Raw genomic sequence first — 56,385 nt, 5'->3', positions numbered from 1 at the left:
GGAAAGGTAATGCAAGTTATCCTGCTCGACAAAATCGCCAAACTGGGCGGTCTGGGTGACCAAGTTTCCGTGAAATCTGGTTATGCCCGTAACTACCTGATCCCGCAAGGCAAAGCTGTTATGGCCACCAAGGCCAACATCGAAGCTTTCGGTGCTCGTCGCGCTGAGCTGGAAGCCAAACTGGCTGCCAACAAAGCTGCTGCTGAAGAGCGTGCTGCCAAGCTGGCCGAACTGGCTACCGTGGTTATCGCTTCCAAGTCTGGCGACGAAGGCAAGCTGTTCGGTTCCATCGGTACCCGTGACGTGGCTGAAGCCATCACTGCTGCCGGCGTAGCAGTTGCCAAGAGCGAAGTCCGCATGGGCAACGTTCTGCGTAACACCGGTGACTACGAAGTTGCTGTTCAGCTGCACGCTGACGTTAAAGCAACCGTACAGATCCAGGTTGTTGCCCTGTAATAGCGATTCGCTTTTGCAGAGAAAACCCGCGCACTTGCGCGGGTTTTTTATTTTCCGGCCCGGGGGTAGAGTGAAGCTCTGTTCCACTGGAGGAGATCCCTATGGCTTGGGTAGAAGGTCGCGTCATCGAACGCATCGAATGGACACCCACTCTGTTCTCCCTGCGGGTAGCGGCCGAGCTGGCGCCCTACAAGGCAGGCCAATTCACCAAGCTGGCCCTCGAGCAGGGCGATCGCCGCATTCAGCGCGCCTACTCCTTCGTCAATCCCCCCTCTGCGCCATATCACGAGTTCTATCTGGTCGAGATCCCGAGCGGTGAGCTGACTCCCTCGCTCGGCTCGCTGCAAGCAGGCGATACCCTGCTGGTGCAATCCCAGGCCACCGGCTTTCTGACGCTGGATGAGGTGCCCGCCGGGCGTGATCTCTGGCTGCTCTCGACCGGCACTGCCATCGGCCCCTTCCTCTCCATGCTGGCCGATGGTGAGGCGTTCAACCGTTTCGAGAATTTGGTGCTGGTGCACGGGGTACGTAAAGGCGAGGAGCTGAGCTATCAGGATTTGATCGCCAGCTTTGCCGAGCAATATGGCGAGCACTTTCGCTATGTCCCCTTTGTCAGCCGCGAGCCCTGGCCCGATGCAATGGCAGGGCGGATCCCGGCGGCGATTGCCAATGGTCAGCTGCAGCAGCGGGTGGGATTGGAGTTCTCACCCGAGCTGAGTCAGGTGCTGATCTGCGGCAATCCGGAGATGGTGAAAGAGACCCAGCAGACCTTGCTGGCGCTGGGGTTGGCCAAGAATCTGCGGCGGGCGCCGGGCAATATCAGTGCGGAGAATTATTGGTAAAAAAATCAGCACAGGGGCGCCAGGCCCCTGCTGCATCAGGAGAGGGCGTTCAGTTCTTCTTGCCGTTGCCCTTGTTTTTATCTTTGTGTTTGTCGTGACCTTGCCCGGGGTTATTGCCGCTGTGGATGCTGCGGTTGTAGTGATCCCGGTACTTGCCATCCATCTTGTCGCAGTTGAGTTTGATCCGGCTGTCGCCAATGCCAAGATCCAGACAGTTGTCCTGCCACCAGTCGTACTCTTTGTCATCCCAGTCGAGATTGATCTTGATGTCATCACCGGAGATCTTGATGCTATCGCCATTTTTGCTTGGCGGCGCCGCAACCGCGATGCCATGTGCCATCAGCAGGGAGAGCAGCAGGGCGCCACGCTGGATAACGGGGTTATGTTTGGCTTGGGTCATCGCAAGGGTACTCCTGTCGTTATTGGCCACTCTGCGAGTTGGCAGGGATCTGGTTGGTTTGCGGTGGCTGGTTACGGTTCTCTTCATCTTCCAGATTGAATTTGACCGCCTTGCAGTCGGCCGGGGCGGTTTCGCCGACCCCCAAGTCGAGGCAGTCGTTCTGGGTCCAGCCGAACTGCTTGTCATCCCAGTCCAGGTTGAATTTAAGCTCATCGACGGAGAATTCGGAGCCACTGCTCTCTTGATATTGCTGGGTCGCTGCGGCGCTGCCGGTAACCAGGAGAAGGGAGAGTAGCAAAGTGGTCTTACTGTTCATGATGGCCTCGGATAATTGCAACGGTGGATGAGTGTACAGACCGGAGCTGAACCCGGGCGGAACTGTTCCCCATCTCACTACATGATCAAGTCAGGGAGGGATTGTATCGCTTTTCTGCTGCCGATTTGTCCGTTTTGGTCGCACTCTGGGCAGCTGGTTGCCAATCTGAAGGAATTCAGTCATTTGCCCTTCTCTGGGCGAGTCTGGCGACTATAATCGGCAGCCAACTTTTCCTGCACAGCACACCCCTTCATCATGACCACACAGGACTCCTCTACATTGCGCTACCCCAAGGGGTGGTTTGCTCTGACGACGGTATACAGTTTCACCGGGTTGGCCATTCTGGCTTCCATTATCTTCTCCCTGCTGCTGTTCCTCTCCATCGATGACAACCCGCTGATGAAGTGGCTGTTCGGCGGCTTGGCCATCATCTTCGAGCTGGGCAAGTTTTACGTCTGGTACGAGTACGGCGAGCGCAAGGCGCGGCGGGATCTGAGTGGTGCTTTCTGGTCGCTGCTGTTTTACAGCGTGCTGGCGGCCATCTCCATCGGCGGCAGTATCGGTGGCATCAACAGCGCCACCAACACGGTGCTGAACCAGCAGGCGCGCCACGAGCGGGAGCTTGCCCGTTTCGACGAGCAGATCGCCAGCATCGAGCGGCAGATCCAGCTCAACGAGGAGGCGGCCCGCAAATATATCGAGCTGGAGCGCATCTCCAGTGGCGTCTCCTCGTTGCAGCACGCCAATACCAAGCTGCGCTTGCAGCAGGATGAGCTGCGTCAGCAGCGCGATGCCAAGCCGGTCAACGAACAATCCTCCATGCTGGGGCTGATGAGCAGTCTGGCGGACGGGGTAGGGATGAGCATCAGTCAGGTGCAGTTCCTGCTGGTCTGCTTCCTCTCGGTGCTGCTCGACGTGTTCGGTGCCTTCTTCGTCAGCCTGATCGGCGAGGAGAACCGCTTTCGCCGGATGTGGCGCGGGCAGCAGGATCAAGCTCGCAGAGAGGCGCAGGAGGCGTTGGCGATGGCAGCCCAGCCAGAGCCCATCATGCCCCCCGAGCCCGCCCCCGAAGTGCTGGCGCAGGTGCGCGGTGCGCTGGTGAGCGGTGAGCTCAAGTGCAGCAAGCGCTCGGTGGCACAGGCGCTGTCACTCTCACTGGAGGAGGTGGATCGGGTGTTCCACCACCTGCTGTCGCAGGGGGTGCTGGGGCAGGGGAGCAATCGCCACTACTACCTCAATCCGGCGCTGGAGCAGCAAGCCGGATAGTGAGAAGGCCACCGAAACTCGGTGGCCTTTTTCGTTATCGAGTGGCTTGGCACTCAGTGAGTCAGCACCATCATCAGGCTGAGGAAGGCGGCTAGTCCGCCACCGATGCCGATGATCCAGTAAACCCCCTTGGCCCCCTGTTTGAGCGGGATGCGGAAGTAGAGCAGAAACGCCCACCACCCCAGTGCCAGCAACAGAGGAATAAGAAACATTCGAGCCATGGTGTCCTCGCTGTTATTCTGTTGACCCTTGATCAATCAACAGGATGGATTGTGCAATGACGCAACTACAGATTACCGCATTCGGTGACCCCTCGGTACTCAAGCTCAACCCTTCCCTCGATAAGGTGCCAGCCGATGGCGAAGTGCGGGTGCGCATCTGCTTTGCAGGGGTTAACCCCATCGATGCCAAAACTCGCGCCGGTCTTGGCTGGGCGGCGGCCCAGAACAAGGACAAGCTGCCCTGGACACCGGGTTATGACGTCTCCGGCGTGGTAGAGAAGGTGGGCCCCGGCGTGACCTCGTTGGTCGAGGGGGATCGTGTGTGCGGCATGGTCGGTTTTCCCCTCACCGCCGGTGGCTACGGGGAGTCTGTGGTGGCAAGCGAGAGCGAGCTGGTCAAGCTCGACGGGGTGAGCCTGCAGCAGGGGGCGGCGCTGCCACTGGCCGGTCTCACCGCCTGGCAGGGGCTGCTTGAGCACGGTGGCCTCAAGAGCGGTCAGCGGGTCTTGATCCTTGCCGGTGCCGGTGGTGTCGGCCATCTGGCGGTGCAGTTTGCCAGCGCCTATGGCGCCGAGGTGGTGGCTACCGCCAGCCCGGACAACCATGGCTTCCTGCACGCACTGGGGGCGCGCTGGATGGTGGATTACCACGATGCGAACTGGCCGGCACGAGTGGTGGCAGAGGCCGGTCAGGTCGATCTGGTGCTGGATCTGGTGGGCGGCGAGAGCGGCAAGGCGGCGTTGGCCTGTGTCAAGCCGGGTGGCCGCTTGGTGACGGTACCCACCATCACTGCCCAGCAGATCAAGGATGCTGGGGCTGCGGTGGGGATCGAGGTGGTCGGCATGCTGGTTCACCCCGACCAGAAGCAGCTGGGTCAAATGTTGATGCTGCTGCGTCAGGGGGAGGTGAAGGTCACTCTCGCCGGTGAATTCCCCCTGGTCGAGGGGGCGCTGGCCCATCAGGCCATCGAAGGGGGCCATGTGCGCGGCAAGCTGCTGCTACGGATGCCTGCGGCCGATGGCTATCCCGGATGAGCGAGATGATGGAGATGGCACATGGTGTGGCTGTTATTGAGCGCCTCGCGTCCTTGCCTGGGGGGTGGGGACGCGCATCATGAATGAGTTAATGGAGATGGGGCTGGGGTGGCTCTTTTTAAGCGCCTTTACCTCCGCCACCCTGCTGCCCGGCAGCTCCGAAGTGCTGCTGGGGGCCATGGTGGCCAAGGGGGAGTGGAGCATGGCGAGCCTGTTGCTGTGGGCGACGCTGGGCAATACCCTCGGCTCCATGACCACCTGGTGGCTCGGCTGGCTCGCCACCTTCAAGAAAAAACCGGAAGATTTTCAAGGCCGTGGGGAACAAAAAGCCTTAGGCTGGCTCAAACAACATGGTCACTGGTGTCTGCTGCTTGCCTGGACGCCGGTGGTCGGTGATGGTCTCTGTCTGTTGGCCGGTTGGCTGCGCCTCTCCTTCTGGCGCTCTCTCATTTTGATCGGGCTCGGCAAATTGTTCCGTTATGCCCTGGTTTTTCTGCTGGCCAGTCACATTTTCTAGCCTGTTTTTGTCACTCACGAGGTCACTGTGAACAAAGTCATACCTTTAACGATTCTGCTGGGCTTCACCCTGCCGGTGCTGGCGGCACCGACCCTGATCGCCGAACAGGGCAAGGAGGAGGGCAAGCTCGCCATCCCCTATCAGATGTACAAGCTGGACAACGGCCTGACTGTGATCCTGGCCCCCGACCGCTCCGATCCGCTGGTGCACCTCGATGTGACCTATCACGTCGGTTCATCCCGCGAGACGGTCGGCAAGTCCGGTTTCGCCCACTTCTTCGAGCACATGATGTTCCAGGGCTCGAAACACGTTGGTGATCAGGAGCATATGCGGATCATCAACGAAGCCGGTGGCGACATGAATGGCACCACCAACAAGGACCGCACCAACTACTACGAAACCGTGCCGGCCAACCAGCTGGAAAAAGTGCTCTGGCTGGAGGCGGATAGGATGGGCTTCCTGCTCGATGCGGTGAGCCAGAAGAAGTTCGAGATCCAGCGCGCTACCGTCAAGAACGAGCGGGCCCAGCGGGTCGATAACCAGCCGTACGGGCTGGTGAGCGAGAAGGTGGGAGAGGCGCTCTATCCGCGTACTCACCCCTACTCCTGGCAGCCTATCGGTTACGTGGAAGATCTCGACCGGGTCGATGTAAACGACCTCAAGCAGTTCTTCCTGCGCTGGTATGGCCCCAACAACGCCACCCTGACTCTGGGCGGCGACTTTGACAGCAAGCAGGCCCTCGAGTGGATCGAGAAGTACTTCGGCTCCATCCCGCGCGGCCCGGACGTAGCCGAGCCGACGCCAAAGCCGGTGACCCTGCCCGAGACCCGCTACGTGACGCTGCAGGACAAGGTGCACCTGCCGCTGCTCTATATCAGCTACCCCACCGTCTCCCTTGGCGATCCGCAGGAACCGGCACTCGACATGTTTGCCGACGTACTGGGCGGGTCTGCCAGCTCCATGCTCTACCAGTCGCTGGTGAAAACCGGCAAGGCGATCGATGTGGGGGCGTCTCACTACTGTGAAGAGCTGGCCTGTACCCTGACCGTCTACGCCTATCCCAATCCGTCGCAGGATGGCAGCCTCAAGACCCTCAAGGGGGAGGTGGACAAGGTGATCGGCGAGTTCGCCCAGCGCGGCCTCAAGCCGGAAGATCTGGAGAAGGCGATCGCCAAGTATCGCGCCTCTGCCATTTGGGGTCTGGATAGCGTATCCGGCAAGGTGAGCCAGCTCGCCATGGGTCAGGTGTTTGCCCAGGATCCCAACTATGTGTTCAAGACGCTGGATGCCATCGGCAAGGTGACACCTGAGCAGGTGAAGGCCGCCTACGACAAGTTCATCGCCGACAAGCCGGCGGTGGTGTTGAGCGTGGTGCCCAAGGGCAAGACAGAGTGGCAGGTTGCCACCCCAAACTTTACCCCCGCCAAGCGCGAGCTGCCGGATTACAGCAAGCATGACGAGGCGCTGGCCGAACGACCGGTAAAAGACAATTTCGATCGCAGCGTGCAGCCCAAGGCGGGCGAGGCGGTGAGCGTCAAGGTGCCCGCCATCTGGCACGGCAAGCTCGACAAGAACATCGAGATCATCGGTACCAAAAGTGACGAGATCCCGGCCGTCTCCATCATGATTGCCCTGCCGGGCGGCATTCGTGCCGAAGATAAGGGGCAACTTGGGCTGGCCAATCTGACTGCCGCCATGATGGGGCAGGGCACGGTGCGCCTGACCGAGGCTCAGCTCAGCGACGAGCTGCAAAAGCTGGGCTCAAGCATTGATGTCTCCAGCGCCCAGTACAACAACCTCATCACCGTCAGCTCGCTGGCGGACAAGTTGCCCCAGACCCTGGCGCTGGTGCGCGAGGTGCTGGAGCGCCCGGGCATGCGGGAGGCGGACTTCGAGCGGGTCAAGGCGCAGCTGCTGCAAGGGATGCAACAGGCCCAGCAGCAGCCCGAGTGGCTGGCCGGGCAGGCGTTCCGTGAGCTGGTCTACGGCAAGCAAAACCGCCTCGGTCAACCTACCGACGGGGTAGCGGCCGATGTGGCCAAGCTGACCCTGGCGGACATGAAGCACTTCTATCAGGCCTACTACAACCCCACCAACGCCAAAGTGGTGGTGGTCGGTGATGTGGGCCAGAAGCAGATCGAGGAGCAACTTGGCTTCCTGACCGAGTGGAAGGGGGCCACGCCGACTCTGGGGGATCTCAAGCTCAAGGGTGAGCAGGCCAAGCCGGGCATCTATCTGGTCGACAAGCCGGGGGCGCCCCAGTCGGTGATCCGCATCGGTCGTCGCGCCATGCCGTTCGATACCACGGGGGATTACTTCACCGCCGGGCTGATGAACTTCAATCTGGGTGGCAACTTCAACAGCCGCATCAACCTCAACCTGCGGGAAGACAAGGGTTACACCTACGGCGCCAGCTCCGGTTTCTCCGCTAACCGCGAGGTAGGCACCTTCGCCACCGGCGCCAATGTGCGGGCCGATGCGACTGTGGATGCCATCCGCCAGTTCCTCAAGGAGATGGACAACTACCGCAAGAGCGGCCCGACCCCGGTCGAGCTGGCCTATATGCGCAGCGCGGTCTCCCAGCAGGATGCCCTCTCTTACGAGACCTTGGGCCAGAAGGCGGGCTTCCTGCTACAGATGGTGATGTATGACCTGAAACCGGACTATGTGCAGGCCCAGAACAACCTGATCAAAACGGTGTCGCCCGAGGCGCTGAAGGCCAGTGCGGCCCGTTGGCTCAATCCGGCCGACATGGTGATCGTGGTGGTGGGAGACAAGCAAAAGCTTGAAAAACCCCTGAAGGAGCTTCATCTTCCCATCTATCCGCTGCAGTTGCCGTAACTGACGCTTTATAAAAATCAAGAGCCGCCCCGGATGGGGCGGCCTCACATGAGCCGTGAATATGACTACAACAAGCTTGTCGCTCACCGAGTTGCTGAATGCGTTGGGATCACCGGAGCGCCTCACCGCGCTCAAGGGGATCCGGCGCGGGATCGAACGTGAATGCCTGCGCATCACGCCGGATGGCCGACTCGCCCAGAGTGACCATCCCCGGGCGCTGGGCTCGGCCCTGACCCATCCCAATATCACCACCGACTACTCGGAGAGTCTGCTGGAGTTCATCACCCCGGCCACCGACTCCATCGACAGCCTGATGGAGCAGCTCGGCGACATCCATCACCATGTGATTCAGCATCTGGGTGACGAGCGGATTTGGCCGCTCTCCATGCCCTGCTTCGTCGGCGGGGAAGAGAGCATCCGACTGGCTCAGTACGGCAGCTCCAACATCGGCAAGATGAAGACCCTCTACCGTCAGGGCTTGAAGAACCGCTACGGCAGCCTGATGCAGGTGATCGCCGGGGTGCACTTCAACTTCTCCATGCCAGACAGCTTCTGGAGCGAGTGGCAGGATCTGGTGTGCGAAGGGTGCTGCAGCCAGCGCTTTATCTCCGACAAGTACATGGGGCTTATTCGCAACGTCTACCGATTCGGCTGGCTGGTGCCCTATCTGTTTGGCGCCTCCCCGGCCATCTGCGAATCCTTCCTCAAAGGGCGCAAGAGCAACCTGCCGTTCGAGAAGACCGGCAAGGGCACCCTCTATCTGCCTTACGCCACCGCGCTGCGTCTCTCCGATCTTGGCTATACCAACAGCGCCCAGGCTGGGCTCAAGATCAGCCACGACAATCTGCCTGCCTATGTCAGCAGCCTGCGCCGCGCCATCAACACCCACAATCCCGACTTTGCCAAGATCGGGGTCAAGGTGGATGGGGAGTATCGTCAGCTTAACGACAACGTGTTGCAGCTGGAGAATGAGCTGTATGCCCCGATCCGCCCCAAGCGCACCCCGCGCAGCGGCGAGAAGCCCTCGGATGCGCTGGATCAGCGCGGCATCGAATACATCGAACTGCGCACCGTGGACGTCAACCCCTTCACCCCGCTCGGTATCGATGCCGACCAGATCCGCTTCTTCGATCTGTTCCTGGTCTGGTGCCTGCTGCGCCCCTCTCCGGTGCTGAGTGACGAAGAGATTGCCCGCAACCGCCGCAACCAGAACAAGGTGGTGCTGGAAGGACGTCGTCCCGGCCTGACGCTTGAAGATGAGCAGGGCAATGCCATTGGCCTCAAAGAGTACGGCCTCAAACTGTTTGACGAGCTGGCTCAGGTGGCCGACCTGCTGGATCGCTGCTGTGGCCGCAACCGCTATCGCGAGACGCTGGCGATGCACCGCGAGAAGCTGCTCGACCCCGAGCTCACCTACTCCGCCCGCATGCTCAAGGAGCTGCTGGAGAGCGGCAAGGACAACGGCTGCTATGGCGACAAGCTGGCGACCCGCTATCGCGAGGAGCTGCTGGCAGGGGAGCTGCAGTACTGGGATGAGGCCTACTTTGCCGGTGAGGCGAAGGATTCGCTGGCCAAGCAGCGCGAACGCGAGCGCAGCGACAGCCTGTCGTTCGATGACTTCCTGGCCGACTACTTCGGGACCAGCAAGGCAACTGTCTGATCACCGGTTTATAAAAGTAAAAAGCCGCTCGAATGAGTGGCTTTTATTATATATGGATAATTTAACATGAGAAAATATAGAGCAGCTTTAGTTAATTCAATGTGTCTTGCATTGGTCTATTGCGCTGGTTTCTTTACACCACATACGTATGCTCAGTTTAGTGAGTTAAAAGTTGGTGATTTATTTTCCATCATGTCTAACATCGCTACTATTATAGCTGCAGTGGTGGCCATTTTTGCTTTAAACTCATGGAGATATCAGCTAAAGCACTCTAAAATATATGAGATAGCGATAAGTGTTGAGGCGGAAGTTGATGAGGTGTTAATTCATACTGCTAATGAAAGCAATATGAACGATAATAGGTATATATATGAGTTGAGTAAGAACATTACATTAAATCGCTTTCGGTTAATGCGTAGAAATACATTCATTGAAGAAGTTAAAGAGTTGGAGCTTACATATAGGTCAGCTATATCAGATCTGGGGGAGTTTGGCTTTATAAGGACAGCAAATCATACCTCATTGAGCGAGGCTCTAAATAAGTTTAGTACAAGGGTCAATAGTGAATTTACGTAGATAACTGCCTCATCATATCAATGAGGCAGTTATCGAAATTATTAAATGTGGTTATACATCGCCTCGATTTCGCTCTGGTACTTGGCTTCGATGATCTTGCGGCGCAGCTTCATGGTGGGGGTCAGCTCACCCAGTTCCATGGAGAAGGCGCTCGGCAGCAGGGTAAACTTCTTCACCTGCTCGAACTTGGCCAGCTCTTTTTGCAGATCGGCGATGCGGGCTTCGAAGAACTCCATCACCCGGGAGTGGCGCAGCAGCTCGGTCTTGCACTGGTACTGCAGGTTGATGGAGCGGGCGTACTCCTCCAGCGACTCGAAGCAGGGGACGATCAGCGCCGAGACGAAGTGGCGGGCATCGGCGACGATGGCGATCTGCTCGATAAAGCGATCCTTGCCGATGGTCCCTTCCACCAGCTGCGGGGCCACGTATTTGCCGTTGGAGGTCTTCATCAGCTCCTTGAGGCGCTCGGTGAAGTAGATATTGCCCTGGCTGTCGAGCTGACCGGCATCGCCGGTACGCAGGAAGCCATCCTCGGTCATCACCTCGGCGGTCGCGTCCGGCTTGTTGTAGTAGCCGCGCATCACGGTGGGGGAGCGCACCAGCAGTTCGTTGTTCTCACCCAGCTTCACCTCGATGCCGTTCAGTGCCGTGCCAATGGAGCCGAGTTTGAACTGGCTGTCTTCGTAGCAGCAGACGGTGGCGGTGGTCTCGGTCATGCCGTAGCCGTACTTGAGGTTGAGTCCCATCGCCTGGAAGAAGAGGTTCACATCGTCGGCCAGACGGGCGCCCGCCACCGGCAGGAAGCGGGTGCGGCCGCCAAAGCGGGCGCGCAGCTTGCGAAACACCAGTCGCTCGGCGAGCCAGAGCTGGCCGTAGAGCAGCGGGGAGGCGGACTTGCCAGCCTGACGGGTGGCAACCATCTGCTTGCCTACCTTGGTCGCCCAGCCAAACAGGGCGCGACGCAGAGCCGGAGCCTGAGCAACTTTGGCCTGGATCATGGCGTAGGCCTTCTCGTAGAGGCGCGGCACGGCACACATCACGGTCGGCTGCACCTCGCCAATCACATCCATCACCTTCTGTGGATCGCGGATATAGACGTTCTCGGCGCCGCAATAGAGCACGTAGTAGCTCCATGCCCGCTCGAACACGTGGCTGAGCGGCAGCATGCAGAGCGACACATCCTGCTGATTGAGGTCGAGGCGGCTGTTGTGCATCTCGAAACAGGCGGCGATGTTGCTGAAGTCGAGCATGACCCCCTTGGGCTCGCCGGTGGTGCCGGAGGTGTAGATCAGGGTCAGCAGATCATCCATCCGGTACTGGGTTTCCCGCTCGCGCAGCTCCTGCTCGCTGGGCTGATGGTTGCCGGAGACCAGAAATGTCTGGAAGTGGCTCGCCTGCTCGCAGCCGCGCAGGTTGACGTTGCCGTCGAGGGCGATGAGCTGGCGGATCTCGCCGCTTTCAATCAGTTGCAGCGCCTGATCGAACTGAGGTTGTTCGCCAACGAACAGCACCTTGATGCCGGCATCTTTGACGATGTAGCGCAGCTGATCGAGCGTGCTGGTGGGGTAGATAGGGACGCTGACACCGCGGGCGGCAAGGATGCCGAGATCGGCCTGGGTCCACTCCGGCATGTTGCGGGCATAGATGCCGACCATTTCGGTTGGCTGGTGGCCGGCACGGATCAGCGCCTGTGCGCAGTAGTCCATGGCTTGGCCCAAAGTACGCCAGCCGATGGCGCGCCACTGGCCATCTTGCTGAACCCGCAGGACAGCCTTGTTGCCAAGCTGGGCAATACGTTCACGCATCAGTCGAACCAGATGAAGCTTCGGCATCAGTTAAACATCCTTTAATTACAGTTGTACGCCCGCGAGGGCACTAAAAATCGGGCTAGAGTTTAAACTCCAACATTACGGCTTACAAGTGTTCGCTGTTTGTCTTGGATCACAAAGAGCGCAAATAGCTCTCCCTTTGCGCAGACTGGCCGATACTGCTAGGAGGCAGAGAGAGGGTTAACGATATGAATCTGTGGGTGAAAGGGGCGTTGGCCGCGGTCGGGCTGATGGTGGTGGGGGGCGCTGCGTTTTGGTTCTTTGCCGGAACGTCATCACAGGGGCCCGCCAATCCCTGGTATCAGGGGGCCGAGGGGTATCAGCAGGCGCAGCAACAGGCGCTGGCGTTGGGCTATCCGCTGCTCTATGTGCTGGAGACCCCCAAGTGCCGCCGCTGCGGCGATCTGGAGAAGAAATTCTGGCAGAGCAAGGAGATGGCTGGCCCGCTTGCCCGGCTGGTGAAGGTGCGGCTCAACCCGGGCAAGGGGGATGGCAGCGAGCAGATCCTGCGCCGCTTTCCCAAAGTCGCCACGCCGCCCGGCATCTATATCCAGCAGCCGGGCCAGCCCCTCAGACCCATCAAGATAGTGGTGGATATCGACCAGATCTGGATGCCGGGGAAAACCTGGCAGCGGGGCTTCTATATGCCGCTCTCCGGTGCCGGATTCGAGGCGGTGGTGCATACCACCCTGGCCTTGCAGGATCCCGCGCTGGACAACGCCCCCCTCGATTGAAGGGGACAAAAGGCTTGGGCGCGACGAACAGGCTGGATCAGCCGAAATCGAACAGTCGCGACATCAACACCGCATCTTCCCTGTCATTGCCGGTGCCGTAGTAGTCGGCGCGGCGGCAATACTCGGCAAAACCGGCGCTCTCGTAGAGGTTGATGGCGGTCTGGTTACCGGCCCGCACCTCGAGAAACCAGGCCTCTGCCCCGGCTTGCTTGCTGCGCGCCAGATAGGCCTGCAACAGCGCCCGTCCCAACCCCTTGCCCTGAAACGCCGGATGCACGCAGATGTTCATCAGCGAGCTGTCACCGGCCACCAGATCCGAGATATAGAAGCCCGCCGGGCGACCATCGACCAGCATCAAACCGTTGAGATAGCGAGGACCGAAGCAGGAGAGCAGGTTGGCCTCACTCCACGGCTCCTTGTGAGCGGCTTGCTCGATGGGGTAGACAAGGTCGAAATCGCTCTCGAGCAGGGGACGAAACTCAGGCATGGGGGCTCCGGATGGCAAGATGTTGGGCACTGGGGTTAGCAGAGGTTGCAGAGGCGGCATTTGTAAAATCAGGTAAAAAGAGCGGCATCACAGTGGGTCTTGGCGGCATGATGCAGGATCACGCCGCGTTGGCCGCAAGGTGCTGGCGCAGCTGTTGCCACAGGGCGCGCTTTTGGGCGGCGCTGGGGGTGAGCGGGCAGATCAGCGCATTTGGCCGCGCGGGGTTGGCCTCCGTCAGCCAGAGCAGAGGGGAGGCGCCCGCCGTTTGCAGATCGGCAGGCGGCAGCTCGCTGAGCAGTGAGACCTCGTCGGGAGTCATGCCGAGCAACTGGCAGATATCCGCCAGCAGCGTGGTGGCAGGCAGCTGAGGCGCCAGCAGCCAGAGTTTGCCGCTGGGCAGCGGAGCGCTGGTGGCCGGTGCCGTCTGGCCCGGCTGTGTGGCGTTTTGCTCAAGCTCGGGAGCGGGTGCTGCGCCCAGCAATGCCGGACGACGCAGTTGCCAGCTTTGAATGCCCATGCGGGCCAACATGCTCTGACGAACGGGATCTTGCATCTGGGGCGACTCACTCTTGATCTGCATTGGGGAAAATTGTGTTGCGCAGGGTACACTCGAACCGCTTTTGCTGCACCCTTTGCAACGCATCATCTGGCGCATGCGGGCATGGTGCCATCACGACACCGGCTATGCATGAGCGCAGCACGCTGCCGATACGGTATCGCACTGCCCTTGCGTTTTTTCCTGCCAGAGGCGGGTATTGTGCGGCAAGAGATACCAGAATAAACATCATAACAAGACAAAACCCAAGGTCGAGCAAATGGATATCGCGCCTTGGGGCTAACATCATCCCAGCTTCGGAACACTCTCTATGTCGTCTTTAGCTCAAGCCCAGAATCCTGCGCGTCTTATTCCCATCCAGGAGCGGCTGCCCCGGCTGCTGGCCGCCCTCGGTGAGGGGCTCTACGAACGGCAGGATGCCTTGCGCCTCGGTCTGCTGGCGGCCCTCAGCGGTGAGAGTGTCTTCTTGCTGGGGCCACCCGGTATCGCCAAGAGTCTGATTGCCCGTCGCCTCAAGCTGGCCTTTCACGACGCCCGCCACTTTGAATATCTGATGACCCGTTTCAGCACACCGGAGGAGGTATTTGGCCCCCTCTCCATTCAGGCGCTGAAAGAGGATGGCAAATACCTTCGCCTCACTGCTGGCTATCTGCCGGAGGCTGAGGTGGTGTTCCTCGACGAGATCTGGAAGGCGGGTCCCGCCATTCTCAACACCCTGCTCACCGCTATCAACGAGCGACAGTTTCGCAATGGCGACAGCCAGCACCCCATCCCGATGCGCTTGCTGGTGACCGCCTCCAACGAGCTGCCGGCGCAGGACAGCGGGCTGGAAGCGCTCTACGACCGGATGTTGGTGCGGATCTGGATGGACCGGGTGCAGGAGAAAGCCAACTTTCAATCCATGCTGGCCAGCGATGGTCACGCCCACCAGAATCTGCCGGAATCCCTGCAGATCCGGGGGGATGAGTACGAGCAGTGGCAGAGCCAGATTGAACAGGTGCGCCTGCCGGATGCCTGTTTCGAACTTATCTATCAGCTGCGCCAGCAGCTAGACAGCCAGCTGGCCCATCGCTGCTATGTGTCGGATCGTCGCTGGAAGAAGGCGGTACGGCTCATCAAGGCGAGCGCCTTCTTCAATGGCCGCGATGAGGTTGCACCGGTAGATCTGCTGCTGTTCAAGGATTGTCTCTGGCATGACGAGGAGTCCCGCACCGCCCTGCTGGAGATGATGACCGAGTTTTCCCGCCTTTACGGCTATCAGCAACTGGCGATGACCCGTCAGCTTCTCGCCCTTCGGGATCAGTTCAAACAGCTCAAACAGAGCGTGGCCCAGCGCCTTTGCACAAAGGCCCGGCAACGCAAGCAGTGGTTTGGCCGGCGGGCCCGGGGTATCGAGATCCCGCTTGCCAATGCCAGACCCTTTGGCAAGCAGGTGCACTTCCATCTGCTCACCCCGGCGCCGCTGGATGGCGGCGATCCCGAGCGTCTCACCCGCACCCTGGTGTTCGATCGCACCTTGCTCTCCCATTGGCATCCCACCGGTGAGGCACTGGTAGGTTATGAGTTTGGCAACCCGAAAGAGGGCCATTACGAGCTGGTACTGGACGATGAGCTGCGGCTGCAGGTGCTCGATATCCAGCGCCAGCAGATCCCGTTGGTGTTGATGGAGCGCAATGCCATCCCCGAGGTGGTGCTGGCGCCCTGGTTGCAGTCGCTCGACGAGCAGCTGGTTCAGGTCGGCAAGGTGATGCAGATGCTCAAGCAGCAGCGCAGCCTGTTCGAACGTCACCAACAACACCTCTTTATCGACTCACGCTGGTTGCAGCAGGTGGAAGACAGCTTCTTCGTGCTGAACCGGGATCTCGAACTGCTGCGCAGCGAGATGACCCAGTGGCGCGAGCGGTTGCCAAGGCTGGACGAGTAAGGAGCGCTCATGCTTGAGATCGGCATGCTGGATCTGGGGCTCCTGATTGGCGAAGGGGAGCTTGCGGGTGAGGTGGCGCTCCTGCTGGCGGCCTCGCCCAAGATTTCCGAATTTATCAAACGCTCCCCGCTACAGGGCAAGCTGCTGAAAAAGCGCCTGCATAGCTGGGGTGAGCAGCTTGGCGAGGAGATCCGTCACAAGCCGGTGCCGGTGGCGCTGGAGCAGGAGTACCTGCTCTATCAGGCGCACCGGCAACTGCCGATGACCGAGCTGATTGGTCGCCTGCCCGGCTTGCTGGAGTCGCTGGAGCAGTACAGCCCCTTCGCCGGTGAGGCCAGATCCTTGGTGCGTCAGCTGACTGCTCACCCCACCGAGGGGCTGCGCCAGCTCTTTATCGACAAGTGGCGCGCCAGTCTTGTGGGGAGCCTGCTGCAACTGCAGCAGCAGATCGCAGAAGCGGAGCGGGAGAAGCAGCGTCAGGAGATTGAAGATCAGCTGCTGGCGAGCCGCACCCTGGCCGATGCCCTCGATCCCAACCAGATCTCCGCCGGTGGTTTGTGGGATCTGGCGCAGGGGCACTGGCACAAGCGCAGTCTGGTGCTGGTCAAGCAGTATGCCCGCATGTTGCAGCGCGAACCCTTGCTGGCGGAGATTGCCGGCCTGCTCGGGCGCAGCGAGCGGGATCGGCGGGCGCAGGAGCAACCTGTGCCGCCGGTGCAGGTGCTGGAGTTGGAGCCAGCACCCAGCGACGATGTGCCGGACGATCTGGTGGGCATCCATCAGGCGAGCGATCTGATGCGGCTGCTGCCAAGCGAGGCGGTGATGCTGGGCCTGCCCGAGCTGGAGCTGGAGTTCTATCGCCGCTATCTGGAGCGGCGCCTGCTCAGCTACCAGTCACGTGGCACCTTGCCGCGTCAGCGCATCATGCTGCGCACCCCGGAGCAGGGGGGGCAGCAGTTGCAGCAGCGAGGCCCCTTTATCGTCTGCGTCGATACCTCCGGATCCATGGGGGGTTATCCCGAGGAGTGTGCCAAGGCACTCTTTCTGGCGCTGCTCAAGGTGGCGATGGATGAGAAGCGCGGCTGCTACCTGATGCTCTTCTCCACCGAGGTGGCGACCCTCGAGATCACCGCCGATACCGGGCTGGACAAGGCGGAGCGCTTCCTCTCCATGAGTTTTCACGGCGGTACCGATCTGGTGCCCTGCCTGGAAAAAGCGCTGGCCAAGCTTGATGATCCCGCCTTTGCCAAGGCGGATGTGCTGGTCATCTCCGACTTTATCGCCCAGAGCCTGCCCCATCCCCTGCTCGATCAGATGAACCGCTATCGCCAGCGCCAGACCCGTTTTCACGCCGTCGCCATGTCCCGCCACGCCAAGCAGGCGCTGCTGCGGGTATTTGACAACAGCTGGCTGCTCGATTGCGGCCTGCGCGGCCGGCTGCTGCGGCGCTGGCAGCATCACTAGTGACCGGGAGGGGGCAACCCCTCTTGGGTTGTTATCCCGCCCCCTCTTTTTCGCTGTGCGTCCCCGCTTTTATTCCAACGCGATGATATCGCAGTAAAATGTGACTAGCCTGCCATTCGGGCTCTCTGTCCGGGTGATAGCCTTTACAACCATTGTTACAGGGGAAAGATGGTGATTTTCCGGCATCGGCTTGCCCGATGATCTTTCCCATTGATCCGGAGTGAGTATGAGCCGACTTGCCTTGCTGCTGTTGCTGGCGGCGTTCGGGCTGGCAGCCAAACCCTTGTCCCCCGAGCAGTTGGAAAATGAACTGGGAGGGATGGAGCGGGTCTATCAGCCGATCGAGTTGCTGCGGGAGCGCGTTGCCCGTTTGCAGCGGGACGGCAACGCCTATCCGCCGTCGCAGCAGATGCGGATCAGTCGTCTGGCTTGCTGGGCCCAATCGGCCGATGACATGCAGGAGTCCCGTACCGCCATCGCCAATGCGGAGCGGATGCTGGCCATTGCGCGCGAGCAGGGCGACGCCGCCGCCGTGGCGGAGCTGACGATTTGCCGCGGCTGGTTCAATCAGCTGCTCGGCGAGGTAGCGAAGGCTCGTCACGATTACGATGAGGGGCTGCGGCGGGCAAGAGAGGCCGCCTTGCCAAAGCTGGAGGCGCTGGCGCTGGCACGCCGTGGGGCCATGCTGTCGTTTCAGGGGGTCTCAGGCCAGGGGCTGATGGATCTCACCAAGGCGCACAATATCTATGAGCAGCTGGGGTTGCCCACCTGGTATCACCAGGCGCAGCTCGAGATTGCGGCAGCATTTCGCCGGATGGGCCTCTATGCCGAAGCGCTCGCCACCCTCAACCAGTTGAGTGAACACTTTGCCAGGAGCCACGATGGATTTGGCTCGGCAAGGCTAAGTGATCAGCTGGCGATGGTCTATCTGCAGACCGGGCGTTATCAGGATGCGCTGGGCGAGCTTGAACGCAGTGCGGCCTTTTATAATCAGCCTCAATATCTGATTGAGCATGCCGAACGCATGGTGATGCAGGCCGAGGCTCTGCTCGGGCTGGATCGCCCCGCTGATGCCGGACGCTTGTTGGCACAAGCGGTGAAGGTGCTCTCTCCCGACGTTGACCCCATCCTCCATGCGCATCTCGAGCTGGTGCGGGCGAGGTTGAGAGTCGAAGAGCAGGAACCGGCGCCAGCCTTGCGTGCACTTGAGAAGATTGAGCCGATTTTGAAGGTGGAAGGGCACGTACGCTTTTTGCTCGAGCTCTACTGGGTGCGCAGCCGGGCGCTCGAGTTGCAAGGCGATTATCCGGCGGCGCTGGCCGCATTGCGGGAGCATCTGGTGCAGGAGCAGCGGCTCGATCAGCTGTTACGGGAACAGAGCACGGCCTGGGTGCGCGGCGAGTTCGAGCTGGCCCGTCAGGAGGGTGAGAACGAGCGACTGCGAGTCGAACAGCGACTGCAGCAGCAGGAGCTGGAGCAGGTCAAGGAGCGTCGGTTCTGGCTGCTGGTGGTGATGGTGCTTTGCGGGGTACTGGCGCTGCTGACGATGGGGTGGCTGCTTGATCGCAACCGTCGGATGCGTCGTCTGGCCTTTACCGATGAGCTGACCGGCATCAACAACCGCCGTCGAGTGCTGCGGCAGGGCAGTGATATGCTGGCGCAGGCTCGCAGGCAGGGCACGCCATTTTGTCTGCTGGTGTTCGATATCGATCACTTCAAGCGGATCAACGATACCCTGGGACATCATCAAGGAGACAGGGTGCTGCAATGGGTCTCTCGGGCGGCAGATCGACAGCTGCGACACCAGGATCAGTTGGGGCGTACCGGCGGAGAGGAGTTCTTGATCCTGCTGCCGGATACCAGCCTTGAAGAGGCGTGCCGGGTGGCTGAGCGGATCCGTCACTCGGTCGCCAACCGGGCGCTGCCCGGCATGTCGTACCCGGTAACCATCAGTATCGGGTGTGTCTCTCTGCGAGACGATGATCAGGATCTGGCGGCCCTGATCCAGCGTGCCGACAATGCGCTGTATCGTGCGAAAGAGGCGGGGCGCAACCGGGTGGAGACAGACGAGTGACGGGCTGGGTATTGTCACTCACCAGGGTGTCATCGCTATTGGGGAGCACACTGATACGGCGATGATGCTCGTCCCCTGCGCTCGTTCTTGCCTGCGATGACAGATTGGCAAGCGCGAGCGCAGAAGACCGTCAGAAGGGCTTTATGCCCAGGCGCTGCCGCCATTGAGATGAAGCACTTCACCATTCATGTTCTTATTGCTCATCAGGAACAGCGCGGCCTGCGCATAATCCTCTCCCTCTCCCAAGCGCTTCAACGGCAGGCTTTGCGCCACGGCAGCCACTTTTTGTGGGTCATTGCCCAGTGCTTTAAGCAGCATGGGTGTGCGCATGGGGCCCGGGTTGATGACGTTGATCCGACGGGGGGTCAGCTCGGTAACCAGACTGTGAGCCAGCGTTTCAACCGCGCCAGCTGCAACGGCAGGGAGTGCTTTACCCAGTTGTGGGCGACGCGTCACCATCCCGGACGTGAGCACGATGGAGCCGCGTTCGGACAGTTTGGGTGCTGCGGCGCGGATCGCATGAACACTTCCCCAGAAGCGGCTGTCCATGTTGATTTTCAAATCCTCGATGGCAGCGGTGAGAAAGCTGCCTGGTCGCATGACGGCGGCGGTGATGACGAGATGATCCAGCGAATCCAGCTGGTTGAAAAAGTGATTGACGGAGTCGACGTCGAGAATATCCAGTTGATGGCCACTGGCACTTGGGCCCAGTTCAGCCAGTGCAGTGGCAAGCTGCTCACGGCTGGAACCGCCGATAATGACCTTGGCGCCTTGCTCGATCGCTTGCTGGGCGGTGGCCAGGCCAAGACCCGAGGTACCACCGATAATGACGATCTGTTGATTGTGCAGGGTGGAATGTTTCATGTAATGACCTCTCCATTATGTAGATACGATTTACATATTTGTAGCTGGGTAGGGAAAGTCCAAGTATGAAAATTTATCAAGAGTGGTTGTTGCTGGCATGAGGAGGGGGCCAAGTCCACGTGGTCCGGATGCTGCCATCCGATTCGGAGTGTTTGATTTTCTGTTCAGTTGGAACCTGTGGAACGGAGGAGCGGCCAAATTATCATCTCTTGTCAGGCTGGGTATTTTTCACTCGCGCGGGTATAATGTCGCGCAATTTTGCTTTGACTCAGGCGAGAAGACCCATGTAACGCAACCCTCCTCCCTCTCTCCACCAGGTTGGCAATACGCCAGCTGGCGTGGCTTTCGTTGCGTATACATGTGCCGTGAGCGGCATTCCGGATTTATTCCCACGGTGGCTGATGCCACCGCTCAATAGAAGAACGTTGAATTATGTCAGCTGAATTTCTGAGTGAAGTCTCCAAGAGACGCACTTTTGCGATCATTTCGCACCCGGATGCGGGTAAAACCACCATCACTGAAAAAGTCCTGCTGTTCGGACAGGCCATTCAGCGCGCCGGTACCGTCAAGGGCCGTGGCTCGGGTCAGCACGCAAAATCCGACTGGATGGAGATGGAGAAGCAGCGTGGTATCTCCATCACCACCTCGGTGATGCAGTTCCCCTATGCCGATTGTCTGGTCAACCTGCTCGACACCCCGGGTCACGAGGACTTCTCTGAAGATACCTACCGTACCCTGACCGCGGTCGACTGCTGCCTGATGGTCATCGATGCCGCCAAGGGTGTTGAAGACCGGACCCGCAAGCTGATGGAAGTCACCCGTCTGCGTGATACCCCCATCCTCACCTTCATGAACAAGCTGGACCGCGAAGTGCGCGATCCGATGGAAGTGATGGACGAGGTGGAGCGCGAGCTGAAGATCATGTGTGCCCCGATCACCTGGCCCATAGGCTGTGGCAAATCCTTCAAGGGTGTCTATCACCTCTACAAGGATGAGACCTATCTCTATCAGAGCGGTCAGGGCCACACCATCCAGGAGAAGCGGGTGGTCAAGGGGCTGAACAACCCGGATCTGGATGCCGCCGTCGGCGAAGATCTGGCCCGGCAACTGCGTGACGAGCTGGAGCTGGTGCAGGGCGCCTCTCCCGAGTTCGATCACGATGCCTTTATCGCTGGCGAGATGACCCCGGTCTTCTTCGGTACCGCGCTCGGCAACTTCGGTGTCGACCACATGCTGGATGGCCTGACTGACTGGGCGCCGTCTCCCATGCCGCGCAAGGCCGAGAGCCGCGAAGTGGTGGCGACCGAGGAGAAGTTCTCCGGCTTCGTGTTCAAGATTCAGGCAAACATGGATCCGAAGCACCGTGACCGTATCGCCTTTATGCGTATCGTATCAGGCACTTACAGCAAGGGCATGAAGATGCGCCATGTGCGTATCGGCAAGGATGTGAACATCTCCGACGCCGTGACCTTTATGGCCGGTGACCGTGAGCAGGCGGAGGACGCCTTCGCCGGTGACATTATCGGTCTGCACAACCACGGTACCATCCAGATCGGCGACACCTTCACCCAGGGTGAAGATCTCAAGTTCACCGGTATCCCGAACTTTGCACCGGAACTGTTCCGCCGCATCCGCCTGCGCGACCCGCTCAAGCAGAAGCAGCTGCTCAAGGGGCTGGTGCAGCTCTCCGAAGAGGGCGCGGTGCAGGTGTTCCGTCCGCTGATCAGCAACGATCTCATCGTTGGGGCGGTCGGTGTGCTGCAGTTTGACGTGGTGGTGTCCCGTCTGAAGAGCGAGTACAACGTCGAGGCCATCTACGAGGCGGTCAACGTCTCCACCGCCCGCTGGGTGGAAGGGACCGACGTCAAGAAGTTCGAAGAGTTCAAGCGCAAGAACGAGGTCAACCTGGCCCTCGATGGCGGTGACAACCTCACCTATATCGCACCGACCATGGTCAACCTGCGCCTGGCCCAGGAGCGTCACCCCGATGTGGAGTTCCGCCAGACTCGCGAGCACTGATAAGCGATTGCCTGCTCGGCAGACAAGATAAAAGAGACCCCGCTTCGGCGGGGTCTCTTGTTTTGTGCCGTTTTGCCTGTTTTAAGGAGGGATGCAGGGGGGAATTGTTCAGCATATACCAGTCGCAAGCAGCCCTCACCCTAGCCCTCTCCCGGAGGGAGAGGGAACCATCAGAGGTCTGCCTGAAAGATCGCGGAAGTGTTTTGTCCCCTTCTCCCCTTGCGGGAGAAGGGTTGGGGATGAGGGGGGCTACTCCAGTGTCAGCACCATACAGATCTCGCAATCCCCGTGGCCGGTGCAGCCAAGGGGGCTGGGCAGGTGTTCAAAGCCCAGTGATTCATAGAGGCTGGTGGCTTCGCGCAAGACCTCGGTCGTTTCCAGATAGCAGCGCTGATAACCAAGCGCGCGCGCCTCGTCCAGTGCCTGCAACACCAGCCGCTTGCCAAGGCCCAGTCCGCGCAGGGCGGGCATAAAGTACATCTTCTGCAGCTCGCAGACTCCCTCTTCTCCCGCCAATGGCGCGATACCACCACCGCCGAGGATGGAACCGTCCGGCCCTTCGATGACCCAATAGCGGCTCTTTTCCGCCTGATAGCTCTGGGAGAGGGTATCGAGATTGGGATCCGAGACCCCATACCCCTTGTCGGCGGTGAGGCCATATTCGGCCGAGACGGCGCGGATCACCAAGGCGATCTGGGGATTGTCTGCCGCCGTGATGGGGCGGATCTGGTAACCCCGCTGGCGACGGGCGCGGGAGAGGGCGCTGCGATAGAGCCGCAGCCCTTGCCACAGCTGCTCCCGCTCGGGCAGGCTCAACTGAGCCAGCATCTCTTCCATCGCCCCGTCCATCTCCCGGTGCAACTCCAGCAGCATCCCCTGACCGTTGACTGTGAGGCGGGCCTCCTTGCTGCGGCCGTCGGAGGGGTGCGGGTGCCAGCTGATAAGCTCCCGCTCGGCGAGGCGTGCCAGCGGACGGCTGGCGTTGGATTTGTCGATGTGCAGCTTTTCTGCCAGCTGCTGATTGGTGGCCGGGGCGTTTTCCAGCTCGATCAGCAGGTGAGCCTCGATGGGGGTGAGGGCCAGATTGCCGCACTGCTGGGAGAGCATGCCGAGTTCGCGAACCAGATCGCGCGACAGGGCGCGCAGGGGACGGGGATCCATATCGTGGGTTCCTTTTTTAGTTGTGCATGACAACTAAAATAGCGTAAAAGTTGTAATTCGCAACCTTTTGCTGTGATGACTTGCAGAATATGAGGTGAGCGGCAGCCCCGTTGATTGGGCTGCCGCAGGTGGGGCGGTCGTCAGGCGGCGGCTCTGATAGCCAGCTCCGGGCGGCGGGAGAAGCAGCGGGCCAACAGCAACATGGTGGCAACGCCTATGGTGCCCAGCACCAGCCAGGGGAGGGCCGGTTGTCCCTGTTGCAGCGAGAAGTCATAGAGGGAGCCGCCGCCCACATAGCCGGTCATGCCTCCCAGCGCCAGTCCGAGGCGGCTAAAGCCCATGTAGCTGCCGCGGGCTGTGGGGTTGGCCAGCCGGGTCATCAGGGTCTCCCGGGCCGGTTCACAGATGATGATCCCCAGATAGAAGCAGGCCAGCAGTACGAAGATGCCGGAGAGGGTGCTGACAAAGGCGACCAGCCCGATCCCCACCGTCATCAGCAGGATACCCGCCATCAGCCGGCTCTCCAGCCGATAGCGCCGCTCGCTGAAACGGGCGATAGGGTAGAGCAGCGCCAGTGACAGCGCCGTTTCCAGGCTGTACATCCAGCCCACTGCCGTGGTGGTGCCGGAGAGCTGCTTGACCAGAATGGGGAAAATCAGCATCACCTGTACCCACAGCATGTAGTAGCCGCTTAAGATCAGCACCAGTCGGCAGAAGGCGCGATCTGCCAGCACCTGTCCCAACCCTTCCCGCATCGGAGTCGGTTTGACCGAGAGGCGGTAGGCGGGCAGCAGGGTCCAGTTGCAGAGAGCCGCCAGGGTGAAGAGTCCGGCGCCCAGCAGGCAGACGTAGGTGAAGTCAAAGCGCAGCAGCCAGCTGCCGAGCAGGGCACCGGTGACGGCGCCTGCGCTCTCCAGCATCATCAGCAGGGAGATAAAGCGGCCCCGCTCATGGGGACGGGTGAACTTGATCACCAGTGCCGCCCGTGGCGGGTCGAACAGGCAACCGCCGAGTCCGGAGAGGAAGCAGGAGAAGATCAGCATGGCGCCGCTGTCGGCCCAGGCCAGGGTGGCAAAGCCGACGGCGCGCAGCAACATGCCGGTGACGATGAGCGGGCGGGCGCCAAAGCGGTCGGCCAGCGAGCCGCCAAAGATCCCCAGCCCCTGCTGGGTCAGCTGGCGCAGGCCGAGGGCCAGCCCCACCAGACCGGCCGCCCAGCCGATTTGATCGACGAAGCGCAGGCTGATCATCGGCATCACCACAAAGAAGCCCAGGATCACCAGTGTGGTATCCAGCGCCAGAAACCAGCGTCCCCAAAACCTCGCCCTATCGACCATAACGCCCTCTCATTCACAGATGCCTTCATTCTGGAGAGGGTTTAGATATAGTGGTAGACGACAACTACCTATATTTCATATCAGGATTATTTATGTCTATGGATCTGGACGATCTGCAACTGCTGCTGGATGTGGCCGAGCTGGGCAGCTTCAGTCAGGCAGCGGCCATTCGTGGCTGGTCACAGCCGCTGGTGAGCCAGCGGATTGCCCAGCTGGAGGAGAGCCTCGGGGCGCCACTGTTTCAGCGCCATCGGCGTGGCGTAACGCCGACCCGTGCTTGCGAGGAGTTTCTGCCATCGGCCCGCTCGGCGCTGGCGATCCTGAGCGAAGGGCGACTGGCACTGCAGGGGGCGCCAGCGCTGCCTTGTATCCGTCTCTCCAGCCTGCCATCCCTCACTTCGGTGGTGTTTGGCTCGCTATTGATGGAGCTGGTGGACGAGCCGTTCGAGATCCGCTGCACCACGGATCACTCCGGCGAGATCATGCAGTCGCTACTGACCGGGGAGGCCGATATCGGCTTTGTGCTCAAGCGTCCGCCGGTTGCGGGCCTGCAGATGGAGCTGCTCTGCTGCTCCCCCATTATCGCTATCGCCTCGCCATTGCATCCGCTGGCCGGTTGTCACGGCCTCACGCTGGAGGATATTGCCGACCAGCGGCTGGCGCCTCAGGTATGGGGGCCAGGGTGTGACGTCTTTATCCAGCAGTTGCGGCGGCTGCGGCGGGCCGCCAGCCCCCTGCATGCGGTGCAGCCCGCCAGTGCGGCGCGGGATCTGGCGCTGGAACACGGGTTCATCACCCTGATGCCGGAACTGGCCATCAAGCGGGATCTGGAGGTGGGGCGGCTGGTCAGGCTCGATGTGCGCAATCTGCCGCAGGAACATTGGGACGTGATGATGGCTTGGCGCGGTGGCAAGCGGCCCAACCCGGCTAGGGAAACCGTGTTGGCCACCGCTCGCACGCTGGCGAAACGGTGGCGCAATGAGTAGAGCGATGCGGGACAAGGCCCGCATCGGGTGGATCAGTAGCTGGCCTTGAGGGTCACGCCACTGAACGCGGAAAACCCTGACAGCTGCACATGCCAGGTGCCCGCCTTGGGATTGGTGAACGAGCAGCTTTCGTTATTGCCCCCCTTGTAGGGGCGGCAGTCGTAACTGCTGCTGGTGGGGGCGCTGCCAAAGCGGACGTAGAGGTCGGCATCTCCGGTGCCGCCGCTGCTGCTGATCTGCAGCGACCTGGTGCCCGCCGGCACGTTCAGGGTGTAGTTGAGCTTGCCACCCTTGCTGGCGGCGAGGTTGCTCACCGGCACGCCGTTTTGCAGCACGTTGTCGCTCGGTGGCGGCGTGGTGCCACAACTGGCATCGACCCCGACGGTCTGGAAGGCGCGTGCCACATCCGCCTGACTGTAACCCAGGTCGGCGGTCGCCCGGCTGACGCCGCAGGCCCCTTGCTGGTAGTTGGTGTTGGCGCCCCAGTAGAGGCGGTTGGCCAGCAAGAACACTTCAAATGCCTTGCGGGTGTTCCAGCCACTGCTGGTGGCGAGCAGGTAGAATGCGCGGTTATAGACCCCTGAGCTGTGGTGTACATCCATCCCCTCCTGATAATCCGCGGCATGGCCGATGGATCTGCCATCCCGGGTCGGATCCTCGAAGTAGCGCAGGGAGCCGTTGCCCTTGAAGATCTGGGCGCCGACCAGCCAGTCGTTGCTCCCCTTCATGTAGAACTCGGCCGCTTCCCCCGCCATATCGGAGAAGGCCTCGTTGATGCCGCCGGATTGTCCTGAATAGATCAGCCCGGAGTTCTGCTCGGTAAAGCCGTGGCTCACCTCGTGGGCCGCCACATCGAGGCTCACCAGCGGGTGGAAGGTGGTGGCGCCGTCACCGAAGGTCATCTGGCTGCCATCCCAGAAGGCATTTTCGTAATTCTTGCTGTAGTGAACCCGCATCTTCAGTTTGAAGGTGAGGGGCGCCGTGTTGTACCAGTTGCGGTACATGTCGAACACCACGTTGCCGAAGTAGTGGGCGTCGTTGAGGGGCGAATAGGCGCCGTTGATCTCCTTGACCCGGTTCTCCGGGCAGGTGAACTGGTGGATGGCACCGCCTGAGGTGGCGTGGTTGAGGTTGATGGTATCGACGTTGGGGCTGGTCATCCGGCAGTTGTCATCCACGATGAGCGGGCCAAAATCGGTGCCGTAGACGTATTTGCCGGTCTTGATGTTGCCCCCCGGGCCGGTGGCATCCTTGTGGTTGATCCCCTCCCAGCGTTTGAGCTCCTCACCGCTCTGGGCATCAAGAATGACGAAGGGGCGGCTTGGCTTGTCACCTTCGGCGATGAAGGAGACCTGATAAACCAGCCGGGCCAGCCCGTTCTCATCCTGCATCACGTAGAGTTTGACCTGCTCGTTGCTCCCCTTGCTACCCGCCTTGGCCTTGCTGGCGGCATCCTGTGGCGAGAGGGTGACGGCCGGGCTTGCCACATCCTGATCGATCTGGCGCAGCATGCGTCCACTGGCCTGTTGCAGCTGGCCGTTCAGGCTCTTGTCAGCCACTACGACCTGACCCATTACCGGGATGCCGTTCCAGACCTGCTCGTAGCGGATCCGCTGCTGGCCGTTGGGCAGCTTGACCACCCGCACCTGACGAAATTCGCCATCTTCCAGCTGCAAGGTACCACTCGCGGCACTGAGGCCTGTCATGGCCCGGATGCCGTTTGCCGTTACGTTGATCTCTACCTCTTGTGCCGCCAGTGCGGCACTTCCCCAGCAGGCCAGCGCAACGGCCAGATAAATTTTATTCATCTCTTCTTTCCTTAAATCGATGAGGTTGATAAACCGACCGAAGGTCGGGCGTTTTGAAGCTAGTGCCGGTGGGGGAAAGTGCCCCCTGTCAAAAGTGACAGCGCAGCACAAAGGGGTAGCAGGATCTGCCAAAGTGCCGTTTGGGGGCATTCTTCGGCGCCATGTGGAGAGCATTATCCGGTTTCAGACACCCACCCTCCTCTTTTGAGGGAGGAGAGAACGCACGCTGAGACCCTCTGCGATACCTGCCGGAGGGGAGGCGTAAAAGTGGCTGGCGCGGCCAGTGGCGATTGGCTACATTGGGTGCTGATTCGCTATTTGATCACTGATTTGAAAGGAGAATCCCATGTTTTCATGGCAGTTGGACGACGAGCTTGCGCTGCTCTTCTTGCAGCCAGATATGGCGAGCGAACTGTTTGCCCTCTGCAATGACAACCGGGAGTACCTCTCCCAGTGGCTGCCCTGGCCGCCACTGATCCAGCGCCCTGTCGACAGCGCCCTCTTCATTCGCAGTGCCATCGAGAAGTTCGCCCGCGGCGAGGGGCTCACCACTGCCATCGAGTATCAGGGGGAGGTGGTGGGGGTTATCGGTTACAACAGCATCGATCATGACCTTGGCAAGGTGGTCATTGGTTACTGGCTGGCGGAGCGCTGGCAGGGTAACGGCATCATCACCCGGGCCTGTCAGGCCCTGATCCACCACGCCTTCGAGGAGATGGGGATGGAGAAGGTGGAGATCAGCGCCGCCACCGATAACGAGCCCAGCAGGGCTGTTTGTGAACGGCTCGGGATGCAGCTTGAGGGGGTGACCCGGCGCGCAGAGCGGCTGGGCAACCGGATTGTGGACCATGCCCACTACAGCTTGCTGCGCGATGAGTGGCTAAGACAGAGGGAGTCCTGATGGCGCTGCCACATATCAAGACGGCCCGCACCCACCTGACCATACTGTCGCCGGATCGGGCCCCCATGATGCTCGACTTCTACCGGCGCAACCGTGACCATCTCACCCCCTGGGAGCCGCTTCGGGACGAGCACTTTTACACCCTCTCTTACTGGCATGCCCGGCTGCAGGACAGCTACAGCCAGTTCTTCAACGGCACCGGCGTCAATCTGGTGGCCCTCGATCCGGCTGGCGAGCGTGTGATCGCCACCTGCAACTTCAGCAATATCCTGATGGGGGTCTTCAAGGCGTGTCATCTGGGCTATGCCATCGACCAGCAGCATCAGGGGCAGGGGGTGATGAGAGAGGTACTGTCAGCCGCCATCGACTACCTGTTTCGGGAGCACGATCTGCATCGCATCATGGCTTGCTATATGCCTGCCAATCAGCGCAGCGGCGCCTTGCTGGAGCGGCTCGGCTTCGAGCGGGAGGGATTCGCGCGGGCGTATCTGATGATCAATGGTCGCTGGGAGGATCACATCCTCACTTCGCTGATTAATCCGGCCCCCTGAGCGACAGATAAAAAAACGGGCCCGAAGTTGCCTTCGGACCCGTCTTCGAATGAGGTGCAGGCTTAGTTGGCCTTGGCATCGCTCACTGCAGCTTCAACCTTGGTAGCGGCTTCGGTAGCAGCTTTTTCTACGGTTGCAGTCGCTTCGGAGGTGGCCTTCTCTACGGTAGAGGTGGCTTCGCTAGCGGCTTTTTCTACAGTGGCAGCAACTTCGGCGGCCGGAGCAGCAGCAGGAGCGGCAGCTTTTTCTTCTTTCTGACCGCAAGCAGTCAACATCAGACCCAGGATACCGGCTACCAGTACTTTGTTCATGTGCATTCCCTCAAATAAATATGGAGAGATGGTCTGTGCAACCATCACAGCGCCCACCGTTGCCCGGTATTGAAACAAGAAGCCGGGAGGCAGCAGGCGGGCGCAATATAGCCCCATTAGTTACCGATGAAAACGGATATCACAATGACATTTTTTCGTGCCGTGGATAAAAAGCTCCACTGCAACGACTGATATCAATACAAGATACCGTTAAATGGTGATAACTGCACAATAAAACACCGCTTTGCTGCCATCTTGTGGCGGTTTAACAAGGTCAAGGTTGGTCGAGTGCGGCCGATGACCCGTACCTTAGTCAGACAGCTTCTGACAGGGCAGCCGTTTTCCCTCAAGGTGGCTCTGACGGGCCAGATCCAGCAGCGCCATCACCGCCAGCGCTTCACTTGCTGGCACCGGGTTGCTTTCCTCGCCCTTGATGGCGGCGCAGACACCGCGATAGTAGGCGCCATAATCCCCCGCCTCACCCACCACGCTCTGCTGCTGCAACTGACCATCGACAATGCGGCTGAGCTGACCGGGTTCGCTATCCATGCCCCAATCCGCCGCCGGCGGCCGTTTGCCCAGCTTGAGCTGATCTTCCTGCACATCCATACCGAATTTCACGAACGATCCCTGGCAGCCGTGGACGATGAAACGCGGCATGGTGGCCGAGACCAGACAGCTGCCATGCAGAATAACCCGCAGAGCACCGTAACCCAGCACCACATGGAAGTAGTCGTCCGCCAGTGCGCCGGGGCGCTGCTCGGCCAGATCGGCCTGCAACCAGTCCGGCTGGCCGAACAGCTGCAATGCCTGATCCAGCACGTGGGGGCCGAGGTCGAACCAGAGGCCGGAACCCGGGCCACCCGCTTCGCGCCAGCGCTGGCGTACTTCGGGGCGATAGCGATCGAAGTGGGATTCGAACTGGGCGATCTGCCCCAGCGTCCCTTCGGCAATCAAACGGCGCACGGTAAGGAAATCCCCGTCCCAACGACGGTTGTGGAAGATGCTGAGCAGCCGCTGCTGCTTTTCGGCCAGCTCGACCAGCGCTTGCGCCTCGGCCAGATCCAGTGCGAAGGGCTTGTCGATCACCACATGTTTGCCTGCCAGCAGCGCTTGGCGGGCCAGAGGCGCGTGGGTGTCGTTGGGGGTGGCGATCACCACCAGATCAACGGTCTCATCGCTTAGCACCTCCTCCAGTGAACCGACCCGGCTGCCGGGCAGATCGGCCTGCACCTTGGCGGCATCGCGGCTCACCACCCAACTCAGGGACAAGCCCGGCGTGGTGGAGAGGAAGGGGGCGTGGAAGGTCTTGCCTGCAAAGCCATAGCCCACCAGGGCTGCGTTGAGAGTGTGGCTCATCGGGAGTTCTCCGCTGACATCGAGTGAGTGGGGTTGCCATCGCAGGCTCTCTGCCGGATGGCCATTCGTTGTAAAGGCGATACAAACGCGAAGGGGGCCGATGGCCCCCCGAATGTGCCCATCAGAGCACAGGATTTATTGCAAACACAAGCGGCGGCCGCGTCGGGTCATCAGCATCACCAGAGGCGGCAGCAGCAGCCACATATGCAGCGCCAGCTGGCTGAGCGGGTCGTGCATCAGGGCACCGGTCAAGCCAACGAGGGCGCCGGATCCGCTCATCTGGAACAGGCCGAGCAGGGCGGCGGCGGTACCGGCGCAGTGGCCGAACGGTGCCAGCGCCATCCCGGCGGCAGCGCCTAGGATCATGGCAAAGCCGATGCTGGAGAGGAATACCGGCCCCATCATCGCCAGCGGATGTTCTATGTGCATGGTCAAAGTCAGGGTGATGGCCGAGAGCATCAACACCAGCAGGCCGATGCGCAGGGTGCGTCTTGGCCCCACCTTGGCAATAAAGCGCGGCGCCATAAAGCAGGCCAAGATGTTGAGCGCGGCGTTGGCGGTAAACCAGTAGCTAAAGCCGCTCATATCGAGCCCCAGTTTCACCATCAGCTGCACCGGTGCGGCGGTGACATAAGCGAGGATCACCGCCATCGCCAGCATGCACAGCGCCGCGTTGAACAGGAAGCTGGGGGAGCGCAGCACCGGGCTGTAGCGAGACCAGCTGATGAGGGCCCCTTCGCTGCGGGTCTCTTCCGGGCGGGTCTCCGGCATCCGCCACATCAGCCAGCTGCCGACGATGAGCGCGTAACCGGCCATAAACCAGAAGTTGGCAGACCAACCCGCCTTGGCGGTGAGCCAGCCACCGAGCAGGGGGGCCAGCGCCGGAATAAAGCAGATGGCGCCATTGAGGTAGGAGATCATCTGGCCGCTCTTTTTCGGGCCGTAGCTATCACGTACCACCGAGAAGGCGGCGACCGAAGTAGCGCAGGCGCCGAAGCCCTGCAGCACTCGCGCCAGCATCAATTCGCCGAGGCTGGCGGCAAAACCGGCCCCCAGCGCGCTCAGGCCATAGAGCAGCACGCCGCCCAGCGCGATGGGCTTGCGACCGTAGCGATCGGCCAGCGGGCCAACAAGCAGTTGCCCCAGCCCCATGCTGAACAGGAACCAGGTGATGGTGCCCTGCATCAGAGTTACTTCGGCGCCCAGCTGCTCGGCCATCTGCGGAATGGCGGGCAGGTAGATGTCGATAGCCAGCGGACTGAACAGCACCAGTAGTACGAGCAAAAGTATCAATGGCATCTGTCACCTCTTTAGTCAGCCAGGTTAATGAATTGGGGCGCGAGTCTACTGACTCACAGTAATGAATAGAAATGGTATTTAATCACTTTGGTTATTCCATTATGGAAACATGTATTAAAAAGCTGGTTATTCGATGGCGGCAAATCCCCCGTAACCCCATCACAGCGGGTGTAATTGACGCTTTTACTAAACGCTTGCGCCGCATAGAATGCGCAGATTATTTTTGCGGAGGTGCTCGATGAACAAGCTTGTCCTGGCAACAGGTAACCAGAAAAAGGTGAAGGAATTGGCCGCCATGCTGGCCGATATGAAGATCCAGGTGATCCCACAGAGCGAGTTTGCGGTCTCCGATGCCGATGAGACCGGCACCACCTTCGTCGAGAATGCCATCATCAAGGCCCGCCACGCTGCCCGCATTACCGGTCTGCCCGCCGTGGCCGATGACTCCGGTCTGGAAGTCGATCTGCTGCAAGGGCGCCCCGGCGTCTACTCCGCCCGTTTTGCCGGTGTGGGGGCTGGTGACAAGGCCAACATCGAGAAGCTGCTCGGCGAGCTGCAAGGTGCCCCCGAGTACCTGAAGAGCGCCCGCTTCTGGTGCGTGCTGGTCTATATGCGCCACGCCGACGATCCCACCCCCATCATCTGTCAGGCGAGCTGGGAAGGGATGATCATCGATGAGCCGCGCGGTCAGCACGGTTTCGGCTATGACCCCGTCTTCTTCGTGCCGGATCACGACTGCACCGCCGCCCAGATGCCCGCCGAGCTGAAAAACCAGCTCAGCCATCGCGGTCAGGCACTGGCCAAGCTCAAAGCGGCGCTGGCTGCGGCGCACTGAGTCACTTCGCCACCTTGTCGGTAACACACGGTCAATCACACATAGTCATCTACAATGGGGGCCTTGAGCCCCCGTTTTATTGGAAGCCCCATGCTGCAACTGCCGCCGCTCTCTCTCTATATTCATGTGCCCTGGTGCGTCCAGAAGTGCCCTTATTGTGACTTCAACTCCCATGCCCAGAAGGGGGAGTTGCCTCACCTCGAATATGTCGCCGCCCTGCTGGAGGATCTGGATCAGGATCTGAAGTGGGCGCAGGGGCGGCCGCTCTCCTCGATCTTTATCGGCGGCGGCACCCCCAGCCTGCTGACGGTGGAGGCGATGCAAACCTTGCTGGACGGGGTGCGGGCACGCATTGTGCTCACCGCGGATTGCGAGATCACCATGGAGGCCAACCCGGGCACGGTGGAGGCGGACAAGTTCGCCGGTTTCCAGCGCGCTGGCATCAACCGTATCTCCATCGGGGTGCAGAGCTTTCAGCAGGAGAAGCTGACCCGCCTCGGCCGCATTCACGGCCCGGAAGAGGCGCGCAAGGCCGCGGCACTGGCCCATGCCATCAAGTTGCCTACCTTCAATCTGGATCTGATGCACGGTCTGCCGGATCAGAGTCTGGATGATGCCCTTTATGACCTGCAGCAGGCGATCGACTGCGCCCCGCCGCACCTCTCCTGGTATCAGCTCACCATAGAGCCGAACACGGCCTTTGCCTCCAAACCGCCCAAACTGCCGGAAGATGACACCCTGTGGGACATCTACGAGCAGGGCCACGCCATGCTCACCGCCAGCGGTTATCGCCAGTACGAGATCTCGGCTTATGCCAAAGAGGGTTACCAGTGCCATCACAATCTCAACTACTGGCGCTTTGGTGACTATCTGGGGATCGGCTGCGGCGCCCACGGCAAGGTGACTGATCTTGCGGATCAGCAGATCCTGCGCACAGCCAAGGTGAAGCATCCGAAAGGGTATCTGGACAAGAGCCGTCCCTATCTGGACGAGCAGTGGCAGGTGACGGCAGACGATCTGCCGCTCGAATACTTTATGAACCGCTTCCGCCTGTTTGAACCTGCCCCCAAGGCGGAGTTCGAGGCCTATACCGGCTTGCCACTGGAGCGGGTCGAGACAGTGCTCGCCATCGCCCAGAGCAAGGAGCTGATCGAGGATCTGGGGGATAGCTGGCAGCTCACCTCCCTCGGCCATCGCTATCTGAACGTGCTGCTCGAACTCTTTATGGATGAGTGATACCAATCACATTAAAGATTCTCTCTCAACTTGAGAGAGGATGAGGAGAGATAACCGTAGGGTGCAATGAAATTGCACCATTATTGGAGCCGCGAGGTTGCCGGTGCAATGCGCTTCGCTTATTGCACCCTACGTCTGTCGTGAGCCAGTTTTGGCGAACCGTGTTTCGAGATAACAATCAGGGCGCCATTGGCGCCCTGATTGTTTATGGTCGGTAGAAACCCGCTCAGCAGCAGACGCGGATCATCTGCTGTTGGCCGGGCTCCCACCGCTTGCCAAATTTGGCCTTGCGCTGGTAACTCCCCTTGCCCTTCTTGTTGCGCTCGACCCGGCTGCGAAACAGGGGATCGGAGAGCAGGGCGTGCAGATGGTTATCCTTTATTTCGCCGCGCTGATGGGCATAGCAGCCCCCTTGCGCATTTTCCTCACGGGGGAAGGCGGGTTGGTCGACCCGAATGTTGGCCATGATGGCTCCTCTTCTTTTCTCTTGGTGTGTTGATGCTTGTGTCTGGATGGCGGTTTTCGCTGCGGGCGCCTGTTCAGGCTAACGCCCGGCAACCGGATGCACTGGCACCGGTTAAAAACGCGGCGATTTTGTCACCAAATTGCCGCCAGAGCAATGCGTCGGCGGCGCCGAGTCAGTCACACTGAGCCAGGCACGCTCAGTCAGGCATACCATGTCAGCCATGAACCGGGTCATGCTGGTCGTGGCTGTGGTGCTCGTGATGGGCCGGGGCGCCAGATTCCAGCGTCTCGAGGATGGCGCAGTGCTCCGCCGAGCGGGGGCCGCCGCAGCAGATATTGGAGAGCTCGCGCAGGTTGTCGCGAAAGCGGGTCAGTTCGATGATCTTCTGCTCCACCTGGGCCAGCTTGGTGTCGGCCACCGCTTTCACCTCTTGACAGGTGACTTTGGCCTTGTTGGTATCGAGGTCGAGCAGCTCGCCGATATCGGCCAGCGAGAATCCCACCGACTTGGCGCGAATGATGAACTCCAGCCGCCGCTTGTCCTGTTCGCTGTAGAGGCGGTAGCCGGATTCGTTGCGGATCCCCGGTGAGATAAGCCCGTTCTTCTCGTAAAAACGCAGGGTATCTGCCTTGACCCCGCACGCCTTGGCCAGTTCACCGATCCGATACATGCTCTCTCTCCCCTTGAATATATGCCGCAACAAAAACCGGAATCCACTATCACCCCTTTGCCCATGGATTGCCAGCCAAGGGCATAAAAGGGGCAGATAAACATCTCATGGCGACCCTTTTTCCCATAAAACACTGAAAGTGAAAACGTTTCGAGAAAATCAAGTGGAAAACGTTTAACGCCGCGCCAAATAAGGCTTTGCTGTTTCAAAAAATCCACCACAGGTCACATTTTTTGTGTAGAATACGCGCCCATAACAGAGCGCCGCACCAAGCGGGCATTTCCTAAAACGCTTTTGCCGGATGTCGGGGCGAGAGTGGTTTGCGAAATCCCCCACTTCCATTTATTTGGGGACTCTCTGTGTTGAGCCTCGCCTCCCATGGAACGGTCCCCGTTATGTTGAGGACGATAGTGTGATGGAACAAGCTCGACCCATTCGCCGTGCACTGCTGAGTGTGTCTGACAAAACTGGCATTCTGGAATTTGCCAAGGCACTCAACGAGCGTGGTGTTGCCCTGCTCTCCACGGGCGGTACCGCCAAGCTGCTTGGCGAGGCGGGTCTGCCGGTGACCGAGGTCTCCGACTACACGGGTTTCCCTGAAATGATGGATGGCCGGGTCAAGACCCTGCATCCCAAGGTTCATGGCGGCATCCTCGGCCGTCGGGATCAGGATGACGCCATCATGGCCCAGCACGCTATCTCCCCCATCGACATGGTTGTCGTCAACCTCTACCCGTTTGCTGCCACCGTGGCCAAAGCGGGCTGCACCCTGGCCGATGCGGTCGAGAACATCGACATCGGCGGCCCGACCATGGTGCGTTCTGCCGCTAAAAACCATAAAGATGTCGCTATCGTCGTCAAAGCTGCCGACTATGATCGGGTTATTCGCGAAATGGATGCCAACGGCAACAGCCTGAAACTGGCGACCCGTTTCGATCTGGCCATCGCGGCATTCGAGCACACCGCCGCCTACGACGGCATGATCGCCAACTACTTCGGCACCATGGTGCCCTCTTATGGCGACAACAAGGAGGGTGACGAGGAGTCCCGTTTCCCGCGCACCTTCAACAGCCAGTTCATCAAGAAGCAGGACATGCGTTACGGCGAAAACAGCCATCAGGCTGCCGCCTTCTACGCCGAAGAGCATGCCGCACCGGGTTCCGTCTCCAGAGCTGTCCAGCTGCAGGGCAAGGCGCTCTCCTACAACAACATCGCCGATACCGACGCGGCGCTGGAGTGTGTGAAGGAGTTCGACGAGCCGGCCTGCGTCATCGTCAAGCACGCCAACCCCTGCGGTGTGGCCATCGGTAACGACCTGCTGAGTGCCTACGATCGCGCTTACCAGACCGACCCCACCTCCGCCTTCGGCGGCATCATCGCCTTTAACCGTGAGCTGGATGGCGCCACTGCCGCTGCCATCGTTGCCCGCCAGTTTGTCGAAGTGATCATCGCCCCGACCGTCAGCCAGGAGGCCCGCGATGCGGTCGCCGCCAAGCAGAACGTGCGTCTGCTCGAATGCGGTCAGTGGACGGCTCCGGCGCAAGGGTTTGACCTCAAGCGCGTCAACGGCGGCCTGCTGGTACAGGAACGGGATCTCGGCATGGTGACTTTGGGCGACCTGACAGTGGTCAGCAAGCGTCAGCCGACCGAGGCCGAGCTGCAAGATCTGCTGTTCTGCTGGAAAGTGGCCAAGTTCGTCAAATCCAACGCCATTGTCTACGCCAAAGATGGCCAGACCATCGGCGTCGGCGCAGGCCAGATGAGCCGTGTTTATTCGGCCAAAATCGCCGGTATCAAGGCGGCGGATGAAGGATTGACCGTGGCGGGCTCCGTGATGGCCTCCGATGCCTTCTTCCCGTTCCGCGACGGTATTGATGCTGCCGCGCAGGCCGGTATCTCCTGCGTGATCCAGCCGGGTGGCTCGATGCGCGATCAGGAGGTGATCGATGCCGCCGACGAACACGGCATGTGCATGGTGTTCACCAACATGCGCCATTTCCGTCATTGATGGGTCAGGGGCTGCCGATGGCGGCCCTTTTGTTGTCTCTTTTCAACTGACTATTTCCGCTGACTGACGGCCCGGGTGGCCGTCCAGTGACCACAAATAGAAGCGAGCGATACGATGAAAGTACTGATCATTGGCAACGGTGGCCGCGAACACGCCCTGGCCTGGAAGGCCAAACACTCCCCGCTGGTACGCCACGTTTTTGTGGCGCCGGGCAATGCGGGCACCCAGCTTGAGCCGGGTGTCGAGAACGTTGCCATCGAGGCGACCGATATCGAAGGGCTGCTGGCCTTTGCCAAAGAGAAGCAGGTCGGCCTCACCATCGTCGGGCCGGAAGCGCCGCTGGTGAAAGGGGTGGTGGATGCCTTCCGCGCTGCCGGTCAGCCGATCTTTGGCCCGACCGCTGCCGCTGCCCAGCTGGAAGGCTCCAAGGCTTTCACCAAGGATTTCCTGGCCCGTCACGCCATTCCGACCGCCGAGTACCAGAACTTCACCGAAGTGGAGCCAGCACTCGCTTACTTGCGTGAGAAAGGCGCCCCCATCGTCATCAAGGCCGATGGTCTGGCGGCGGGCAAGGGGGTGATTGTCGCCATGACCTTGCAGGAAGCGGAAGACGCGGTGCGCGACATGCTCTCCGGCAATGCCTTTGGCGAAGCGGGCTCCCGGGTGGTGATTGAGGAGTTTCTGGAGGGTGAAGAGGCGAGCTTCATCGTCATGGTCGATGGCGAGCACGTGCTGCCGATGGCCACCAGTCAGGATCACAAGCGGGTTGGCGACGGTGATACCGGCCTCAACACCGGCGGCATGGGGGCTTACTCCCCGGCGCCGGTGGTGACCGCCGAGGTACATCAGAAGGTGATGGAGCAGGTGATCATGCCGACCGTGCGCGGCATGGCGGCCGAGGGCAACGTCTACACCGGTTTCCTCTACGCCGGTCTGATGATCGACGGTGCAGGCAATCCCAAGGTGATCGAGTTCAACTGTCGTTTCGGCGATCCCGAGACCCAGCCCATTATGCTGCGGATGCAATCCGACCTGGTGGAGCTCTGCCTGGCCGCTTGCGCAGGCAAGCTGGATCAGAAAGAGGCCATCTATGATCCCCGCGCCGCTATCGGCGTGGTGTTGGCGGCGGGTGGCTATCCTGGCGATTACAGCACCAACCACCCCATCAGCGGCTTGCCGGTGGATGAAGTGGCGGGTGAGAAGGTGTTCCATGCCGGTACCCGCCTGGAGGGCGATACCAGCCTGACCGCTGGCGGCCGCGTGTTGTGCGCAACCGCCCTCGGCCATACTGTGGCAGAAGCCCAGCAGCGTGCCTATCAGCTCGCTGGCCGCATCAAGTGGGATGGCGTCTTCTACCGCAAGGATATCGGCTGGCGCGCCATTGCTCGCGAACAGGAGTAACTGACGCACGCAAATGGCCAGCTGATTCAGACCCCGCTACGGCGGGGTTTTTTGTCCCTGTTTACCGCTTTCAACCATCCCCATGGTGCTTGTCACCTGCGTTCAGTCAGTTACCAAGCGCAAACAAGCGCGGCATATCTGTCACTATTTGCCACAAAAAACAGCATTTTTCACAAACGTTTCACCATGAGTCATGGCATCATGCTGGTGATGAATTCTTGTTTGGATTCATAAGTACCCCTAACAATTCGAGCATGTCGTTATATAAGGAAATCCCATGTTGAAAACCGTCCGCCCCCTGCTGCCCCTGATGTTTGGCCTGATGACCCTGCCTGCCGTGGCGGGTGATCTGGAACAGCCGATGAAGAAGATTGGCTTCAACTACAAGCAGGCCGTCAAGGCTGATGATGCGGCCACCATGGAGAAGCACATCAACGAGATGAAGGCCCAGCTGGATGTGGCCAAGCAGAAGAACATGCCGGCCGCCAAGAAAGAGAAATTCCTTGAAGGGATGAACGAGGTACAGACCGAGCTGGACGCCAGCCTGGCCGCACTCAAGGCGGGTGATGAGGCCAAGGCGCGCGAACATCTGGCCAAGGTCAACGACCTGAAGAAGGAGTACCACAAATATGCCAAGCAAAAAGGGTGAGCCCTTTCGCTGGGATCCGCTGGTTCGCCTGACCCACTGGGGCTTGGTGGCGGTCTGCATCAGCAATCTCTGGGTTAACGAAGCGGGCGAGGAGTGGCACGAGTGGCTGGGTTACGGCGCCATTGGGCTGGTCTCCTTGCGTCTGCTCTGGGGGCTTACTTTTGCCCGTGGCTACGCTCGCCTTGGTGCCCTCATCCCCAGTGGTGAGGATTTTCGCCAGCAAGCGCGCGAGATGCGTGAGCGGCAGCCTCCGGCACCGGGTCATCACGGTAGCGGCAAGCTGGCCGTGTGGGCGCTCTGGCTGGTTGTGCTGGCCACCGCTGGCAGCGGTTGGTTTCAAAATACCGAGACGGGATTTGAACTGGGAGCTGACGAGTGGCATGAGTGGTGCGTGGTGGCACTACAGGGGCTGATAGGTCTGCACCTGCTGGCCATCGTCTTCACCTCCTGGCGTCAGCGCAGCAATCTGGTTACCCGGATGCTGCCTGCCATCGGGCGTCGCTCATCCATCCAGAGCGGCAGCAACGAGCAAACCTGAGGCTCAGCATTAGGCTCCTTGTCTCTGAGTGAGGCGCCTGATCCGGACCCTGCCCAGACCCGCCCATGGCGGGTCTTTTCTATGACCTCATCCAGCTCATCACAGGGCATTGCCCGATACGTAGATGCAAAAAGGCCGCTCATCATGAGCGGCCTTTTTCAATTTGGTGGCCCCTGGGGGACTTGAACCCACGACCAATCGATTATGAGTCGACTGCTCTGACCAACTGAGCTAAGGGGCCAAATTGTGCGTTTAGCGGCGTGGATTATAGGGGAAGAGGAAAGGGCAGTCTATAGGCATATCAACCACTTGGCGACTAATTGTCCAGCTTGATTGAGGGCGCAAAGAGGGTCGCAAGGGTAAATGCCAGACAAAACAAAGCCCCGCATGGCGGGGCTTTGGCAGAGCAGTTTGACACAGGGTCAGGACTATTCGTCCAGGAAGCTGCGCAGCACTTCCGAGCGGCTCGGGTGGCGCAGTTTGCGCAGTGCCTTGGCTTCGATCTGACGAATACGCTCACGGGTAACGTCGAACTGTTTGCCCACTTCCTCGAGGGTGTGGTCAGTGTTCATGTCGATACCGAAACGCATCCGCAGTACCTTGGCTTCGCGGGCGGTCAGGCCAGCAAGCACTTCGCGGGTGGCGTTGCGCAGGCTTTCGCTGGTCGCCGCATCCGCTGGCAGAGCCAGGGTGGTATCTTCGATAAAGTCGCCCAAATGGGAATCTTCATCATCACCGATGGGCGTCTCCATGGAGATAGGCTCTTTGGCGATCTTCAGTACCTTGCGGATCTTGTCTTCCGGCATGCCCATGCGCATGGCCAGCTCTTCCGGGTTCGGTTCGCGCCCCATCTCCTGCAGCATCTGACGGGAGATACGGTTGAGCTTGTTGATGGTCTCGATCATGTGTACCGGGATACGGATGGTACGGGCCTGATCCGCGATGGAGCGGGTAATGGCCTGACGGATCCACCAGGTAGCATAGGTCGAGAACTTGTAGCCACGACGGTATTCAAACTTGTCTACCGCCTTCATCAGACCGATGTTGCCCTCCTGGATCAGATCCAGGAACTGCAGACCGCGGTTGGTGTACTTCTTGGCGATAGAGATAACCAGACGCAAGTTGGCCTCAACCATCTCTTTCTTCGCACGGCGGGCTTTGGCCTCACCGATGCTCATGCGACGGTTGATATCCTTGATCTGGGCAATCGACAGACCGGTCTCTTCTTCAATCTGCTGCAGCTTGCCGATGGCGCGCTGGATATCCTCGTCCATTTCAACCAGACGAGGAGACCAGGCTTTGCCAGCCTGCTTCTGGTATTCGAACCAGGCAGTTTCACACTCGTTGTTGGTGAAGGCCGCGACGAAGGTTTTCTTCGGCATCTTGGCCTGCTCAACGCAGAGCTTCATGATGATGCGTTCCTGCACGCGGACGCGCTCCATCATTTCACGCATGTTGTTGACCAGGCGATCGAACTGCTTGGGCATCAGGCGGAATTGACGGAATACATCGGCCAGCTGGGCGATGGCGGCCTGGGTATCTTCGTGCGCGCGACCATTCTTCTGAATGGAGAGGCGGGTCACTTCATACTGGGCACGCAGTTCGCCAAACTTCTCGCGAGCGACTTCCGGATCCGGACCACCGTCACCGTCGTCGTCAGAGCTGTCGCCATCTTCGTCTTCGTCTTCTTCGTCCTCTTCATCTTCGTCGGCCAGATCGTCTTCGCCGAGCTCGGAACCGATATGCGTGGCGGTAGGTGCCATGTCTTCGGTTTCGTTCGGGTCAATAAAGCCAGAGATGATGTCAGAGAGACGCAGCTGCTCGGCTTCGTACTTGTCGTACTGTTCGAGCAGGTAAGTGATTGCTTCAGGGTACTCGGCTACGGAGCTTTGTACCTGGTTGATACCGTCTTCGATCCGCTTGGCGATGTCGATTTCGCCTTCACGGGTCAGCAGTTCGACGGTACCCATTTCCCGCATGTACATGCGGACGGGATCGGTCGTGCGACCAATCTCAGATTCAACAGATGCCAGAGCCTGGGCCGCTGCTTCGGCAGCGTCCTCATCGGCGGTACCACCTTCAGCCATGATAAGGTCATCGGCATCCGGAGCGTTTTCAACCACTTGAATGCCCATATCGTTGATCATCTGAATGATGTCTTCGATCTGGTCTGAATCGACAATGTCTTGCGGGAGGTGATCGTTCACCTCGGCATAGGTCAGGTAGCCCTGTTCTTTACCTTTGGCAACGAGGAGTTTAAGCTGAGACTGCGGGGTTTGCTCCATAGAACTCATCCGGTTGGTGTTGCTAGGTTGCGCGTACAGTGCGCTGCTGCGCAAATAGCCAATTCTAATAGAAAACCGCCAGACATGCTATGTCTGGTTGCGGCGTCGGTCATGAGAAACCCCTGCCCGCAGTATTGTCGGGGCCAGGCGGTTATAAAAATTTTGCTTTTCATCCCGTCGATTCGGGCAACGCTATCCATATTGGGACTAATCACTCAAATATCAAGCCCCACTCTCATTTCTTTTCTCAATTTGCACCTCTCTTATCAGCATCATCAGCTCTTGGGTTTCTTCGGAGCTTAGTCCTTCCTGAGCCACTTTGGCCTGCAATTCTTCGATCCGCTGTTTCAGAAACTGGTTGATGAAGCCGACGAAGGTGTCCTGCAATTCTCCCAGAATATCCGGCTCCTGATCGAGTTTGATCTCCTCGAACAGGTCGTGCATGGCCAGCTGAGCAAGGATCTCTCCCTCCTTGGTACCACGCCAGTGTTCCAGCAGGATACCGGTTGTGATACCGGGCTGTGCCAGGATTTGCTGGTGCAGTTGCAGCAGGAACTTGATGCCCTGTACGCGTAGCCCGGCCAATTCCGGCATGGGGGGAAGTTCAGCCGTTACTGCCGGATATTGCACCATCAGTGCCAGCGCACGCCGCAGTGGCGTCAGCTTGGCTGCCTTGGGTTTGTTGACTTCGGTCTTGGGCTGACTGTTGCGGGCAAAGAGCTCGGCGATGCGCTGCTTGTTCTCACCCCAACGCATCATGCTGGAGAGACGAGTGATCAGCCCTTCGCGGGTAAACCCTTCCGGAACGCGACGAATAAGCTCGGCGGCCTTGTTGGCTACTTCGAACTTGCCTGCCTCACCGGAGAGCGCCGCATCGCGACCGAGACGCTCGAACATGAAGTCGGCGAACGGTTGGGCTTGATCGAGCAGGGCTTCAAAACCCTCCTTGCCGATCTGGCGTACCAGCGAGTCGGGATCCTCGCCATCGGGCAGGAACACGAACTTCAGCTCGCGGCCATCCTGCAGATGAGGGAGGGCATTATCCAGCGCGCGCCAGGCGGCTTCACGACCGGCGTTGTCACCATCGTAGCAGCAGACTACCTCGGCGGTGGTGCGAAACAGGGTGTGGATATGGTCGCTGGTCGTTGCAGTACCCAGCGCCGCCACCGCATAGTCGATGTCGTACTGACCGAGTGCCACTACATCCATGTAGCCTTCCACCACCAAGATCCGGCGTGGATCCTTGTGTGCCTGCTTCACCTCGTAGAGACCGAACAGCTCCCGCCCTTTATGGAAGATGGGAGTTTCCGGCGAGTTCAGGTACTTGGGGGTGCCATCACCCAGCACCCGGCCACCGAAACCGATGACCCGGCCACGCTTGTCACGGATCGGGAACATGATGCGATCGCGGAAACGATCATAACTCCCCGGGCCATTGTCACGGGTGATCAGCATGCCGCCCGAGATAAGCAACTGCTCGTGATCCCTGCTGGTACCAAAGCGGCGGCGCACCTGATCCCAATCGCTCGGTGCATAGCCAATGTTGAATCGTTTGACCACTTCACCGGTCAGACCGCGGCTTTTGAGATACTCCACCGCATGGGGAGCACTCTTGAGGTTGCTCTCGTAGAAGCGGGCGATCTGGTTCATCAGCTCGAACAGATCCTTGCTGACGGCGGGCTGGCTATTGGCCGAGCCGCCGATGCTCTGCTCGCGAGGTACCTGCATGCCTTGCATGTTGGCGAGCTCTTCGATGGCATCGGGAAATTCGAGACCGTCGTACTCCATGACAAAGCCGATGGCGTTGCCGTGGGCGCCACAACCGAAACAGTGGTAGAACTGCTTCTCCTGGCTGACGGTAAAAGAGGGGCTTTTTTCGTTATGAAAAGGGCAGCAAGCCTGGTAGTTCTTACCGGCTTTTTTCAGCCGCACTCGCGAGTCGATCAGCTCGACTATGTCTGTGCGTACGAGCAGATCGTCGATAAAGGATTGGGGGATCCTGCCTGCCATAACCGTCCTGTTTCATTGCGGAGAAAATAAAAAAGCCGCGCATTCCAAGGGAAGCACGGCTTCTTCGACCAAACAAGAGAGTTGCCTGTTACGCCAAGCGGGTTTTCACCTGAGCACTGACGGCGCCGACATCGGCACGCCCCTGAATTTTCGGCTTCAAGACAGCCATGACCTTGCCCATATCAGCCATGGCGGCAGCACCACTTTCAGTGATGGCTTGCTCGATCAGGGCTGCAATTTCATCTGCGGTCAGCTGTTGCGGCAGGAATTCCTGCAACACAACGATCTCGGCGGACTCTTTGTCGGCGAGATCCTGGCGACCGGCAGCTTCAAATTGGCTGATGGAATCGCGGCGCTGTTTAACCATTTTGGTCACGACAGCGAGGATATCCTCATCATTCAGCTCGATACGGGTATCGACTTCACGTTGCTTGATTTCTGCCATCAACAAGCGGATCGCTCCCAGACGTGCCTTATCTTTGGCAAGCATGGCGAGTTTTTGCTGATCCTTAAGTTGATCCTTCAGAGACACGGCAATATCTCCCGATTAGTACAGGCGGATACGACGTGCGTTTTCGCGAGACAGCTTCTTGGCGTGACGCTTGACAGCAGACGCTTTGGCGCGCTTACGAATGGTAGTCGGCTTCTCGTAGAACTCACGGCTACGAACTTCGGACAGGATACCGGCTTTTTCGCAAGAACGCTTGAAACGACGCAGAGCAACGTCAAACGGCTCATTTTCACGGACTTTGATTACTGGCATGTGCCTTTCACCTCAGTGATAAATTGTTAGCTGACCTTCAATCGATCAGCATGTCTTAAAATGGTGCGAAATTATACTCTGGACAGGGAATGAAAGTAAACCCGCAGAGATCGCTCTGGTTTAAAAAACCCGCGAAGGTTACCATAGCCGTCTCATTTTAGCAGTGAAATTTTTTAGCAATGCGTGTATTGGGCATAGAGACATCCTGTGACGAAACCGGGATCGCGATCTTCGACGATCAAAAAGGGATCCTTTCCCATCAGTTATACAGCCAGGTCAAGCTGCATGCGGACTATGGTGGCGTCGTCCCCGAACTCGCCAGCCGGGATCATGTTCGCAAGACGATCCCGTTGATCCAGGCCGCATTGCAAGAGGCGGGACTGGGCAAAGATGACATCGACGGCATCGCGTATACCGCGGGTCCGGGTCTGGTTGGCGCCATTCTGGTGGGGGCGACTATTGGCCGTTCGCTGGCGATGGCATGGAACAAGCCTGCTATCGCCGTCCACCATATGGAAGGGCACCTGCTGGCCCCAATGCTGGAAGAGAAAGCTCCAGAGTTCCCCTTCGTGGCGCTGCTGGTCTCTGGTGGTCACTCCATGCTGGTACGAGTTGACGGCATCGGCAGCTATCAGCTGTTGGGGGAATCCATCGATGATGCCGCTGGCGAAGCGTTCGACAAGACCGCCAAGCTGATGGGGCTGGACTATCCGGGTGGTCCGCTGCTCTCCCGTCTGGCCGAGAAGGGCACTAAGGGGCGCTTCCACTTCCCCCGTCCGATGACAGATCGTCCCGGACTCGACATGAGCTTCTCCGGCCTCAAGACCTTCACCGCCAACACCATCGCCGCCAATGGTGATGATGAGCAGACCCGTGCCGATATCGCTCGGGCGTTTGAAGATGCGGTGGTCGATACCCTGGCCATCAAGTGCCGTCGTGCCTTGAAAGAGACCGGTCTTAAGCGTCTCGTGGTCGCTGGCGGCGTCAGTGCCAACCGTCACCTGCGTGCCCAGTTGGCCGAGCTGATGGAGAGCCTCAAGGGTGAGGTGTTCTATCCGCGCACTGAATATTGCACTGATAACGGCGCCATGATCGCTTACGCCGGTATGCAGCGCCTTAAAGCAGGTGTGTTTGAGCCGCTGGTTGTTAAAGCCGTGCCGCGCTGGCCGCTGGATACTCTGGATCCGGTCTGATCCGAAGGATCCCGCCTTCTGGCGTGGTGCTGAGTACCATGGTGGCCTACTTACTACTCCGGCAATCCGGCAGCGGTGGTTATAGCGCCGCTGGCACGCTGTTGTGGTGTCTGCTGTCGCCGTGGTTGAGCCATCCGGATAATACGTCAGGTCTCTCGCTGCCAGACAGCCAAACCAAGTACAGAGTAAAGAGATAAAAAAATCCCCGCCAACTGGCGGGGATTTTTGTTTGGTAATCGGCAGTCGATAGGATTACAGCAGGATGCCGCCGAAGAAGAAGCCCAGCGCCACGGCGATGGCGATGGTGGCGGTGCCCGGTACGAAGAAGGGGTGGTTGAAGACCGCCTTACCGATACGGGTGGAGCCGGTGTCGTCCATCTCTACCGCGGCCAGCAGGGTCGGGTAGGTTGGCAGTACGAACAGGGCGCTCACGGCTGCGAAGGAGGCAATCGCAGTCAGCGGGCTGACACCCAGTGCCAGTGCGGCAGGCATCAACGCTTTGGTGGTGGCGCCTTGTGAATAGAGCAGCATGGCAGCGAAGAACAGCACCACGGCCAGCAGCCAGGAGTACTGGTTCAGCAGGTCGCCAGCGATCAGCTGGATGGTGTCCATGTTGCCTTTAACGAAGACGTTACCCAGCCAGGCCACACCCAGTACGCAGATACAGGCGGACATACCGGACTTGAAGGTCGGCATGTTGGTCACTTGGGTGGCGTCCAGTTTGCACACCAGGGTCATGATGGTGGCCGCGGCCAGCATGATGCCCATGATGGCGCCGTCACGGGGGATCGGCGGGTTGGTGATCAGGCCCACTTTACCGGAGATGGCAGTGGCATAAGCCATGACGGCCACGATGGCGGCGATGAAGATCCAGACCGACAGTTTGGCGTACGGCTTGATCTCGAGCTTGGTAGTACCACGCAGTTTGATCAGGCCCTTGGCTTTGCGCTCCAGATAGACTTCGTCCTGTTCCAGCGGCTTGCCCATCATGTTGGCAATGAAGGCGCCCAGGATACAGGCCAGGAAGGTAGAGGGGATGCAGATGGCCAGCAGGGTCAGGTAGTCAACACCAAACGGCTCGAGCATGCCGGAGAAGGCAACCACAGCGGCAGAGATCGGGGAAGCTGTGATGGCGATCTGGGAGGCGACAACCGCGATGGAGAGCGGACGGGATGGGCGGATCCCTTGCTCTTTGGCCACTTCAGCGATCACCGGCAGGGTGGAGAAGGCGGTATGACCGGTACCGGCCAGCATGGTCATCAGGTAGGTGACCACCGGGGCGGCGAAGGTGATGTATTTGGGGTTCTTGCGCAGCGCTTTTTCTGCCAGGAAGACCAGATAGTCCATCCCGCCAGCCAGTTGCATACAGGCGATGGCACAGATGACGGACGCGATGATCATGATCACATCCCAAGGGATGTAGCTGACCAGTTGATCGCTCGGGATGGGCATGCCCAGACCCCACGTCAATACCAGTACCCCCAGACCACCGGCAAAGCCGATGCCGATGCTGCCTATCCGGGCCCCCAGATAGATAGCGGCGAGCACGACAAGTAACTCGATTCCAATCATAGCGATAACTCCATTTTTTAGTTTTTGGTTTTTATTTGGCAAAAAGCCAATTCCCGATCGGGCTGGGGATAAAGACCAATCGGGAACTGACTTTATGGGCCGGGAAGATCCCGGCCCACACTCGCTTATACGGCAGCTTCGCGGGTGAAACGCTTGGCTTTGTATTGCGGGTTCATCAGGTTCTCGATGGAGAGAATTTCGTCCAGCTGTTCGGCGCTCAGCAGGCCGCGCTCAAGAACGACTTCGCGGACGTTCTTGCCGGTCTGGGCACAGATCTTGCCGACAATATCCCCTTCGTGGTGGCCGATGAAGGGGTTCAGGTAGGTCACGATACCGATGGAGTTCAGCACGTGATTCATGCAGATTTCCGGGTTGGCGGTGATACCTTCCACGCACTTCTCGCGCAGGGAAATACAGGCTTTTTCCATCAGGCTCAGGGATTCGAACATCGCCTGACCAATCACCGGCTCCATGACGTTCAGCTGCAGCTGACCGGCTTCGGCGGCGAAGGTGATGGTGATGTCGTTACCGAATACCTTGAAGCAGGATTGGTTGACCACTTCCGGGATAACCGGGTTGACCTTGGCCGGCATGATGGAGGAACCCGCCTGCATTTCCGGCAGGTTGATCTCTTTCAGTGCAGTGCGCGGGCCGGAGGATAGCAGACGCAGGTCGTTACAGATCTTGGACAGCTTCATAGCCAGACGCTTGATGGCGCCGTGCAGCATGACGTAGGCGCCACAGTCTGAGGTCGCTTCGATCAGGTCTTCTGCCGGTACATAGGCACGACCGGTGATCTCGGCCAGACGCTTGATGGCCAGAGCAGAGTACTCGGGCGGAGTGTTCAGACCGGTACCGATGGCGGTCGCGCCCAGATTCACTTCCAGCAGCAGCTCCTGGCAACGCTTGATGGACTTGATCTCTTCACGCAGGGTCACGGCGAATGCGTGGAACTCCTGACCCAGAGTCATCGGAACCGCATCTTGCAGCTGGGTACGACCCATCTTCAGGATGTTTTTGAACTCTTTCGCTTTGGCATCGAATGCCGCGATCAGGTGCTCCAGCGCGTGCAGAGTCACGTCAGTGCTGTTAACCACAGCAACGCGGAAACCGGTCGGGTAGGCATCGTTGGTGGACTGGCACTTGTTGACGTGGTCGTTCGGGTTGATGACGTCGTAACGGCCTTTCTCCAGACCCATGATTTCCAGGGCGATGTTGGCCAGTACTTCGTTGGTGTTCATATTGACGGAGGTACCGGCACCACCTTGGTAAACGTCGACCGGGAACTGGTCGAAGCATTTGCCGGTGTTCAGCATCAGGTCGCAGGCTTCTACGATCTTGTCAGCAATTTCAGGACGGATGGTACCCAGTTCACCGTTTGCCAGCGCAGCGGCCTTCTTGGTCAGCACCATACCGCGGACGAATTCCGGAACGTCAGAAATCTTCTGAGAGCTGATCTTGAAGTTCTCGACAGCGCGCAGGGTGTGCACACCGTAGTAGAGATCATTGGAAACTTCTTTGGTGCCCAGCAGGTCTTCTTCAATGCGGACGTTCTTGATGTCGCTCATTGTAATGCCTCAGAAATCAGATAAATGGAAAAATCCTCACCGAGTGGTCGCGAGTTCCTTGCGCACAGCTCATCCTGAAGCACCACACATCGAGTGGGGCGGTTGGGAGAATGACCTCCCGAAAAACTAATCAATATACTACTCCAATTGAGGTATCGGTTATTAGAGGTGGATCACTAAATTTGCGACATTTTCAAATTACTTTGAGAAAAGTACACATATGTTATGAATTTTTTATCGTGATGATTTTTATAAGTTTTTGTGACTTTTTGCTGGTTTTTTAGATTGCTGATGACGTAGGTGTCAGTTGACCAACTTGAAAAGAGGGGGGCTGCCCCCATTTATTCAGGGCAGAAAGTGGTGATGACGGGGCGGCAAAATCGCCTCTGGCCATCGTTGGATGGGCGCCACTTTTTCTCAATTTACCGGTGCTGGAGTGGATATGGGCAAGTTGTTTTTGTTGTTGGTGGGTCTGGTTGTACTGGAACTCACCGTGATGATCGAGGTCGGCTCGGTGATCGGGGCGCTGCCGACTGTCGGCTTGCTCATCTTGACCGCGGTACTGGGCTCCTCGCTGGTGCGCAGTGAAGGGATCAAGACCCTGTTCAGCGCCCAGCAAAAGATGCAGATGGGCGAGATGCCGGGTCGCGAGGTGATGGGGGGCATGATGCTGGCATTGGCCGGTTTGCTGCTGATTATCCCGGGTTTCGTGACCGACATTTTCGGTGTGCTGTTGCTGCAACCCTGGCTGCGTAACAAACTGGCTGACAAGCTGATCGGCAGCAGCCAGTTCCGGATGCAGATGGGTGGCTTCCAGCGTACTCAATCGCCATTTGGCAACGCACCGTCCGATGATCATCTGGGGAACGCCAAGCAGGGCGGCACCACCATCGAAGGCGAATTTGAGCGCAAAGAGTAATCGACGAGACGAAAACCCGAGGCGAGTGACTGAATCAGGGTTTGCCCTGATGGCACAAGGCCTCGAAGTGGTGTCGGGCATACCACCATGCGAGGGTGCCCGCCGCCAGATTGGCCAGCAGTATCCCTAGATAGATCCCTTGTTCTCCTCCCAGCTTTGCCCCCAGCCAGGCTCCTGGCAACAGAAAACCAAACAGCCGCAATCCGTTGAACAAAAACGAGATACTGGATGCTCTCACGCCATTAAGTGCCGAGGCCAACAGCATCACCATGCCCTGAAAGCCGTAACCGATCGGCACCAGATGCAGATAGAGAATGATGAGGCGAATGACCTGCGGATGATCGCTGAACAGGTTGGCGATGAGTGGCGCCAGTAGCCAGGTCAGGCTATAGATGGCGAGCTGGAACAGCAACGCAAACCTCATGCAGCTTTGCAGCGCAGCCTTGGCGCGGGCCGGATTGCCAGCGCCGCAGTTTTGCGAGATGAAAGGGGCCAGTACGGAGGCGAGGGCCATCATCACAATCAGCAACAGCGCCTCGACCCGCGACGCGGCGCCGTAAGCGGCCACCACCTCGGTACCCAGTCCTGCAAAGATCGTCATCAGCACCGCATTGGCCAGGGGGTTGAGCATATTGGTAAAAGAGGCGGGGACGGCGACATGGAGTAACGCCCGCCAGTGGTATAGCAACCGAGTCCGCGGCGAGAGGTGCCACAACAGCAAGCCCTCCCGATGACGCAGGATATAGAGGCTGACCAGCATCGCCATCAACCAGGAGATAGAAGTCGCGATGGCGGCCCCGCGGATCCCCCATTCGGGAAAGGGGCCGATACCGAAGATCAACAGAGGATCCAGTACCCCGTTGACCAGCCCGGCTACTGCCATCACCAGACTGGGGGTTTTGGTATCGCCGGTCGCCCGGATGGCGGCATTGCCCACCATGGGCAGCACCAGCATGGGGACGGTGAGATACCAGATCAGCATGTAGTCATGGATGAGGGAGATAAGCTCGGCACTGGCCCCCAGCAGAGTAAACAGGGGTTTGATGGTGAGAGCGCCCCCCGCGGAGAGCAGGGCCACCATGATCACCGCCAGAAACAGGCTGTCGGTGGCGAGATGGGCTGCCTCATCGTGCTTGCCCTGCCCTAGGGTATGACCGATCACCGCTGACAATCCGGCGCCCAATCCCATCGCCAGCGAGGTAACCACAAAAGTGACGGGAAAGGTAAAGCTGATGGCGGCCAGAGCTTCGGTTCCCAGCATACCGATAAAAAAGGTATCGACCAGATTGAAGGCCAGAATGGCGATGATGCCGAAGATCATGGGGCCCGTCATCTGGCGCAGTACGACCGGAATAGGGGCTGTCAGCATGGGGTTGGTGCGGGTCAAGGGCTCTTCTCTACAGCTGGCTTTGAAGGTTCTGGCATCGAAAACGGGCGGCTTGAACCGACCTTGCACCAGAGTGCGGACATGGCTGAACCATCGAAGATGTTTATAGTACGTGAAAAAATTTTTTTTGTATTTGCCCTTGAAGGGTTAGCAACTCTGCCCCACATCAGGGACATATCTAATTTGGCCTGGAACGGCCATTCCTCAAAGCAACAATGAGACTCATTTTGGGAGAGTTATCGATGAAAATTCGTCCACTGCACGACCGCGTCATCATCAAGCGCATCGAAGCTGAAGCCAAATCTGCCGGCGGTATCGTCTTGACTGGTACTGCGGCCCAGAAGTCCACCCGTGGTGAAGTGCTTGCCGTGGGGACTGGTCGCATCCTGGATAATGGCGAAGTCAAAGCGCTGGCCGTGAAGGTTGGTGACAAAGTTATCTTCAACGAAGGCTACGGTGTGAAGACCGAGAAGCTGGATGGTCAGGATGTCCTGATCCTCTCCGAAACCGACATCCTGGCGATTGTCGAAGAGTAATCCATCCTCCTTTTCCCCGAATTGATTTAAGGATTGAAGAAAAATGGCAGCTAAAGACGTTAAGTTTGGTAACGAAGCCCGCATCAAGATGCTGGAAGGCGTAAACATCCTGGCTGATGCCGTCAAGGTGACTCTGGGCCCGAAAGGCCGCAACGTGGTTCTGGACAAGTCCTTCGGCGCCCCGACCATCACTAAGGATGGTGTTTCTGTTGCGCGCGAAATCGAGCTGGAAGACAAGTTCCAGAACATGGGCGCCCAGATGGTCAAGGAAGTTGCTTCCAAGGCGAACGATGCCGCCGGTGACGGTACCACTACTGCAACCGTTCTGGCTCAGGCTATCGTCAACGAAGGTCTGAAAGCCGTTGCCGCCGGTATGAACCCGATGGATCTGAAGCGCGGTATCGACAAGGCCGTTGTGGCTGCTGTTGCCGAGCTGCAAGCGCTGTCTCAGCCGTGTGCCGACAGCAATGCCATCGCTCAGGTGGGCACCATCTCTGCCAACTCCGACGAGAAAGTGGGCAAGCTGATTGCTGAGGCCATGGACAAAGTGGGTCGCGATGGCGTCATCACCGTTGAAGATGGTCAGGGTCTGGAAGATGAGCTGGCAGTTGTTGAAGGTATGCAGTTCGACCGCGGCTACCTGTCCCCCTACTTCATCAACAAGCAAGAGACCGGTTCTGTTGAACTGGACGACCCGTTTATCCTTCTGGTTGACAAGAAAGTCTCCAACATCCGCGAAATGCTGCCGGTGCTGGAAGGCGTTGCCAAAGCTGGCAAGCCGCTGCTGATTGTTGCTGAAGACGTAGAAGGCGAAGCCTTGGCGACTCTGGTGGTTAACACCATGCGCGGTATCGTGAAAGTGGCTGCCGTCAAGGCGCCTGGCTTCGGTGACCGTCGCAAGGCCATGCTGCAGGATATCGCTGTACTGACTGGCGGTACCGTCATCTCCGAAGAAGTTGGCATGGAGCTGGAAAAAGCGACTCTGGAAGATCTGGGTCGTGCCAAGCGCATCGTCATCACCAAAGAGAACACCACCATCATCGATGGCGTGGGTGATGCCGGTGTGATCGAAGGCCGTGTTGCCCAGATCCGTCAGCAGATCGAAGAGACCTCTTCCGACTACGATCGTGAGAAGCTGCAAGAGCGCGTAGCCAAGCTGGCTGGCGGTGTTGCCGTGATCAAGGTTGGCGCAGCCACCGAAGTCGAGATGAAAGAGAAGAAAGCCCGCGTTGAAGATGCCCTGCACGCTACCCGCGCCGCGGTTGAAGAAGGTGTGGTTGCCGGTGGTGGTGTTGCGTTGGTTCGCGTTGCTGCCAAACTGGCTGGTCTGCGTGGTGACAACGAAGACCAGAACGTCGGTATCAAGGTTGCCCTGCGCGCCATGGAAGCCCCGCTGCGTCAAATCGTCATCAACGCCGGTGAGGAAGCCTCCGTCATTGCCAACGCAGTGAAGAACGGCGAAGGCAACTTTGGTTACAACGCTTACAGCGAACAGTATGGCGACATGCTGGCCATGGGCATCCTGGATCCGACCAAGGTAACCCGTTCCGCCCTGCAGTTTGCCTCTTCCATCGCCGGTCTGATGATCACCACCGAGTGCATGGTCACCGAACTGCCGAAGAAAGATACCCCTGCAATGCCTGACATGGGCGGCATGGGTGGCATGGGCATGATGTAATCATCCCCCTTGCTCTGTTTGACAAACGGCTCGCTCAAGGCGAGCCGTTTTTTTATATCTGGCTAAACTGAGTCTGTTGAGACAGCAAATCTGGGGGAGATATGAAAATGTTTGGTTGGCTGACACTACTGTGTTCATTGGTCATCATGCCGGTGATGGCTGCTGAGGCGCTGACGGGGCCGGTGATCCTGAAAGTGGGTGGTAACATCAGGTCGGCAGACGAAGTTGATGGCAAGGTGTTGTTTGATCTGGCCAAACTGCAGGCTCTGCCGCAACATGAGATAGTGACCGGCAACCCGTGGGTGGATAAGCCACACACCTACAGAGGCCCAAAACTGGCAGATGTGTTGGCTGCAGTCGGTGCGGATGGCAAGACTATTACGTTGACGGCGCTGAACAGTTTCCAGGTCCGCATTGAATGGGACAAGGTTGCCAAATACGAGCCCATCCTTGCATGGGAAGACAACGGCGCTGTCATGCGGGTGCGTGACAAGGGGCCGGTCTGGTTTATGCTGCCTCTTGATCAATATCCGGAATTGAAGCGATCCGAATATACCGACATGATGATCTGGCAGCTGGATTTGATAGACATTCAGCACTGATAAAAACAGCACGGGAGCATGGGGTGAAAGGAAAGACCAGGGCGTGGCCACTGCTCGTCATTCTGTATGTATCCATCCTGTTGTTTACCGGGAGCACCCTCTATTGCCTGATGCAGATCCAGAATGCGACCAGAGCGATGGAGAAATACACCTATGATGTCTCCTGGGCGCTGATGCAGTTGCAGCTGGAGCTCGGTCGTTTCCTCAATGCGGTAGAGGTCTATCACTATGGCGGGATTGATCATGACACCCTGATGCTGCGTTATGACATTCTCTGGAGCAGAACGCCCATCCTGTTGAGCGGCCAGCTGCGCAAGAGCATGCAGGACAAGCAGAAAACCTTGCGTCTGGTGCAGCTGATTGAAACCAATATTCGCCAAATAGAGCCCGACATCACCAAGTTGCAAAGCGGGGCATCTGACTATCAGCAGATCATGATGCGCCTTGCCCCGCTGCAAGAGCCGCTCTCCTACTCCCTCGCTTCTGTGATGCAGAAGAACATCAACGTCTATTCCGAGAACGATCGCCATTTTGGCCAATTGCGCAATGCCTTGTTGTTGATGGTCTCCGGTCTGGTCATGTCAGTGCTGCTGCTCAGCATGCTGCTTATATATGAAGGGCGTCGTCATTTCAGAGCGGCCAGACGGGATCCGCTGACCGGGTTGTCCAATCGGGTTGCTCTGCTGGAGCGGATGGAGCTGTACGCCACACAGGAAGTGCCGTTTGGGCTGGTGCTGGTCGATATCAACGACTTCAGGGATATCAACAGCAAGTTTGGCTATGACACCGGTGATTATCTGCTTTGTGAGTTTGCCACCCGGATCAGAGTGCTCTGTGAAGAGGGGGAGTGGAGTGGACGTCTGGGGGGAGATCAATTTGCCATTATTCAGCGTGGCAGCAGCGATCTGCGTCAGGTCAGGGAGCTGGTAGCGCGATTGCTGCATGCGCTGAAGCAAGATATCGTCTATGACAACTATCCCTTCCGGCTCGAAGTCGGGATCGGCATTGCCTTCTATCCGATGGACAGCGACAAGACTCAGGAGTTGTTGAGTCGTGCAGAACAGGCCCTGTTCCATAGTCGCAAGACCCATGTTCCCTATGTGATTTACGATAACTCCCTGCTCAACGAGACGGCGCGGCGCAAACATCTGGCGTCGGACATGATCATGGCGCTGGAACACAATGCGTTGGAACTCTATTACCAACCCATAGTCAATCTCGAGAGTGGCCGCTGTGAAGCTGTCGAGGCTCTGCTGCGCTGGCGGCATCCTGAGCTCGGTTTCATTCCGCCAAACGAAGTGATTATGGTGGCTGAGGAGTTCCAGCTTGCCGAACGGGTTGGCAGCTGGGTGCTGAACACCGCTTGTGAGCAGCTCTATCAGTGGCACCAGCTTGGTATGGTTGATCTGCAAATGTGTGTGAATATCTCGCCAGGCATGTACCAGCGTAATTTGCTCAAACTGGTGGCCAAGGCATTGATGGAGCACCACCTGCCTGCCCGTAGCCTGGTCTTGGAGGTCACGGAAGATACCACCATGCGCGAAGTGAAGAACTCGCTGCAACTGATGCAGGATCTCAATCAGCAGGGGGTACTGCTGGCATTAGACGATTTTGGGACTGGTTATTCATCTTTGAGTTATCTGCAAAAGTTACCGGTCAGCAAGGTGAAGATCGACCGCTCCTTTATACAAGGCATTGACACCTCAATGGAGGCATCCGAACTGGTCGCCAATATTTGTCGGATGGGATCCATGCTGGGCAAGAGTCTGGTGTGTGAAGGTATTGAGACACAGGCTCAGTTGGATGTACTGCGATCTCTGACCGACATCCACTTGTATGGGCAGGGCTATCTGTTCAGCCGACCAGAGCAGGCGGAGAAAATCTATCAAACCTTGTTGGAGATGGAGGAGCTTTGGCTGGCGCGTCAACAATCCGAAATGGCTTATATGAGTTGAGAGGGGGCTTGCCTGTCATCTGCCTCCAGAATGTGTGATTTAGCTCGAACTTTCTTCTTTTTGTTTGTTGTTTGAACGGTTGTGCGGTTTTATCAAAAAAACATGGAATTTAGCCTTGCCAGAAAGAATCGGTTCCCTATAATGCGCCTCCATCGACAGGGCAAGCGGCAACGCAAACTACCTCGTCGATAACCTCGAAAAACCTTTGAGAATAAGGCTTGACTCGAGAAGGCGGTTGAGTAGAATTCCACTCCCGCAGCAACACACTGTTGCGTCGCTCTTTAACAATTTGAATCAAGCAATCTGTGTGGGCACTCACAG

50 protein-coding genes and 1 tRNA gene are annotated in these 56,385 nt (G+C 58.9%); 28 read left to right on the top strand and 23 right to left on the bottom strand.

All coding sequences use genetic code 11. The features are described from left to right. The first annotated feature begins 9 nt into the window (after window positions 1–9). The gene (gene rplI, locus ACB035_RS18750; RefSeq protein ID WP_005340490.1) at window positions 10–456 is read left to right on the top strand and encodes a 50S ribosomal protein L9; all 447 of its coding nucleotides are present in this window, start codon (window positions 10–12) and stop codon (window positions 454–456) included. A gap of 101 nt (window positions 457–557) precedes the next feature. Next, the gene (locus ACB035_RS18745) at window positions 558–1,298 is read left to right on the top strand and encodes a ferredoxin--NADP reductase (protein WP_368177475.1); all 741 of its coding nucleotides are present in this window, start codon (window positions 558–560) and stop codon (window positions 1,296–1,298) included. 49 nt (window positions 1,299–1,347) lie between these two features. On the opposite strand, the gene ACB035_RS18740 is transcribed toward ACB035_RS18745, so the two are convergent. Both ACB035_RS18740 and ACB035_RS18735 read right to left on the bottom strand, forming a co-directional pair. Next, the gene (locus ACB035_RS18740; RefSeq protein ID WP_371167897.1) at window positions 1,348–1,698 is read right to left on the bottom strand and encodes a hypothetical protein; all 351 of its coding nucleotides are present in this window, start codon (window positions 1,696–1,698) and stop codon (window positions 1,348–1,350) included. Window positions 1,699–1,717: 19 nt separating this feature from the next. After that, complete coding sequence (locus ACB035_RS18735) at window positions 1,718–2,014, bottom strand: hypothetical protein (RefSeq protein ID WP_236381067.1); 297 nt, start codon at window positions 2,012–2,014, stop codon at window positions 1,718–1,720. 255 nt (window positions 2,015–2,269) lie between these two features. On the opposite strand from ACB035_RS18735, the gene ACB035_RS18730 reads away from it, so the two are divergent. Then, window positions 2,270–3,280, top strand: a complete 1,011-nt coding sequence (locus ACB035_RS18730) for a Preprotein translocase subunit SecY (RefSeq protein ID WP_371167896.1) — start codon at window positions 2,270–2,272, stop codon at window positions 3,278–3,280. A gap of 53 nt (window positions 3,281–3,333) precedes the next feature. Here the strand turns inward: ACB035_RS18730 and ACB035_RS18725 are convergent, their stop codons facing one another. After that, window positions 3,334–3,501 carry a hypothetical protein gene (locus ACB035_RS18725; protein WP_371167901.1) on the bottom strand — a complete coding sequence of 56 codons (168 nt, stop codon included), beginning with the start codon at window positions 3,499–3,501 and terminating at the stop codon, window positions 3,334–3,336. A 56-nt stretch (window positions 3,502–3,557) separates the two neighbouring features. Here ACB035_RS18725 and ACB035_RS18720 point away from each other — a divergent pair, with 56 nt between their 5' ends. The 5 genes from ACB035_RS18720 (at window position 3,558) to ACB035_RS18700 (ending at window position 10,129) form a co-directional block, all read left to right on the top strand. Beyond that, complete coding sequence (locus tag ACB035_RS18720) at window positions 3,558–4,535, top strand: NADP-dependent oxidoreductase (protein ID WP_371167895.1); 978 nt, start codon at window positions 3,558–3,560, stop codon at window positions 4,533–4,535. A 79-nt stretch (window positions 4,536–4,614) separates the two neighbouring features. After that, complete coding sequence (locus ACB035_RS18715) at window positions 4,615–5,052, top strand: YqaA family protein (RefSeq protein ID WP_371167894.1); 438 nt, start codon at window positions 4,615–4,617, stop codon at window positions 5,050–5,052. Window positions 5,053–5,079: 27 nt separating this feature from the next. Beyond that, window positions 5,080–7,893 (top strand): M16 family metallopeptidase, encoded by a 2,814-nt coding sequence (locus tag ACB035_RS18710; protein ID WP_371167893.1) that lies wholly within the window; start codon window positions 5,080–5,082, stop codon window positions 7,891–7,893. 61 nt (window positions 7,894–7,954) lie between these two features. Beyond that, on the top strand, window positions 7,955–9,553 hold the full coding sequence (gshA, locus tag ACB035_RS18705; protein WP_216949665.1) for a glutamate--cysteine ligase: 1,599 nt from the start codon (window positions 7,955–7,957) through the stop codon (window positions 9,551–9,553). Window positions 9,554–9,619: 66 nt separating this feature from the next. After that, window positions 9,620–10,129 (top strand): hypothetical protein, encoded by a 510-nt coding sequence (locus tag ACB035_RS18700; protein ID WP_371167892.1) that lies wholly within the window; start codon window positions 9,620–9,622, stop codon window positions 10,127–10,129. Window positions 10,130–10,170: 41 nt separating this feature from the next. On the opposite strand, the gene ACB035_RS18695 is transcribed toward ACB035_RS18700, so the two are convergent. Continuing rightward, entirely contained in the window at window positions 10,171–11,961 is a 1,791-nt protein-coding gene (locus tag ACB035_RS18695; RefSeq protein WP_371167891.1) for a long-chain fatty acid--CoA ligase, read from the bottom strand. A gap of 227 nt (window positions 11,962–12,188) precedes the next feature. Here ACB035_RS18695 and ACB035_RS18690 point away from each other — a divergent pair, with 227 nt between their 5' ends. Further along, window positions 12,189–12,692 (top strand): hypothetical protein, encoded by a 504-nt coding sequence (locus tag ACB035_RS18690; protein ID WP_371155262.1) that lies wholly within the window; start codon window positions 12,189–12,191, stop codon window positions 12,690–12,692. Between the two features lie 37 nt (window positions 12,693–12,729). Here ACB035_RS18690 and rimI read toward each other — a convergent pair whose 3' ends face one another. Further along, entirely contained in the window at window positions 12,730–13,179 is a 450-nt protein-coding gene (rimI, locus tag ACB035_RS18685) for a ribosomal protein S18-alanine N-acetyltransferase (RefSeq protein WP_005340505.1), read from the bottom strand. Between the two features lie 118 nt (window positions 13,180–13,297). Further along, window positions 13,298–13,732 carry a DNA polymerase III subunit psi gene (locus ACB035_RS18680; protein WP_043825832.1) on the bottom strand — a complete coding sequence of 145 codons (435 nt, stop codon included), beginning with the start codon at window positions 13,730–13,732 and terminating at the stop codon, window positions 13,298–13,300. A 313-nt stretch (window positions 13,733–14,045) separates the two neighbouring features. Here ACB035_RS18680 and ACB035_RS18675 point away from each other — a divergent pair, with 313 nt between their 5' ends. From ACB035_RS18675 to ACB035_RS18665, 3 genes are all read left to right on the top strand, one after another. Beyond that, window positions 14,046–15,659: an ATPase RavA domain-containing protein gene (locus ACB035_RS18675; RefSeq protein ID WP_236271905.1), complete on the top strand. Its 1,614-nt coding sequence runs from the start codon at window positions 14,046–14,048 to the stop codon at window positions 15,657–15,659. A gap of 9 nt (window positions 15,660–15,668) precedes the next feature. Further along, window positions 15,669–17,123 (top strand): ATPase RavA stimulator ViaA, encoded by a 1,455-nt coding sequence (gene viaA / locus ACB035_RS18670; RefSeq protein WP_160880920.1) that lies wholly within the window; start codon window positions 15,669–15,671, stop codon window positions 17,121–17,123. Between the two features lie 226 nt (window positions 17,124–17,349). Then, window positions 17,350–19,197 (top strand): diguanylate cyclase, encoded by a 1,848-nt coding sequence (locus tag ACB035_RS18665; protein ID WP_371167890.1) that lies wholly within the window; start codon window positions 17,350–17,352, stop codon window positions 19,195–19,197. A gap of 141 nt (window positions 19,198–19,338) precedes the next feature. Here ACB035_RS18665 and ACB035_RS18660 read toward each other — a convergent pair whose 3' ends face one another. Next, window positions 19,339–20,061, bottom strand: a complete 723-nt coding sequence (locus tag ACB035_RS18660; RefSeq protein WP_144715043.1) for an SDR family oxidoreductase — start codon at window positions 20,059–20,061, stop codon at window positions 19,339–19,341. Between the two features lie 432 nt (window positions 20,062–20,493). Here ACB035_RS18660 and prfC point away from each other — a divergent pair, with 432 nt between their 5' ends. Further along, window positions 20,494–22,080, top strand: coding sequence for a peptide chain release factor 3 (gene prfC / locus ACB035_RS18655; RefSeq protein ID WP_005349018.1), 1,587 nt, complete (start codon window positions 20,494–20,496; stop codon window positions 22,078–22,080). 249 nt (window positions 22,081–22,329) lie between these two features. Here prfC and ACB035_RS18650 read toward each other — a convergent pair whose 3' ends face one another. Next, on the bottom strand, window positions 22,330–23,241 hold the full coding sequence (locus tag ACB035_RS18650; protein WP_371167889.1) for a GNAT family N-acetyltransferase: 912 nt from the start codon (window positions 23,239–23,241) through the stop codon (window positions 22,330–22,332). Window positions 23,242–23,381: 140 nt separating this feature from the next. Next, window positions 23,382–24,578 carry a multidrug efflux MFS transporter MdtH gene (mdtH, locus tag ACB035_RS18645; RefSeq protein WP_371167888.1) on the bottom strand — a complete coding sequence of 399 codons (1,197 nt, stop codon included), beginning with the start codon at window positions 24,576–24,578 and terminating at the stop codon, window positions 23,382–23,384. A gap of 92 nt (window positions 24,579–24,670) precedes the next feature. Here mdtH and ACB035_RS18640 point away from each other — a divergent pair, with 92 nt between their 5' ends. Next, entirely contained in the window at window positions 24,671–25,564 is an 894-nt protein-coding gene (locus ACB035_RS18640) for a LysR family transcriptional regulator (protein WP_005349020.1), read from the top strand. A 32-nt stretch (window positions 25,565–25,596) separates the two neighbouring features. On the opposite strand, the gene ACB035_RS18635 is transcribed toward ACB035_RS18640, so the two are convergent. After that, window positions 25,597–27,372, bottom strand: coding sequence for a M4 family metallopeptidase (locus ACB035_RS18635; RefSeq protein WP_371167887.1), 1,776 nt, complete (start codon window positions 27,370–27,372; stop codon window positions 25,597–25,599). Window positions 27,373–27,718: 346 nt separating this feature from the next. On the opposite strand from ACB035_RS18635, the gene ACB035_RS18630 reads away from it, so the two are divergent. Next, window positions 27,719–28,273: a GNAT family N-acetyltransferase gene (locus ACB035_RS18630; protein ID WP_005340529.1), complete on the top strand. Its 555-nt coding sequence runs from the start codon at window positions 27,719–27,721 to the stop codon at window positions 28,271–28,273. Continuing rightward, complete coding sequence (gene rimJ / locus ACB035_RS18625) at window positions 28,273–28,824, top strand: ribosomal protein S5-alanine N-acetyltransferase (protein WP_371167886.1); 552 nt, start codon at window positions 28,273–28,275, stop codon at window positions 28,822–28,824. Before ACB035_RS18630 ends, rimJ begins: the two co-directional genes overlap by 1 nt. A gap of 62 nt (window positions 28,825–28,886) precedes the next feature. Here the strand turns inward: rimJ and ACB035_RS18620 are convergent, their stop codons facing one another. From ACB035_RS18620 to ACB035_RS18610, 3 genes are all read right to left on the bottom strand, one after another. Next, window positions 28,887–29,135 carry a hypothetical protein gene (locus tag ACB035_RS18620; protein ID WP_005340533.1) on the bottom strand — a complete coding sequence of 83 codons (249 nt, stop codon included), beginning with the start codon at window positions 29,133–29,135 and terminating at the stop codon, window positions 28,887–28,889. Between the two features lie 309 nt (window positions 29,136–29,444). Then, a complete protein-coding gene (locus ACB035_RS18615) occupies window positions 29,445–30,494 on the bottom strand; it encodes an oxidoreductase (RefSeq protein WP_371167885.1) in 1,050 nt (349 codons plus the stop codon). 135 nt (window positions 30,495–30,629) lie between these two features. Next, the gene (locus ACB035_RS18610) at window positions 30,630–31,793 is read right to left on the bottom strand and encodes a multidrug effflux MFS transporter (RefSeq protein WP_371167884.1); all 1,164 of its coding nucleotides are present in this window, start codon (window positions 31,791–31,793) and stop codon (window positions 30,630–30,632) included. 238 nt (window positions 31,794–32,031) lie between these two features. On the opposite strand from ACB035_RS18610, the gene rdgB reads away from it, so the two are divergent. Together rdgB and hemW are read left to right on the top strand one after the other, a co-directional pair. Then, complete coding sequence (gene rdgB / locus ACB035_RS18605) at window positions 32,032–32,628, top strand: RdgB/HAM1 family non-canonical purine NTP pyrophosphatase (RefSeq protein WP_005340539.1); 597 nt, start codon at window positions 32,032–32,034, stop codon at window positions 32,626–32,628. Window positions 32,629–32,718: 90 nt separating this feature from the next. Then, a complete protein-coding gene (hemW, locus tag ACB035_RS18600) occupies window positions 32,719–33,864 on the top strand; it encodes a radical SAM family heme chaperone HemW (protein ID WP_201958695.1) in 1,146 nt (381 codons plus the stop codon). Window positions 33,865–34,090: 226 nt separating this feature from the next. On the opposite strand, the gene ACB035_RS18595 is transcribed toward hemW, so the two are convergent. Both ACB035_RS18595 and zntR read right to left on the bottom strand, forming a co-directional pair. Further along, window positions 34,091–34,330 carry an alternative ribosome-rescue factor A gene (locus ACB035_RS18595; protein ID WP_371167883.1) on the bottom strand — a complete coding sequence of 80 codons (240 nt, stop codon included), beginning with the start codon at window positions 34,328–34,330 and terminating at the stop codon, window positions 34,091–34,093. A gap of 214 nt (window positions 34,331–34,544) precedes the next feature. Next, window positions 34,545–35,000 (bottom strand): Zn(2+)-responsive transcriptional regulator, encoded by a 456-nt coding sequence (gene zntR, locus ACB035_RS18590; protein WP_005341244.1) that lies wholly within the window; start codon window positions 34,998–35,000, stop codon window positions 34,545–34,547. A gap of 415 nt (window positions 35,001–35,415) precedes the next feature. Between zntR and purH the strand changes: the two genes are divergently transcribed. The 4 genes from purH to ACB035_RS18570 all read left to right on the top strand — a co-directional run bounded on the left by purH (window position 35,416) and on the right by ACB035_RS18570 (window position 39,596). Further along, the gene (purH, locus tag ACB035_RS18585) at window positions 35,416–37,008 is read left to right on the top strand and encodes a bifunctional phosphoribosylaminoimidazolecarboxamide formyltransferase/IMP cyclohydrolase (RefSeq protein WP_371167882.1); all 1,593 of its coding nucleotides are present in this window, start codon (window positions 35,416–35,418) and stop codon (window positions 37,006–37,008) included. 114 nt (window positions 37,009–37,122) lie between these two features. Continuing rightward, entirely contained in the window at window positions 37,123–38,409 is a 1,287-nt protein-coding gene (gene purD, locus ACB035_RS18580) for a phosphoribosylamine--glycine ligase (RefSeq protein WP_058056774.1), read from the top strand. 277 nt (window positions 38,410–38,686) lie between these two features. Further along, on the top strand, window positions 38,687–39,058 hold the full coding sequence (locus ACB035_RS18575) for a cytochrome b562 (RefSeq protein WP_371167881.1): 372 nt from the start codon (window positions 38,687–38,689) through the stop codon (window positions 39,056–39,058). After that, the gene (locus ACB035_RS18570) at window positions 39,039–39,596 is read left to right on the top strand and encodes a cytochrome b/b6 domain-containing protein (RefSeq protein ID WP_107683754.1); all 558 of its coding nucleotides are present in this window, start codon (window positions 39,039–39,041) and stop codon (window positions 39,594–39,596) included. The genes ACB035_RS18575 and ACB035_RS18570 overlap by 20 nt, the downstream gene beginning before the upstream one ends. 164 nt (window positions 39,597–39,760) lie before the next feature. Here the strand turns inward: ACB035_RS18570 and ACB035_RS18565 are convergent. The 5 genes from ACB035_RS18565 to rpsU all read right to left on the bottom strand — a co-directional run bounded on the left by ACB035_RS18565 (window position 39,761) and on the right by rpsU (window position 44,654). Beyond that, window positions 39,761–39,837 (bottom strand) — tRNA-Ile (locus ACB035_RS18565). A 187-nt stretch (window positions 39,838–40,024) separates the two neighbouring features. Further along, the gene (rpoD, locus tag ACB035_RS18560) at window positions 40,025–41,920 is read right to left on the bottom strand and encodes an RNA polymerase sigma factor RpoD (RefSeq protein WP_263718854.1); all 1,896 of its coding nucleotides are present in this window, start codon (window positions 41,918–41,920) and stop codon (window positions 40,025–40,027) included. A 183-nt stretch (window positions 41,921–42,103) separates the two neighbouring features. Further along, window positions 42,104–43,891, bottom strand: coding sequence for a DNA primase (dnaG, locus tag ACB035_RS18555; protein WP_371167880.1), 1,788 nt, complete (start codon window positions 43,889–43,891; stop codon window positions 42,104–42,106). 88 nt (window positions 43,892–43,979) lie between these two features. Continuing rightward, window positions 43,980–44,423 (bottom strand): GatB/YqeY domain-containing protein, encoded by a 444-nt coding sequence (locus ACB035_RS18550; protein WP_129504713.1) that lies wholly within the window; start codon window positions 44,421–44,423, stop codon window positions 43,980–43,982. A 15-nt stretch (window positions 44,424–44,438) separates the two neighbouring features. Next, entirely contained in the window at window positions 44,439–44,654 is a 216-nt protein-coding gene (rpsU, locus tag ACB035_RS18545; protein WP_005309452.1) for a 30S ribosomal protein S21, read from the bottom strand. A 179-nt stretch (window positions 44,655–44,833) separates the two neighbouring features. Between rpsU and tsaD the strand changes: the two genes are divergently transcribed. Further along, on the top strand, window positions 44,834–45,847 hold the full coding sequence (gene tsaD / locus ACB035_RS18540; RefSeq protein ID WP_005358144.1) for a tRNA (adenosine(37)-N6)-threonylcarbamoyltransferase complex transferase subunit TsaD: 1,014 nt from the start codon (window positions 44,834–44,836) through the stop codon (window positions 45,845–45,847). Window positions 45,848–46,099: 252 nt separating this feature from the next. On the opposite strand, the gene ACB035_RS18535 is transcribed toward tsaD, so the two are convergent. Both ACB035_RS18535 and aspA read right to left on the bottom strand, forming a co-directional pair. Further along, complete coding sequence (locus ACB035_RS18535) at window positions 46,100–47,419, bottom strand: anaerobic C4-dicarboxylate transporter (RefSeq protein WP_021229055.1); 1,320 nt, start codon at window positions 47,417–47,419, stop codon at window positions 46,100–46,102. 125 nt (window positions 47,420–47,544) lie between these two features. Next, entirely contained in the window at window positions 47,545–48,987 is a 1,443-nt protein-coding gene (gene aspA, locus ACB035_RS18530; RefSeq protein ID WP_005340569.1) for an aspartate ammonia-lyase, read from the bottom strand. A 442-nt stretch (window positions 48,988–49,429) separates the two neighbouring features. Here aspA and ACB035_RS18525 point away from each other — a divergent pair, with 442 nt between their 5' ends. After that, the gene (locus ACB035_RS18525; protein ID WP_005340570.1) at window positions 49,430–49,906 is read left to right on the top strand and encodes an FxsA family protein; all 477 of its coding nucleotides are present in this window, start codon (window positions 49,430–49,432) and stop codon (window positions 49,904–49,906) included. Window positions 49,907–49,940: 34 nt separating this feature from the next. On the opposite strand, the gene ACB035_RS18520 is transcribed toward ACB035_RS18525, so the two are convergent. Further along, window positions 49,941–51,275: an MATE family efflux transporter gene (locus ACB035_RS18520; protein WP_371167900.1), complete on the bottom strand. Its 1,335-nt coding sequence runs from the start codon at window positions 51,273–51,275 to the stop codon at window positions 49,941–49,943. A 260-nt stretch (window positions 51,276–51,535) separates the two neighbouring features. On the opposite strand from ACB035_RS18520, the gene ACB035_RS18515 reads away from it, so the two are divergent. The 4 genes from ACB035_RS18515 (at window position 51,536) to ACB035_RS18500 (ending at window position 56,064) form a co-directional block, all read left to right on the top strand. Next, window positions 51,536–51,829 (top strand): co-chaperone GroES, encoded by a 294-nt coding sequence (locus ACB035_RS18515; protein ID WP_005340573.1) that lies wholly within the window; start codon window positions 51,536–51,538, stop codon window positions 51,827–51,829. A gap of 43 nt (window positions 51,830–51,872) precedes the next feature. Next, window positions 51,873–53,507 (top strand): chaperonin GroEL, encoded by a 1,635-nt coding sequence (groL, locus tag ACB035_RS18510; RefSeq protein WP_005340575.1) that lies wholly within the window; start codon window positions 51,873–51,875, stop codon window positions 53,505–53,507. Between the two features lie 101 nt (window positions 53,508–53,608). Further along, window positions 53,609–54,109 (top strand): molybdopterin-binding oxidoreductase, encoded by a 501-nt coding sequence (locus ACB035_RS18505; protein WP_019444953.1) that lies wholly within the window; start codon window positions 53,609–53,611, stop codon window positions 54,107–54,109. A gap of 23 nt (window positions 54,110–54,132) precedes the next feature. After that, entirely contained in the window at window positions 54,133–56,064 is a 1,932-nt protein-coding gene (locus ACB035_RS18500; protein ID WP_005358159.1) for a bifunctional diguanylate cyclase/phosphodiesterase, read from the top strand. Window positions 56,065–56,385 lie beyond the last annotated feature (321 nt).

The organism is Aeromonas sp. S12(2024), assembly GCF_041402305.1.
Classification (GTDB): Bacteria; Pseudomonadota; Gammaproteobacteria; order Enterobacterales; family Aeromonadaceae; genus Aeromonas; species Aeromonas veronii.
This window is presented reverse-complemented; position numbering and strand designations above follow the sequence as displayed.

Excerpts from the sequence above, each read along its gene's own strand:
- ACB035_RS18745 (WP_368177475.1), top strand. The coding sequence starts at position 558 with ATGGCTTGGGTAGAAGGTCGCGTCATCGAACGCATCGAATGGACACCC.
- ACB035_RS18660 (WP_144715043.1), bottom strand. The coding sequence starts at position 20,061 with ATGAAACATTCCACCCTGCACAATCAACAGATCGTCATTATCGGTGGT.
- aspA (WP_005340569.1), bottom strand. The coding sequence starts at position 48,987 with ATGAGCGACATCAAGAACGTCCGCATTGAAGAAGACCTGCTGGGCACC.
- gshA (WP_216949665.1), top strand. The coding sequence starts at position 7,955 with ATGACTACAACAAGCTTGTCGCTCACCGAGTTGCTGAATGCGTTGGGA.
- rimI (WP_005340505.1), bottom strand. The coding sequence starts at position 13,179 with ATGCCTGAGTTTCGTCCCCTGCTCGAGAGCGATTTCGACCTTGTCTAC.
- ACB035_RS18740 (WP_371167897.1), bottom strand. The coding sequence starts at position 1,698 with ATGACCCAAGCCAAACATAACCCCGTTATCCAGCGTGGCGCCCTGCTG.
- rpsU (WP_005309452.1), bottom strand. The coding sequence starts at position 44,654 with ATGCCAGTAATCAAAGTCCGTGAAAATGAGCCGTTTGACGTTGCTCTG.
- dnaG (WP_371167880.1), bottom strand. The coding sequence starts at position 43,891 with ATGGCAGGCAGGATCCCCCAATCCTTTATCGACGATCTGCTCGTACGC.
- tsaD (WP_005358144.1), top strand. The coding sequence starts at position 44,834 with ATGCGTGTATTGGGCATAGAGACATCCTGTGACGAAACCGGGATCGCG.
- ACB035_RS18650 (WP_371167889.1), bottom strand. The coding sequence starts at position 23,241 with ATGGATCCCCGTCCCCTGCGCGCCCTGTCGCGCGATCTGGTTCGCGAA.
- ACB035_RS18680 (WP_043825832.1), bottom strand. The coding sequence starts at position 13,732 with ATGCAAGATCCCGTTCGTCAGAGCATGTTGGCCCGCATGGGCATTCAA.
- ACB035_RS18620 (WP_005340533.1), bottom strand. The coding sequence starts at position 29,135 with ATGAACAAAGTACTGGTAGCCGGTATCCTGGGTCTGATGTTGACTGCT.
- groL (WP_005340575.1), top strand. The coding sequence starts at position 51,873 with ATGGCAGCTAAAGACGTTAAGTTTGGTAACGAAGCCCGCATCAAGATG.
- ACB035_RS18665 (WP_371167890.1), top strand. The coding sequence starts at position 17,350 with ATGAGCCGACTTGCCTTGCTGCTGTTGCTGGCGGCGTTCGGGCTGGCA.
- ACB035_RS18720 (WP_371167895.1), top strand. The coding sequence starts at position 3,558 with ATGACGCAACTACAGATTACCGCATTCGGTGACCCCTCGGTACTCAAG.
- rplI (WP_005340490.1), top strand. The coding sequence starts at position 10 with ATGCAAGTTATCCTGCTCGACAAAATCGCCAAACTGGGCGGTCTGGGT.
- ACB035_RS18570 (WP_107683754.1), top strand. The coding sequence starts at position 39,039 with ATGCCAAGCAAAAAGGGTGAGCCCTTTCGCTGGGATCCGCTGGTTCGC.
- ACB035_RS18575 (WP_371167881.1), top strand. The coding sequence starts at position 38,687 with ATGTTGAAAACCGTCCGCCCCCTGCTGCCCCTGATGTTTGGCCTGATG.
- prfC (WP_005349018.1), top strand. The coding sequence starts at position 20,494 with ATGTCAGCTGAATTTCTGAGTGAAGTCTCCAAGAGACGCACTTTTGCG.
- ACB035_RS18730 (WP_371167896.1), top strand. The coding sequence starts at position 2,270 with ATGACCACACAGGACTCCTCTACATTGCGCTACCCCAAGGGGTGGTTT.
- ACB035_RS18535 (WP_021229055.1), bottom strand. The coding sequence starts at position 47,419 with ATGATTGGAATCGAGTTACTTGTCGTGCTCGCCGCTATCTATCTGGGG.
- ACB035_RS18505 (WP_019444953.1), top strand. The coding sequence starts at position 53,609 with ATGAAAATGTTTGGTTGGCTGACACTACTGTGTTCATTGGTCATCATG.
- zntR (WP_005341244.1), bottom strand. The coding sequence starts at position 35,000 with ATGTATCGGATCGGTGAACTGGCCAAGGCGTGCGGGGTCAAGGCAGAT.
- ACB035_RS18735 (WP_236381067.1), bottom strand. The coding sequence starts at position 2,014 with ATGAACAGTAAGACCACTTTGCTACTCTCCCTTCTCCTGGTTACCGGC.
- ACB035_RS18525 (WP_005340570.1), top strand. The coding sequence starts at position 49,430 with ATGGGCAAGTTGTTTTTGTTGTTGGTGGGTCTGGTTGTACTGGAACTC.
- hemW (WP_201958695.1), top strand. The coding sequence starts at position 32,719 with ATGCTGCAACTGCCGCCGCTCTCTCTCTATATTCATGTGCCCTGGTGC.
- rdgB (WP_005340539.1), top strand. The coding sequence starts at position 32,032 with ATGAACAAGCTTGTCCTGGCAACAGGTAACCAGAAAAAGGTGAAGGAA.
- ACB035_RS18675 (WP_236271905.1), top strand. The coding sequence starts at position 14,046 with ATGTCGTCTTTAGCTCAAGCCCAGAATCCTGCGCGTCTTATTCCCATC.
- ACB035_RS18725 (WP_371167901.1), bottom strand. The coding sequence starts at position 3,501 with ATGGCTCGAATGTTTCTTATTCCTCTGTTGCTGGCACTGGGGTGGTGG.
- rimJ (WP_371167886.1), top strand. The coding sequence starts at position 28,273 with ATGGCGCTGCCACATATCAAGACGGCCCGCACCCACCTGACCATACTG.
- ACB035_RS18610 (WP_371167884.1), bottom strand. The coding sequence starts at position 31,793 with ATGCCATTGATACTTTTGCTCGTACTACTGGTGCTGTTCAGTCCGCTG.
- ACB035_RS18615 (WP_371167885.1), bottom strand. The coding sequence starts at position 30,494 with ATGAGCCACACTCTCAACGCAGCCCTGGTGGGCTATGGCTTTGCAGGC.
- ACB035_RS18515 (WP_005340573.1), top strand. The coding sequence starts at position 51,536 with ATGAAAATTCGTCCACTGCACGACCGCGTCATCATCAAGCGCATCGAA.
- ACB035_RS18700 (WP_371167892.1), top strand. The coding sequence starts at position 9,620 with ATGAGAAAATATAGAGCAGCTTTAGTTAATTCAATGTGTCTTGCATTG.
- purH (WP_371167882.1), top strand. The coding sequence starts at position 35,416 with ATGGAACAAGCTCGACCCATTCGCCGTGCACTGCTGAGTGTGTCTGAC.
- ACB035_RS18715 (WP_371167894.1), top strand. The coding sequence starts at position 4,615 with ATGAATGAGTTAATGGAGATGGGGCTGGGGTGGCTCTTTTTAAGCGCC.
- ACB035_RS18695 (WP_371167891.1), bottom strand. The coding sequence starts at position 11,961 with ATGCCGAAGCTTCATCTGGTTCGACTGATGCGTGAACGTATTGCCCAG.
- ACB035_RS18690 (WP_371155262.1), top strand. The coding sequence starts at position 12,189 with ATGGTGGTGGGGGGCGCTGCGTTTTGGTTCTTTGCCGGAACGTCATCA.
- ACB035_RS18595 (WP_371167883.1), bottom strand. The coding sequence starts at position 34,330 with ATGGCCAACATTCGGGTCGACCAACCCGCCTTCCCCCGTGAGGAAAAT.
- mdtH (WP_371167888.1), bottom strand. The coding sequence starts at position 24,578 with ATGGTCGATAGGGCGAGGTTTTGGGGACGCTGGTTTCTGGCGCTGGAT.
- ACB035_RS18520 (WP_371167900.1), bottom strand. The coding sequence starts at position 51,275 with ATGCTGACAGCCCCTATTCCGGTCGTACTGCGCCAGATGACGGGCCCC.
- ACB035_RS18640 (WP_005349020.1), top strand. The coding sequence starts at position 24,671 with ATGTCTATGGATCTGGACGATCTGCAACTGCTGCTGGATGTGGCCGAG.
- ACB035_RS18630 (WP_005340529.1), top strand. The coding sequence starts at position 27,719 with ATGTTTTCATGGCAGTTGGACGACGAGCTTGCGCTGCTCTTCTTGCAG.
- purD (WP_058056774.1), top strand. The coding sequence starts at position 37,123 with ATGAAAGTACTGATCATTGGCAACGGTGGCCGCGAACACGCCCTGGCC.
- viaA (WP_160880920.1), top strand. The coding sequence starts at position 15,669 with ATGCTTGAGATCGGCATGCTGGATCTGGGGCTCCTGATTGGCGAAGGG.
- ACB035_RS18635 (WP_371167887.1), bottom strand. The coding sequence starts at position 27,372 with ATGAATAAAATTTATCTGGCCGTTGCGCTGGCCTGCTGGGGAAGTGCC.